Below are 57,671 nucleotides of genomic sequence, written 5' to 3' on the forward strand. Positions count from 1 at the left end.
TAATCATATGATAAAGGCTGAGATAAGAAAGCTAAATGCTATGAATTTTGGGAAGCAGAATATTACAAATTCATTACTTAAATATAACTGAAGCGAGTGGAAAAATATGTGGGAGAGATGGGGGGAGAGGGAGTAAGTATAAAATAATGGTAAAACAAAGCTTTTGTCCGCAATTGTCCGCAATATTTACTTGGCACCACCAAAGCAAATATAATTATAGACATAAACGCCACCCCAAAATAAAGATAACTACCCATATATCATAAGCCACAAGATCCTTATATCTTATGCAAAGACCACCCAAGCGTGCGCCTAGTCGATAAATAAATTTGTTATAATGTAGCCACAGACACTTTCATATCACGCTTTTAGACTGGAGTATGCAATGAGCCACAAAAACACACCTAGCAATCCTTATCCCATATCCACGCTGATTATTGCACTTGGCTTTGCGGTGATTATGGGCTGGCTTTTGCAAGCTTGCGTGCAGACCAAGCCAACTAAACAAAATCAAGCTTCTCGCTCCACTATCCCTGCCCCCACCACCAAGGCACCTAAAACCCCCAGCCAAATTCGCTCCCACAGCCAAGCCAAAAGTCAAAAGCCAATTCTCCCCACAGCCAAGGCAAAAGTCAAAAGCCAGCCAATACACACTACACAAGCTAGTCAGCACACCCAAAGCACCACAACCACACAAAAGCCCAGCACACCAAATCCGCGCGCGCCACAATCCACACAATCCACACAAGCCCTAGAATCCACCTCCACAGACTTCTCCCAGCCCATAGCAGATCAGGCAGATTTAACAGAAGTGGATTCTACTCCACTGCCACTCAATATCAAAGCAAAAGACATTTTAAACACCCCAACAATCAAAGATAGTCATCAAAATATCACGGCTAAAAAATCACTTGATTCTGGCTTTACCTTTGTGGAGCTCTACGGACCCACAGGTGATTTACGCGCACGATTGAGCTTTAAAGGAGAGGTTTTAGATGGGATTAGCACCGCTTATCAAAACGGGCAAGTCGCACGCGAAATCCCCTACAAAGATGGGCAAATAGATGGCATAGTCATCACCCATATCCCGCCAGATAAACGGCTTGAAAGCAGCTATAAAAATGGCAAAAAGCACGGCAAAACAATCCTATACTACCAAGACACGCCCATTAGCTCTAAGACCTATTACAATGGCATTTTACACGGCACGCTAGAGACTGCTCTAGATCTCACAGATAGTGCCACTTACAAAAACACCAACTCTCTCACGCATTACCACTATGGCAAGAAGCAAGGCGAGTCCATAGGCTATGCCAATGGCAATATTGTCTTTAAACAATACTATCGCAACGATGTCTTACAAGGGCAAACCCAAACCTATGGCGAAAATGCCATTATCAAAATCTCTCGGCATTATCACAATGGGCTTTTACACGGCGAAGAAATTGTATATAACTACCCAGAAGAAACCCCTATGTATAAATCCCATTATGAATTTGGCGTGCTTATCTCTCCTTATGAAAATTATGAAGCAAATGGAGCGATTTACTACTCCATAGCACCTAAAGACAAATCCAGCACCATCACTCAATCCCAGCACACCGACACACAAGAGCTATGGCACTATGCAAATAGCCAGCAAGTAGCCTTGCAAATCACAAAAGACCCTCATCAAAAGCGCGTGCAAATCTTCTATAAAAATGGCGTATTAGCAAGTGATAGTATAATCACTGCCACACAAGCAAGTATCTCCTACTACACACAAGATGCGCTCCTAGAATCTAAAGTCCTTTACAATGCCAGCTCTCCTGTAAAAACGACTTGGCACTACACTCCACAAGGACAGCTATTGACAAAAAGCCAAGAGTCTCCCGCCAAAACCATCACGCAAAGTTACAGAGATGGCGCGCTAGAGAGTGAGGTCGTCGTGCTAGAGAGTGAAGAGCGCACGATACAAAAGGGCTTTTTCCCAGATGGTAGCTTGCAGTTTGAGCACCACTATATAGAAGACACAATGATCCAAGGCACACTTTATGACAAAAATGGCAGAGTCATCTACTCTTTTCCCCATACCAATCAAGATATGATTTTTGATGAGGCATTCCCCAATACCGCGGCAAAAAGACGCCAAAAAGTCTTGCCAAACTACTAAAGGACACTTATGAATATCCATACAAAAAACATCAACTCCCCTGTGATTAGCCACCTTGCTAATGTGGCGCATTCTCTATGCCAAAGTGGCTTGCTTGGTGTGTTTTATGGCTCGATTTCCGCGCGACTTAGTGCCAATAGCTTTCTTATCAATCGCAAAGATGCCTTGCTAGATAAAATGACCAATGACTCCTTTATCACACTTCACGACAAAGAAGACTATCGCTGGCAAGAAGCAAGCCTAGATAGCTTTATCCACGCAAATATTTATCGCAATTTTCTAGAAGCACGCTTTGTGATGTATTCCCACGCACCCTATGCGACTTCATACTCACTCAATCACGACACAATAAAGCCCATTGATTATCTAGGGCATAGGATTCTTGGGAGCAAAAGCAAAATTTTGGATTCTAAAGAGTATGAGACACTCTATGAGCGAGCAGATACGGACATCGTGCGCTACTTTAAGACCAATCCCGCAAACTTTGTCCTGCTCAAAGGCTGCGGGATCTATGGCTATGGGCGCGATCTCTCCGCGCTTGTCAAGCTTATAGCTGTGGTAGAAAATAGCTGCAAGATTCTGCATTTTAACAACCTGCTTGACCAAAGCTATGCTGATGAAAGTCGCTTTGAAATCTAGGCACTAAATCCACTTTTGCTCCCTTTGTCCCTAGAATCCACTTTTTCACAAAGCCGCGATTCTAAGAGCAACGCCTATTTTCTGTCATTGCGAGCGGTGCTTGCACCGCGTGGCAATCCATTTTCAAAAAGTGGATTCTAGTAAGTAAGCTTTTTTCTGTCATCGTGAGCCGTGTGCCAATACGGCGTGGCAATCCATTTGCGTTTTGTCAAAAGTGGATTCTAGGGATTAGGCAAGAATGGTAAAAGCTAAAATCCACTTTTCTTTTATGGATTGCCACGCCGCTAAAGCGGACCCGAATGACAGAAAAAAGCGTTTAGTATCAAAAGTGGATTCTAGGAAAAGCAAGAAATGTAAAACGCCAAAAATGTCAAAAAGTGGATTCTAGGCTCTGGAGTTGCCCTATAAATTTCCACAATCGCTACCGCACCTAGCTTTGTGGTGTTTGCAATGAGTAAAACAATAGAGTAAAAGTGGATTCTAGTGGGTTTAGGGAGCTAGATCTAGTGCGCTAGAGATTGCAAGGTAGTAGCATTGCTTTAGCTTATTTACAATCTCTTAAATCTCTTGCTTTGGGGATAATGTAGCGGCTTGTGAGCGATCTAAGCCAAAGACACTCACAAGCCTAGTAAGCGCGTATCTACGCGCTTAGGGCAGTGGGTCATCAATCTTACTCCACTTCCGCGTCAATCACATCATCATCTTTGCCTTTTTTCTTCTGCTCTCCTTGCGCTTGCGCTCCTTGCGGATTTTCTTTGGCATACATCGCTTCTGTGAGCTTATGGCTCACTTCTGTCAATGCTTTTAGCTTCTCATCGATTTGCTCTTTTGTGGCGTTTTCATCTTTGAGCACTGCTTTTAGCTCTTCTAGGGCGGTGTTGATTTTCTCTACTTCGCTAGATTCTAGCTTGTCTTTCATCTCGCCTAGGGTCTTTTCTGTTTGATACACCATAGAATCTGCCATATTACGCGCTTCTATCGCGCCTTTGCGTTTGGCGTCTTCTTCTTTATGAAGCTCGGCATCTTTGACCATTTTTTCGATCTCTGCATCAGATAGCCCGCTAGAGCCGGTGATTTTGATCTCTTGGGATTTGCCACTTACCTTATCTTTTGCCGATACCGTTAGAATCCCATTGGCATCAATGTCAAAGGTTACTTCAATCTGCGGCACACCGCGTGGGGCTGGCGGGATACCCTGCAAGTCAAAATTCCCTAGCAGTTTATTATCCCTAGCTAGCTCTCTCTCGCCTTGTAGCACGCGGATTGTAACGGCTGGCTGATTATCTTCAGCTGTGGAGAAAGTCTGCGCCTTTTTAGCAGGGATCGTGGTGCCGCGATCAATCACGCGTGTCATCACGCCCCCAAGCGTCTCAATCCCTAGTGAAAGTGGCGTAACATCAAGTAGTAGCACATCTTTGACATCGCCTTTCAAAACACCGCCTTGGATCGCCGCGCCCACCGCTACGACCTCATCAGGATTTACAGATTTGTTCAAATCTTTACCGATGAAGTCTTTGACCCTTTCTTGCACTTTTGGGATTCTGGTGCTTCCGCCTACCATCACCACTTCGCTAATATCGCTCTTGCTAAGTCCTGCATCTTCAATCACTGCGCCGATTTTTTTGATCGTCTCTTCCACTAGATCATCAATCAAGCTCTCAAACTTCGCTCGCGTGAGCTTTTTGACAAAGTGTTTTGGTCCGCTGCTATCTGCGGTGATAAAAGGCAGGTTAATTTCTGTCTCCTGCGCGCTACTAAGCTCCTTTTTAGCATTTTCTGCGGCGTCTTTAAGCCGTTGCAACGCCATAATATCCTGCTTAATATCAATGCCACTTTCATCTTTGAACTCACTCGCTGCCCAATCGATAATGCGATTATCAAAGTCATCGCCTCCTAGGAACGCATCGCCCCCTGTGGCAAGCACTTCTACGACATTATCGCCTGTTTCTAGCACGGTTACATCAAATGTCCCACCGCCTAGGTCATAGACCATAATTTTTTCAGCTTCTTTTTTATCTAGCCCATAGGCAAGCGCGGCAGAAGTAGGCTCATTGATGATTCGTAGCACATTAAGCCCAGCGATGGTGCCAGCTTCTTTGGTGGCTTTTCGTTGAGAGTCGTTGAAGTAAGCTGGCACAGTGATCACCGCTTCTGTAACGCTCTCACCCAAGTAGCTCTCGGCATCTTCTTTGATTTTCATCAAAATCTTTGCCGAGATTTCTTGAGGCGTATAGGTTTTATCCGCGATTTCTACCGCACAAGCACCATTTCTATCCACGATTTTATAGGGCAGTCGCTCTTGGGCTTGCTTTGCCTTATCTTCATTAAGCATAAGCCCCATAATACGCTTGATAGAGTAGATTGTCTTTTGCGGATTGGTGATTGCCTGTCTTTTTGCCGGCTCGCCTACGAGAATCTCGCCTTTATCGGTAAATGCCACGATAGAAGGCGTTGTATTTTTGCCCTCTTTGTTGGCGATGATTTTTGCCTCATTGCCTTCATATACTGCCATTGCAGAGTTTGTCGTCCCTAGGTCGATTCCAATTACTTTTGCCATTTTGTGTCCTTTATGTTGAGATTAGTTGTTTTTCACCACTGCTACCATCGCTGGACGCAGGGTGCGTTGTTTATACACATAGCCTTGTTGCATTACTTGGGCGATTTGCCCATCTTGTGCCTCTGGCTTTGCCACTTGCATAATACACTCGTGCAAGTTCGGGTCAAACTCCCCACTTGTATCAATCGCCTCTACGCCGTGGCGCCTAAGGATTTTTAGGAAATTATCTTGCACGAGAGCTATGCCCTCTAAAATCGCGCTATGCTCCTTGGCGGCGGCTTTGGCATTATCTAGCGCGTCTAAGATAGGCAGCAAGTCTTTGGCGATTTTTTCATACGCATATTCTAGGGCTTGATTTTTCTCGCGCTCTAGGCGTTTCTTGACATTTTCAAAATCCGCATACGCTCGCATATACTTTTCTTCAAGCTCTTTGTAAGCTTGCTGCATAATCGGCACGCTAGATTCTTGCTCCACACTAGAATCCACATTAGATTCTAGTGAGTCTTCTGCTACCTCTTGAGTAGCTTCGCTAGGATCTTGCTCTTGGCTATCGTGCATCCCAGCGTGCGACTCTTGTAGTAGCTCATCTTTTGATTCATCTTGCATACACACTCCTTATAAAGTAAATTATCCCTATGAAGCTTGCGACTCTAGGGCTTCATAAAAGCTCTCATAGTCTTGGTCAAGTCGCCCAATGCAAAGCATTTTTGCCTCTTGCCCCTGCACCCACGCAGAATGCGCGATGATAAGATAATCGCTAGAATCTGGGAAATACACACAGCTATCAAGCTTGATAAACAAATCCCCGCTAATCATCTCAAGCGCACTTTGAGGTGCATTGGCAAACATCTCGCCCAAAAACCCTAGACCAAAAAAGCGCGTTTTCTCCACACTTTGCAGTGCTTTTAACGCTTGGGCTAGGCTATTGGCGCATACATCTTGGGCGATCCTTTGTATATCATTGATACCAACACCCACAAGCTCTTGACAAAATCGCGCCATAGAAGCCACAAAGGGGATAGCGACACAATCGCGCTCAAACACCAGCACAATTGCGCCATTTTCACCCGCCTCCACCTCCAGCACGCGCAAGAGCTTTTGAGGCGTTGCGACACGCAAGGCACAAGTGAGCCCAAACTCATCACATAGGGAGTGGAGTCGCGTAGTATCAATCACAGGTTCAAGGCGTGTGGGCTGCAGCACTTCTCGCCAATAATTCCGCAAAGCAGCGCGCGTAGGCACACGCCCAGAGCTAATATGCGTCTGCACGATCACGCCCTCTTGTCCTAGAATCTTAAAGTAGTTGCGAATAGTCGCAGAAGAGATCTTCCCCTGCAAGCAGCTCTTTAGCGATTCTGATCCAATAGGCTCGTGGCATTTGACATATTGCTTGATCAAATGATTAAGCAAGAATTCTTTCTTCTGCATAGCACAATCCTTGAAGCCTTATGCCTTGTTACTACAACGGGCGAAATTCTAACCCACAAAAGTAAATGAAATTAGCATTTATCTAAAAAGATTGCTAAAAAATGGCAAATATTAGTCTAGTAGTATAAACTTTTATTAGCATAAAAGGCTAACTATTCTTTACTATACAGAATCAATATAGCGCGATTCTCCCTAGACTCACACTAGGCGTATGCGCACTACACGCACGCCGATACGCCAACGCACCCCCATTAAGCAATAGAATTTTAAGAAATATCATAAGGATTTTTCGGCACAATGCGTGCCTACCCAAAGCCACCCTAGAATCCATATAGTTGCTTACAGCTAGATTCTAGCTGTATTCTAGAGGCTATTTCACTGCAAGGATCTTATATGTCTGCTATCACTGATGAAAATCTCCCCCTACTCACCCAAGCCGCAAATGAGCTGCGCTATCTCTGTGCTGATATTGTCCAGCAGGCTAATAGCGGACACCCCGGCGCGCCTATGGGGCTTGCTGAAGTAGCAGTCGTGCTATCTCATCACTTGCGCCTAAACCCCAAAAATCCGCGCTATCTCAATCGCGATCGCCTAGTTTTTAGCGGTGGGCACGCAAGTGCGCTTGTGTATAGCCTGCTGCATTTATGGGGCTTTGAAGTGAGTGTGCAAGATTTGCAAGCTTTCCGCCAGCTTGATTCGCTTACACCCGGACACCCGGAGTTTGCCCACACGCCCGGAGTAGAGATCACCACAGGACCACTAGGGCAAGGGATCGCCAACGCCGTGGGATTTGCTCTAGCACAAAAGCGCGCTAATGCTATGCTAGAAAAAGTGGATTCTAGTGCGGCGTGTGAAAATGGAGCGTGTGAAAAAGTGGATTCTAGCGATGTGGATTCTAGCAAGCCCATATCTAAGCCTATTTTGGATCATTATGTGTATTGCCTGTGTGGCGATGGGGATTTGCAAGAGGGCATTAGCTATGAGGCTTGCTCGCTTGCTGGCTTACACCAGCTAGAGAAGCTTATCATCATCTATGATAGCAATGGCATAACCATAGAGGGCGGCACGCAAATCGCCTTTAGCGAAAATGTGCGCGCGAGGTTTGAGGCACAGGGCTTTAGCGTGTTTGAGTGCGATGGGCATAATCTTTTAGCCATAGATTCTGCCCTAGAATCCGCCAAAGTCTCCCCTAAGCCAAGCCTTATCATCGCGCAGACCACCATAGGCAAGGGCGCGCTAGAGCTAGAGGGCAGCCATAAAACACACGGCGCACCGCTAGGCGCAGAGCTTATCGCCAAAGCCAAGAAGCAAGCTGGCATAAGCGAGCGAAGCTTTGCTATCAGTGATGAAGTGGGCTTTGTCTTCCGCGCTTGTATGGAAAAGGGCGCGAGCCTAGAAGCCTTGTGGGAGCAGGCTCTAAGCCCACAGGCAAAGGCTATGCTAGCGACACTCACCGCGCCATTAGAGCAAAAAGTGGATTCTATCTCCTACCCCACTTTCACGCAAGGCGACTCCCTAGCCACGCGCGTAAGCAATGGCAAGATCCTAAATGCCATCGCCAAAGCCCTGCCAAACTTCATCGGCGGCAGCGCGGATCTCGCCCCTAGCAACAACACTGCCTTGCTGGATTCTAGCGATTTCCCTAGTGGCAATAATCTCCACTTTGGCATTAGAGAGCATTCTATGGGCGCGATTTGCAATGCCTTTGCCAATTACGGGCTTTTCCTGCCATTTTGCGCGACATTTTTTGTCTTTAGCGATTATATGAGTGCGAGCGTGCGGATCGCTAGCATTATGAGGGCAAAGGTGTTTTATATCTTCACGCACGATTCTATCGGCGTGGGTGAAGATGGCGCGACACATCAGCCAATCGAGCAGCTAAGCCACTTCCGCGCTATGCCAAACCTCCTTCTCTTCCGCCCCTCTTGTGCGAATGAAAACATCGCTTGCTGGCAAGTAGCCCTAGAATCTAGCGCGCCTAGTGCCTTTGTGCTTTCACGCCAAAATCTCCCTGTGCTCTCCCCTGTGGCAAAGAGCCAAGCGCAAAGGGGAGCGTATATCAAGCAGGATTCTAGCCTAAATAATCAAGCGCAAATCACCCTGCTTGCAAGCGGCAGTGAAGTATCACTCTGCCTACAAGCCCAAGAGCTGCTAGAATCTAGCGGTGTGCCTACGCGCGTGGTGAGTATGCCTTGCTTTGAGCTTTTGTGTGAGCAGGATCCTAGCTACCACAAAGAGCTTTTTGCTGGCAAAGTGCTAGCCGTAGAAGCCGCTAGGGGCGATGAGCTGTATCGCTTCGCAGATTTTGTGCTAGGGCTAAAAAGCTTTGGTAAGTCGGCTAAGGGTGAGCAGCTTTTCACACATTTTGGGCTTAGCGCAGAAAATATCACTAGAGTCGCCCAAGATCTTGCAAAAGAGCTTCTATGCTAAAGCACGCATTTAGGATCTGTGTAGGTGTGCTACTTGTGCTAGCCCTAGCCCACGCTAAAAAGTCTCCACAATACATCACAGACTCTAAAGACTTTAGCTCCATAGGTATCGATCGCCACGATATAGAATCCGTAGTAGAAAAAGTCTCAACCAAGCTCCTAGAATCTAGCTTCGTGCGTGAGCTACAAGGGCAGAAGATCCTAGCCATAGCCGATTTACACAACTTAACGCAAGAAGATATTGATGTAGAGTTTTTGAGCCGCAAGATCACGCGCACATTGCGCAAGAGCAAGAAATTTACCCTTACAAACGCCATAGCCGGCAGCGGCTCTAGCACCGATAGCTTAATCACAGATTCTAGGAAGCTTACCAAAGACAAACGCTTCAACCAATACACCACCCAAGAAGATGGCACACTCCTAGCCCCAAACTACTCGCTTAGTGGCAAGATCATCGAGCGCAGAAAAAGTGTAGGCGATAAGGTGCGAGTGGATTATGACTTTCTCTTTGTGCTAACAGACCTAAAAAGCGGGCGAGTAGTATGGGACGATGAAGAAAACATCGCCAAGGCAATTGATAAATCCCAAGTCGCGCGATTTAGCAAGCTAGGGGCTGGGACTTGTGAGGGCGGCGATGCGATCGCTTGTGAGAGAGAGGCGCAAGCGGCATTAGATTCTAGCGATTATGAGAGTGCGCAAGAGCTTTTTAAGCAAGCGTGTGATTTGGGCAATCGCCAAGCCTGTGAAAACGCCGCCTATATCAAGCGCGCACTAAAAGAGCAAAAAAAGCAAGAGAAAAAGGCAAAAGCACAGGCGAGAGATGGGCGATTTGGGCTAAGTGTGGGCGCGGACATTGGCTTTGGCGGAGGGAGTGCGAATATGGCTCCTACGCCTTATAGCTCTAAGCCAACTACTAGCAGCGGTAGCAGTAGTGGCAAGGGATTTATCCACTATACTGATGGGGAATACTCCAAAGATATTTCATCAGTGTATATGCTTAAAGCTGGGCTATGGTATCGGCAGAAAAATGGCATATATCTCAGTGCTGATGTGCTCTATGGCGGCTTTCAGGCTAAAACTTATGACTCGCCCTATCAATTTACCTGCACAGGCAATAGCTATGGATATTGCAGCTGGGAGGGCGTGGATATTACAGGGCTAAAGTTTGATCATAAGCTCTTTGGCGGTGGGGCGCGCGTGGGCTATGCGATCTCAAGTAGTGATAATAGCTTGGCATTAGTTGGCTTTGTGGGTGGAGGCGCACTCAAAGATGTAGGCTCTAGTATGAAAAGTGTCGGGGGCTATGTCATCAACCAAAAGCTTGATAATCTCTTCCCATTTTGGGAGATAGGGCTTATGCTAAGCTTTAAATATGTATCACTAGAGACAAGCTATCGGCATTTGTTGAATGGCAAAGATGATAAAAGCTGGGCGAGTATCGGGGCGTTTAATGTGGGGGTGGGATTTTTGCTCCCGGTATGGTAGGCGGTGCTACGCGTTGGCTTTGGGGCTGGGGGGATTGGGCTTTGGGTAGGCAATGCGATTGATTGCACGATTTTTTGGGCAACCGCAGACCTCTAGTCTAGCTCTGCCCCAAAAATCGTGCAAAACAACCACAGCCCCACTGCAATTCCTAGAATCCTAGAAAATATGAACAAAAGCAAAAAGTGGACTCTAGGATTTTAACTATGGATTGCCACGCCTTGCAGGGCAAGGCTCGCAATGACAAAAAAAAGCAATGGATTGCTTCGGTCGCTTTGCTCTCTCGCAATGACAAGGGGGCGGATTTTTCACACGAGACACGATTATCTTCTTCTAGGATTCTAGGAGTTGCGGTGGTGCTTTCAAAAGTGGATTCTAACGATGACGCCCTTTCTGTCATCGCGAGCGGTGCTTGCACCGCGTGGCGATCCACACTAGAATCCACTTTTTTACTATGGGTTACTAAAGAAGCTACGCTTTGCCACGACTTCCTAGCGCAAGTCTCGCAATGACAAGAAAAGGCGTTAATATAAAAAGTGGATTCTAGGATAAAAGGAGCAAAAAGTGGATTCTAGGATTTTGACTATGGATTCTAAAGAAACATCGGCTATCGCCGAGCGGTATCCCTTGTTTTCTAAAGAAGCTACGCTTTGCCACGCCTTGCAGGGAAAGGCTCGCAATGACGATACAAACGCGGATTCTAGTGTGGGCTGGATCCTAGCTCCTAGCTTCCCTACGCACACCCCACGCACAAGCCCGCGCTATCTCAAGCACTCTGCCACCTTGCGCTATCAAGCAAGCCACACAATCGCCGCTAGCAAAGCTCCCTGCACTGCCCACAGCCCTACCCCACGCAAAAGCCACGCCCACGCAGCACACAAGCTCACAAAACACGCCCTTTACAACACCACGCCAGCAATCCATCTCCCCCCCACCAAAAGCCCTAGAATCTCGCCACACAAACACCGCAAGATCCCTGCCACGCACCGCCACATCATCACGCTAGGCATAGGCGCAAACCTCGGCACAAAGCAGGCGATTTGCAAGCGATTTGCCCATTTGCTAGATTCTCTCACGCGCAATAGGCATTGCAGCTTGCTTGCTACAAGCCCGATTTTGCGTAATCCGCCCTTTGGCTACGCCAATCAACCCCATTTCTACAATGCCATTATCACACTTGCTACGAGCCTAAGCATAGTCGAGCTTTTTGGGCTTGTGTTTTACCTAGAGCGGCGATATGGCAGGGGGAGAAAAAGAGCGTTTAAAAACGCGCCTAGAACGCTTGATATTGATATAATTTTCTATGATAAAGTGATTATAAAGCGAGCGTATCTTACAATCCCACATAAGCAATTTCACACGCGGGATTCTGTGCTACTTCCACTAGGCTTTGTGCTATGGCAATGCTAGAATCCAAATCCACCAATCTATAAGGAGTAAGCTGTGCAGACCTTTACTTTCACAGGAGAGACACCAGCAGAAGCTCTCAAAAAGGCGCGCGATGAGCTAGGCGATGATGCGATGATTTTAAAGACCCAAGAAGTGCGCAAAAAGAGCTTAAATCAAAGCGCGCTCTATGAGCTAGTGGTAGGGGTAGAAGATGCTATCACGCCACAGCCTAAAGACACCCCGGAAGAGACTGCCAAGCCCCTGCCAAACAATAGTATCCAAAAACGCCTTGAAGCCATAGCAGAGAAAGAAATCGCCGCGAAAAAAAAGCAGCGCAGCCTTAGCCATATCTTTGATGATGATGTAACCATCGAGCTATCAAACACTGTGCGCGAGATCAGCAAGCTAGCAGGGCTGCCTACCTCTATGCCAGATGCCTCCGCGCTTCTAGCAAAAGCCCAAGAAGCCCAAAAGGCAAAGAGCCAAGCAAGCAAGCCTATCGAGCTAGCCGAGCTAGAATCCACCCCCAAAATCCCCAAAGGCTATGCAAACACAACCCCCCAAAAAGCCCAAACACAAAGCCTAGAATCCAAAGCCCCAGAGCTAGAATCCACACAGCAAACCCCAGAGCTAGAATCCACTTTAGAGACAAAAGAGGCAAGCACCCCAGCTGTCAAAGCCACTTTCACGCCCATTGATGATACAAGCAGTATCAAAGACATTCAAAATGAGCTAAAAAAGCTTAATGACAAAGTCAAGCTCATACAAAACACCCTGTGGGACGAGAAATCCCCCAAAAATATGGGCATAGAAATCCCCAAAGAATTTGCCGAAATCTATCGTATCGCTAAAAATAGCGGTATGAATAAGGCGCATTTAGAAGAGATTATGCGACTAAGCCTAGAGTTTATGCCGCTAAAAATGCGCGAGCAGAGCCAAACCATACGCCGCTACTTCCGCGAAGTGCTACGCAAGATGATCTACTGCCGCAAGGAAAATAGCGTGGGCAAAAAGATCATTATGCTAGTAGGTCCCACAGGGGTGGGCAAAACGACTACCCTAGCAAAGCTTGCAGCACGCTATTCCCAGATCCTACCAGAGAAGAAAAAGGTAGGCATTATCACGCTTGATGACTATCGTATCGGGGCTATGGAGCAGCTCGCGTGGTATGCGAGAAAAATGCGCATTAGCATAGATTCTGTGAGTGAGAGTGATGATTTTATCAACAAAATCGAAGCTCTAAGCTATTGTGATTATATCTTGATTGATACTGCTGGACACTCCCAGCACGATAGAGAGAAAATCAATGAGCTAAAGCGATTTATCCGCAATGATGACTATAAAATTGATGTAACACTTGTGCTATCTGCTAGCACCAAATACGAAGATCTAAAGGACGCTTACACTGCCTTTGGCGAGCTTGGGATAGATACTTTCATCTTTAGCAAGCTTGATGAAGCGCGCGGGCTTGGCAATATCTTTTCCCTTGTGTATGAGACCAAAAAGCCCATAAGCTACCTAACCATAGGGCAGGAGGTGCCAAGCGATGTTGTGATAGCAGATAATATGTATTTAGCCGATTGTCTTATTGGTGGGTTTTTCTACCCTAACAAAGCCCAATAAGGAGCTAATATGCAGAGAAATCAAGCCGCCAACCTAGAATCTATGATGCAAAATAGCAAAAAAAGCACCGCAAAATTCATCGCCATAACTTCAGGCAAGGGCGGTGTAGGTAAGTCCAATATCTCAGCCAATCTCGCCTACTCGCTTAATAAGCTAGGATACAAAGTCGGGGTCTTTGATGCAGACATCGGGCTAGCAAATCTTGATCTAATCTTTGGCGTAAAAACAGAGAAAAATATCTTGCACGCGCTTAAAGGGCAGGCGGATTTTAAAGAAGTGGTCTATGAGATTAGCAAAGGGCTATATCTAATCCCGGGCGATAGTGGGGAGGAGATCCTTAAATATTCTGCTTCAAGTATGCTTGCAGATTTTGCTAGTGAGGCGGCGATTTGGGATCTCTTTGATTATGTGATAGTCGATACAGGAGCTGGGATTAGCACGCTGACGCAGGCATTTTTGCAAGCAAGCGATCATATCATTGTCATCACTACCCCAGAGCCAAGTGCCAAAGCCGATGCCTATGCTATGCTAAAGGTGAGTTCAAAATTTACTAATGAATGTATGATGCTTGTAAATATGGCTTCTTCAAGCAATCAAATCAATCAAGTTTTCACCACAATCGCTAATGTCGCTAAGGCAAATATCCCCAATCTCTCGCTCACACTTCTTGGAGGCTTTGAGCATAATGCCGCGGTAAAAAAGGCGATTTTACACAGAAAGCTCATCTGCCAGAGCGAGCCACACAATATCTTCTCACTCACAATGCAAGAGATCGCGCAAAATCTCATCAACAAAGTGGAACATAATATGCTTAACACACCTAAGAAAAGCATTGGAAGCTTTTTTAAGCGTTTGCTAGGATATTTGTAAAGGACTACTATGCGTGTATCAAATTTTATCAATCTCTCTGTTGTCTCGGGCTTTTTCATAGGGCTTGCCATTGGGATTATGAAATTTGAAGAGCCAGAGCATATGCTCTTTATGACTATTGTCGTAACGATCTCTATGTATTTGATCTCACTCACAATGGCAGCGATATATATCTATATCATAGAGCCTAAGCGTTCTATGCTTGCTAATAAGGAGCTTATCGAGCGACAGCTAGAGTATTTTGATAGTGAGTTTGATCAAACAGAGCGGCAGGCGCGTGCCATTAGGCAGTTTATCAGTAACTTTGACTTCACAGAAGACAAAGAAGTCTCCAAGAAAAAGGCGCAAAAGTGAGAAGCAACGGCTATGCAAATGAGAAGCAATTCTCCCAAGATCAGCTAGCGATACAATATCTCCCGGCTGTCAAGGCTATGGCATATCGTATGAAGGAGCGGCTACCATCTCATCTTGAAGTAAGCGAGCTTATCTCTATTGGCACAGAGGAGCTTATCAAGCTTGCTAGGCGATATGATGAAGGCTTGAATGACTCCTTTTGGGGCTATGCTAAATCGCGCGTATATGGGGCTATGCTTGATTACTTGCGCTCGCTTGATGTCATCTCACGCGCCAATCGCAAGCTTATTAAGGCAATTGATATAGAGGTGAGTAAATACTTCAATGAGCACGAAGAAGAGCCAAGCGATGAGTATCTCTCTAGTGTGCTTGGCGAGAGCGTGGAAAAGATCAAAGAAGCAAAGATCGCTTCAGATATTTATATGCTAGTGCCAATCGATGAGCAATACAACCTAATGGAGCCTACCAATATCATCGACAAACTAGAAAAAGAAGAATTGATAGAAAAAATCCACAATGTCCTAAAAAGCTTCTCAAAGCGCGAGCAGCTCATTATCCAGCTTTACTTCTTAGAGGAGCTAAATTTGAGCGAAATCAAAGAGATCCTAAACATCACAGAATCCAGAATCTCACAAATCACCAAAGAAGTGATTAAAAAAATCCGCAATAGCTTGGGAGAAAGATAATGGCTGATATACTAAGTCAAGAAGAAATTGATGCGCTACTTGAAGCTGTCGATGATGGCGAGAGCGATGAGGCACTCCAAAAGCAAGATATTCTCCCGCAAAAGTCCGTAACGCTCTATGACTTCAAGCGACCAAATCGCGTTAGCAAGGAGCAGTTGCGTGCTTTCCGCTCGATCCACGACAAAATGGCTCGCGCACTCTCTAGCCAAATCTCAGCGATTATGCGCTCCATTGTAGAAATCCAGCTCCATAGTGTCGATCAAATGACTTATGGTGAGTTTCTAATGAGTCTGCCAAGCCCCACGAGCTTTAATGTCTTTTCTATGAAGCCTCTTGATGGCACAGGGGTTTTAGAGATAAATCCTAGCATTGTCTTCCCTATGATTGATAGGCTTCTAGGCGGTAAGGGCGATCCTTATGATAATTCACGAGAATTTAGCGATATTGAGATCAATTTGCTTGATACGATTTTGCGCCAGATTATGCAGACACTAAAGGACGCGTGGAGCTCTGTAACAGATATGTTCCCAAGTATTGATGCCAAAGAGTCAAGCCCCAATGTCGTGCAAATCGTGGCGCAAAATGAAATTGTCATTATGGTGGTTATGGAGCTTATCATCGGGCATAGTAGCGGTATGATCAATATTTGCTATCCTGTCATCTCGCTTGAAACCGTGCTACCACGCCTTGGCAGCAGGGATTTAATGCTAGGTGAAACTAGCAGCAAAAAGTCTCGCAACAAAGAGCTGCAAGCTCTAATCGGGGGGGCTGATGTCAATGTAGAAGCCTTTATCGGTGGGACAAATCTAAGCCTAAAAGAAGTGTTAGATCTCCAAAGTGGCGATGTCATACGGCTTAATGAAACTGCGAGCAATGATGTGATTGTAAGCATTGATGGCAGAGATAAATACCTTGCCACTATTGGCTTGCAACGATTCCGCAAGAGCATAAAGATCCAAGAAGAAATCCTGACAGAAAAAGACAAGGTCAAAGAGATTCTAGAAATGCTCGAAACCCAGCGTAAAAACAAAATCGATGATGAAGAAGACGATGATGAAGAAGAATGATAGAGTAGAAATGCTAGAATCCACTTTTGTAACGCACGCTAAAGGATTATAAATGGAACAATTCATCAAACTTCTTGCCCAAGAAGCGACACAAACCATAGAAGGGCTCACAGGCAGCACACCTACTATCGCAAATGTCAAGAGCGGGGCTGTGGCTGATTTGGTGAAGAATTTTCCTTGCGCGATAACAACCATCAGCTTCACAGGTGATACTATCGGCACCATAGCCATAATCAATCCAATCGATCTTACCACCGCCTTATCAGACCTTATGCTAGGGGGCGATGGACAAAGCCAGCCAGAAGCGACTAGTGATGATCTAGACGCGCTAAAAGAAATCAACTCTAACATTCTAGGCGCGGTATCTACGGCTATGGGATCGCAAAAAGATCTTCCTAAAATCAGCTTCGCCCCACAAAAAATAGAAATCATACAAAACGCTAACTCGCTTGGCGGTTTTACAGAAGCCTATGAGTTTTCTTTCTCGCTTAATTCTATCAACTCTAATACATTTTTCCTTGTGTCTCCGTCATTTTTGCAGCTCTTCAAGGCAGATGCGAGCGAGGGTCAAGCAGATACTATGGGTGATGGTCAATCACGCTCAATGCTCCACCCCGATGAAATCCGCAATATCGGTATGCTGCTTGATGTTAAACTAACCGTTAAAGTCCGCATAGGGCAAAAAAAGATGCTTTTAAAAGATGTCATCTCTATGGATATAGGCAGCGTTGTAGAGCTTAATCAGCTAGCAAATGATCCTTTAGAGGTGCTTATTGATGATAAAGTCATAGCCAAAGGTGAAGTGGTGATTGTCGATGGAAACTTCGGCATACAAATCACAGATATAGGCACAAAGCGCGAGCGATTAGAGCAGCTTAGAGGCTCTTAATCTTGCTATCCTAAACGCTACAAAGGAGGAGATATGAGCTATGCTAAAACCCTAGATAAGCAATCACTTGATAAAGAAATCCAATTTATCCGTGAAATTATGATAGAAATGCTAGAGCAAGTTGATAAAGAAGTGTGCGACTTTTTTCTATCATTACACTCCAAGCTCCAAGCTAGCACCAACACCACCAAAGATCAATCCAACTTCCAAGCTATCCGCGAAGAGCTGCACATCATCAATCGCGCTGGTAAAACACTAGAAATCATCAAAGCCCTATCGCTCTACAATATCCTAATCAACATTGTAGAAGAGCGATTTAATATCAATCGAGAAAAGCCTCTAGATCGTATGCAAGATGCCTATGATGATCTCTTGCACAAGGGATTTGATAGGCAAGATCTTGATACAATCCTAGAATCCATCTGCTTCTACCCCGTCTTTACCGCCCACCCCACAGAATCTAGGCGTAGGACATTTTTAGAAGCACATTCTGAGATCACGCAAGATTTACGCAAGATCTTTGAGCTAGGGGACACAAAGGCAAAAGACCATATCCTATACCGCCTCCACCTACTTTGGCAGACCAATCTCGTGCGCACGCAAAAAATCGAAGTGCTTTTTGAGCTAGATAATTTACTTTTCATCGTAGAGAACTCTATCTTACCTTCAAGCCAAAAAGTGCTTGAATACATCGAAACTATGCTAGATCACCCGCTCAAGCACTCCCCCATACGCCTAGGAAGCTGGATAGGCGGCGATAGAGATGGGAATCCATTTGTTACAAATGATTTGATGATTGAAGTGATGAAAATCCAGCATAAACTCATCATCAAATTCTATATCAAAAAGCTAGAGCGACTTGTGCGTGAGCTATCTATCCATAATGACTGCGTGCAGCTCTCCCCAAGACTTAGCAAATCCATTCAAAAAGATATTGCAATCCTTGATGAGAAAACCGCGCAAGGCTGCGCTAGCGAGCCGATCCGCGCCAAACTCTATATAATGATAAAAAAGCTCCAAAATCGCCTTGTCTATGTCAATGCTCCTAGCGCGATTATGCACACCTACTCCTGCCCACAAGAGCTGATCAATGATGCAGATATGCTCATAGAAAGCCTTGATACCATCTCTAGTAAATATTTGCGCCAATTTAGACATTTTGTGCTTTTGGGTGGATTTCACCTTATGCGCTTAGATTTTAGAGAGCATAAGGATATTTTCGCCCAAGCACTTAGTGAGATTCTGTGCTTGCTTGGGCTATGTGATAATGACTTTATGCGCTATAAAGAAGAGCGCAAGATAGAGGTGCTAAATGCCGCGCTAGCACGCCCTAAAATGGAGCTAGGCACGATTCAAGAGCAGCTAAGTGAAAGCACGCAAAATGTTATTGAAATTTTTATGCGCATAGCTTGGGGGAAAAAATACATTAACGAAAATATCCTAAAAACCTTTATCCTATCAATGACCACTGATGCGAGCGATTTGCTTTGTGTGCTGTGGTTTGCCAAGCAGACCGGACTTTGGAAGCCAAGCAAAAGAGCGGCGCAAGAGATGATAGGGGCAAAGGCGGATTCTACAAAAGTGGATTCTAGTATGGATAGCACACAAGAAGACAAGCTACGCGCACGCATTGCTATCACGCCGCTTTTTGAGACGATTGATGATCTAAACCGCGCGGGTGGGATTATGCGCACACTTGTGGCAAACCCACACTACTCGCACTATTTGCGCGATCTTGGTATGCAGCAAGAAATTATGGTGGGATATTCGGATTCTAGTAAAGATGGCGGGATCTTTGCGAGCAATTATAGTCTCTATGGCGCGATCCAAGAGCTAAAGGCACTAGAGAGCGAGCTTGGCGTAGGATTTGTGCTATTTCACGGCAGAGGCGGGAGTGTGAGCCGCGGCGGAGGCACACTAGAATCCGCCTTGCTAGCCTCTCCACCTAGAAGCGTGCAAGGGTTTTTAAAGACAACAGAGCAAGGCGAGGTCATTAGCTCTAAATACCTAAATAGCTCTTCAGCGCAGTTTTTTCTCTCTACCACAATGGCAGCCCTGCTTAAAAAGACAAGCTATGATGTGTTTTGCGCACAGGAAAATCTCGCTACAACGCCCACAATCGCTGCAAAATGCTCTATCAACGCCCAGCACAAGCAGCTTATGGAGCAGCTCTCACATATTTCCTACAAAACCTATCGCAAGCTCGTGTATGAGACACAAGGCTTTATCGACTATTTCAAAGCCGCCACGCCGCTAGCTTTTATCCAGCAGCTAAACCTAGGCTCTCGCCCCAGCAAGCGCAAAGACACCACAAGAGTGGAGGATTTACGCGCGATCCCGTGGGTGTTTGCTTGGACGCAAAATCGCTCCATAATCCCCGCGTGGTATGGGCTAGGCAGTGCGCTTAGTGCCGTGGATCTAGTAGCCCTACAAGAATGCTACGCAGAATCCGAATTTTTCGCCGCGACTATTAGCAATATCTCGCAAGCCTTTTTGAAAGTGGATCTATGTATCGCCAAGCAGTATAATGACTTCGTGCAAGACCCTGCCATAGCCCAAGCGATTTGGAGTCAAATCACACAAGAATACGACAAAACCGCCCAAATGCTCCTTGCTATCCGCCAAGAGAGCAATTTGCTTGATAATGAGCCTACTTTGCAAAAGTCCATTTTCTTGCGCAATGATTCTGTGATGACGCTAAATCTCTTGCAAATTGAGCTTATCAAGCAATATCTAAGCACCCCCTATGAAGCCAAGCGCGCACGCCTAATGGAGCAAATCCACTCCACAATCATCGGCATCGCACAGGGCTTGCGCAACACAGGCTAAAGCTGAAAAAGGATTCTAGTGGGAAAGAAGTTTATTTTAGGTATTAGTGGGGCGAGTGGCGTGCAGCTAGCCCAAGGCTTTTTGGCGCATTTGCCAAAGGATTTTAGCGTGCATATCATCATCTCAAGGGGCGTGATAGAATGCGCCAAATACGAGCTAGGGCTTAATGCCAAGCAGCTAGAATCCACTTTGCAAGCTGTGCGCGAAGATGTGCGGATTTGGAGTGATGATGACATCGGCGCGCCGGTGGCTTCTGGGAGCTTTGGCGCAGAGATTATGGCGATTATCCCTACAAGTATGGACGCACTTGCTAAAATTGCTTGTGGCATTAGCGATACGCTGCTTACACGCACAGCAAGCGTGATGATAAAAGAGCGCAAAACTCTCTTGCTAGCCCCTAGGGAAATGCCTCTAAATGCCATTGCCTGTGAGCATCTCCACAAGCTAGCAATGCTACAAGTAATCATCGCCCCGCCCATCATCGCCTACTACTCTTATCCTAAAAACCTCCAAGAAATGGAGTGTTTTCTCTATGGCAAATGGCTAGATATTTTGCATATCCCAAATACTCTCTACACGCGCTGGGGCGAGCAAGGAGATAAGCACCCTGTCAAACAATCCGCCCCCCAAAAAAGCAGCACAAAAAGCTCCAAAAAAGACAAGAGATGAAGCACCCAATTGGCATATATCCGGGCACTTTTGATCCCCTTACAAATGGACACCTAGACATCATCAAGCGCAGTAGCGAGCTTTTTGACTCTGTGCTTGTTGCTATCGCACACTCCGCGTCAAAAAATCCGCGATTTAGCGTCCAAGAGCGGCTAGAAATGGCACAGCTTGCTACAAAAGATTTTAGCAATGTTGCTTGCATTTCCTTTGGTGGGCTGCTTGCTGATCTTGCCAAAGCGCACAATGCTAGATTCCTAATCCGTGGCTTGCGTGTGGTGAGTGATTTTGAATACGAATTGCAAATGGGCTATACCAACACCTCGCTAAACCCACAGCTTGATACTATCTATCTTATGCCGACCTTGCAGCACGCTTTCATTAGCTCCTCTATCGTGCGCAATATCCTAGAGCATAATGGCAAAATCTCCCACCTAATCCCAGAATCCGTATTTCACTACATTTTGGAGCGCACACAATGTATGTAACACTAGAAGGCATAGACACTTGCGGCAAAAGCACGCAAATAGCAGCCTTGCGCGAGCATTTCCCGCAAGCGATTTTCACCAAAGAGCCCGGTGGCAGCGCACTTGGTGCGACACTTAGGGACATCATTTTACACGCACATCATACAGGCGGTGATTTCATTAGCCACAGCCCCATTAGCAAAGAAGCGGAATTTTTCTTATTCCTAGCGGATCGCGCCGAGCATATCGCCAAAGTCATTAAGCCAAATCTTGATCGCTTAATCATCGCCGATCGCTCACTCATATCTGGGATCGCCTATGCCAAAGACCTGCCAGAATCTAGCAGCATAAACCTCCTTAGCACACAAGGGATCGTGCCGGATCTGTGCTTTGTGTTTGTGATTGATAAAGCTACTTTGCAAGATCGCCTAAGCACAAAGACTAAAGATACCATAGAAACACGCGGTATAGAGTATCTCCTAGATATTCAAGATCGCATTATCCGCGCTGCTTGCAACACTGCTAAGCACACCATACACATCAATGCTGCAAACGACATAGCCACAATCACGCAAGAGCTTTGTGCGCATATCACGCACGCTATGAGATCGCGCTAGAATCCACTTTTGATGAAATGCCTAACTTGCGGGAGATTTTGCCTAAGCGTGCTATGCCAAGCCTGCCTAGATTCTATCCCTTTGCGCCCTAGCGTGCGAGAGGTGATGGGCGTTAAGGTCTATTGCTTTTATGGCTATGATGATGTGAGCTACTTGCTTAATGCCAAATACTACACCATAGGCTCTAGAATCCTAGCGTGCCTAAGCGACAAAGCCGCGCACTATTTCGCGCACACTTTCAGCGATACACAAGCCCTACACTCGCTCACACTTGTAGGGATCGATGATTTTGTAAGGAGCTATTACTCTCACACGGGCGTGATTATGCGCTCCTTTGCCAAGCGCACTGCAATGAAAGCTCTCTATGGGCAGCTTAAAGCAGGTAATCAAGTCTCTTATGCCGGCAAATCTCTTGCCTACCGCCAAGCAAACAAACGCGATCTCTCCTACACCGCTAAGGCAAAAGAATTAGTCATAGTTGATGACATCATCACCACAGGCACAAGCTTTAGCGAAGCCGTATCTGTGTGCGTGGATTCTGGCGCGAGGGTGCATTTCTGCTTGTGCTTGTGCAATGCGCGAGAATAGGGCTTATGCCTTTAAGCTAAGTTTTGTTACAATGCGCGGCTAAATTCCCACACTAAACACATCAAAGGACATAGGGTATGGATTATAAAGACACATTATTGCTCCCAAGCACCACTTTCCCAATGCGCGGTAATCTCCCACAAAACGAGCCACAAACCTACCAAACTTGGAACGCCAATCAATATGCCTACAACACAATGTGTGCTAATCGCCAAAATAGCAAAGACTCTTTCACCCTGCACGATGGTCCGCCCTATGCCAATGGGCATTTACACATAGGACACGCACTCAATAAGATCCTAAAAGACATCATCATAAAGTTACATTACTTCAAGGGACAAAGCGTGCGATACACGCCGGGCTGGGACTGCCACGGACTGCCCATAGAGCAGCAAGTAGAAAAAGAGCAGAGCAAATCTTCTCTCTCTACAAGTGCATTCCGCGCACTATGCAGGAAGCACGCGCAAAAGTTTCTCTCAATCCAAATGCAAGAGTTTAAAGACTTAGGCGTGCTTGGGGACTTTGCCAATCCATATAAAACAATGGATTTTGGCTTTGAAGCTAGTATTTATCAAGTGCTAGCACAAGTCGCGCAAAAAGGCTTGCTAGCTGAGCGATCAAAGCCAATTTTTTGGAGCTGGGCGGCTAGATCTGCTCTCGCAGAAGCAGAGGTAGAGTATAAAGACAAAGAAGATCATTCAATCTTTGTGGGATTCCCACTCACCAAAGAGAGCCTACAAGCCCTAAAGCTTGATAGCCTAGACACGCACAGCCCTATCCAAGCAGTGATTTGGACAACTACGCCTTGGACACTTCCGGCAAATCAAGCCATCTGCTTGCACCCAAATGAGAGCTATATCATCACGCAAGAAGGCTATATCATCGCCAAAGCCTTGCTAGAATCCATTATGCAAGAAGGCATAAGCAAGGGCAAGATTCTAGCGGAGCTGCAAGGCAGCAGCTTTGAAAACTATCGCGCCATAAATCCGCTAAATGGCAGAGAGTCGCTACTCATTGTAGGTGAGCATGTGCTAATGAGCGGTGGAAGTGGGCTTGTGCATAGTGCGCCCGGACACGGGGAGGAAGACTACTTTGCTTGCTTGAAATATGAGCTAGAAGTGCTTATGCCTGTTGATGATAGGGGCTGCTATGATGAGAGCTTGCGCGAAAAGGGGCTCTTTAGGGCAGAAGATGTGGGGCAGTTCATCGGTATGCGTGTATTTGATGCTAATGAAAAAATCCTGCCATTGCTTGGGGAGCATTTGCTAAAAAGCGCGAAGTTTATCCACTCCTACCCACACTGCTGGCGCACACACGAGCCTGTGATCTACCGCGCGACAAAGCAGTGGTTTATCCTTATGGACAAGCCCTATCATAATGGCAAAACCCTGCGACAAGTCGCCCTAGAAGCCATTGAAAAAACGAAATTCTACCCAGAATCCGGACGCAACAGAATCCGCACAATGATAGAAAACCGCCCTGATTGGTGTATCTCTAGGCAGCGGGCGTGGGGCGTGCCTATTGCATTTTTTGTCGAAAAATCTAGCGGCAAAGCGATATTGGATTCTAGTGTGCTAGCGCATATTGGTGAGATATTTAGCAAAAAGGGCTGTGATGTATGGTGGGAGCTAGATAATGCCGAGCTACTCCCAGAATCCCACAAGCACAGAGCAAGTGAGCTAGAAAAATGCCAGCATATCCTTGATGTGTGGTTTGATAGCGGCAGCACTTGGTTTGGCGTGCTAAAAAGTGGATTCTACGATGCAGGTAATTTCCCAGCAGATATGTATTTAGAAGGTAGCGATCAGCATAGAGGGTGGTTTCAAAGCTCCTTGCTGTTAAGCTGCGCACTTCAAGGCATAGCACCATATAAATCCGTGCTGACACACGGCTTTACAATGGATGAGCGCGGTGAAAAAATGAGTAAATCTAAAGGCAATGTAATCCTCCCACAAGAGGTGCTAAAAAGCTCTGGTAGCGAGATCTTGCGCCTGTGGGTCGCACTAAGCGACTACCAAAACGATCAAAAAATCTCTAAAAACATCTTGCAACAAGTAGGCGAGCAGTATAAAAAGCTCCGCAATACGCTGCGATTCTTACTAGCAAACTGCAATGACCTACAAACCCTAAGCGACCCTAAGGACCTAAGCCAAATTGATCGCTTTATCATAAAGCTTGCTAGAATCCACTTTTTGCGCGTGCAAGAGGAGTTTGCTAGCTATAACTTTGCAAGCGGCTTGCAAACACTTATGCACTTTATCACCAATGATCTAAGCGGGATCTACCTTGATTTGTGTAAGGACAGCCTATACTGCGATAGTGCCGATGACAAGGGGCGCAGGGCGAAGCAAAGCGTAATGGCAGCAATCGCTAGCAATCTATGTGCCTTGCTTGCGCCAATCCTTACCTACACGATCAATGAAGTCTTGCAGCACGCCCCAGAGATTGTGCGACAAGGATCGCGCGATGTGTTTGATTTGCGCATAATCGCACTCTATGATGTGGAGCCAGAAGCTGACTTTGACTTTGCTATCCAGCTACGCGATAAATGCAGCGAGCTACTTGATACGCTAAAAAAGGATAAGCGCATTAAATCCGGGCTTGAGCTATGTATAGAAGGGGATTTTGGGGACTTTACAGAAGTGGCACAATGGCTTATCCTAAGTGAATATACCCCAAAAGAGCAGATAAGCAGCTTTACGCTAAATGGCAAGACTTTTAGGCTTTCTACAAGCGCGGGCTATCGCTGCGAGCGTTGCTGGCGATATATGGCAGCACGCGAAGGGGGATTGTGCGCGCGATGTCAGGAAGTTTTAGCGCGATGAAGCTTGGGATCATCGACTATGGTGCGGGGAATCTAGGCAGCTTGCGCAATGCCTTTGCAAGCTTGCATCAAGAAGCTATATGTGTCAAAAATCCCGATGAGCTACACCTATATGACAAGCTGATTTTGCCCGGAGTCGGGGCATTTGGCGATGTGTGTGCGGTCATCAGGCAAAAAGGCTTTGATGAAGCAATCACACAATATGCAAAACGCGGTCGCTATATCCTAGGTGTATGCTTGGGTATGCAGCTACTTTTTGATACAAGCTATGAGTTTGGAGAGCATCAGGGGCTTGGGCTTATAGCAGGTGAGATTGTGCGCTTTGCCAATGCGCCTAGGCTTCCGCACATCGGCTGGAATCAGTGCTTTTTCACACAAGGTGGCACTGCACATACACTTTTGCGCGGTATTGATGATGGGGCATTTTTATACTTCGTGCATTCTTACCACGCGTGCTTGCGCGATGAGAGTGTCGCGCTTGGCGTGTGTGATTATGGCGATAGATTCCCCGCCATAATCGCAAAAGACAATATCCTAGGTATCCAGCCCCACCCAGAAAAAAGCCATAATACAGGCTTGCAAATCTTGCAAAATTTCCTAGAGCTATAATTGCAAGAAAATATCCACCCCTCTATAAAAAAGCGAGCAAGCAAAGATAATAAACAGCACCGCACTTATGCGATCAATCCACAAAAACACGCGAGCATTAAGCCATTTGCGCACATATAGCCCGACTAAAATCACCCCCACAAACCCACACACAAGCGAACAAAACAGCACAAAAAGCCCTAGCTCAAACCCACTCCCTGCAAAGGGAGCCACCACCACGACAAAAAACAAAATCGCCTTGGGATTAGAGAGATTGACCCCTAGAGCCTGAAAAAACCCCGCTGGCTTTACCTGTGTATTTGCTCCTAAAATCTGTGCGAACTCGCTATTAGACATAGCCGGAGCGCGCAAAATCTTATAGCTAATATAGCCTAGATAGAGCGCACCAAACACACTAAGCAAGCCCTGTGCTATGGGAGTGCTCATTATATGCGCAAATCCAAAATACACGCACCCAAGATACACCAACCACCCGCAAATAATCCCACCAAGAGCGATAAAGGCGGGTTTAGCTCCAAAGCTAATGGTATTACGCAAGATGAGTAAAATATCTGGTCCGGGCGTGATCGCCCCTATAAATCCAACGATAAATACCGCTACATAGAGATTCCCAAATACCAAGGACACATCAGTAATTGTCATTGATCCACTTCCGTAGCACAAGTATCGCACACACCAATACAAACAGCTGATACATCAAAAAGCCTATACCCGCTCTTATCCATACACTTATCTAGCAAATCTTTTGCATCGACATACACATCTTGTAGCTTGCCACACTTCTCACAGCTCACATGAATATGCTTATCGCTTGCTAGCTCGTATTTTTGCTTTTGATTTGGGGGCTTAATCTCTCGCAAAATATCCGCTTCACTAAGCGTGGCGATATTTTCATACACAGTCGCTAGAGAAATACTTGGGTGCAACTTCCTAATATGCGCATAAATCTCTTTTACACCTATATGCCCATTTTTTTGGATTAGCCGCAAAATCGCTAGTCTTTGCGGCGTAGATTTTAGGCTATGCTTATGCAAAAGCTCTCTAAAATCTCTATCCGTATGCACGATCGTTTGCATTGCCATATTAGCCCCTTATTTCTCACGCTCTTTGTGAGACCCCTGCGCTACACTAGAATCCACATCAAGCCCCAAAGAACGCTCTATGGTATGTAGCTTGCGACTTAGCTGCGCACTTGCAGTGATTTGTGTCATCATCACATAAATATTGATCATAAGCAACACCACAGCAAACATTCCTATGAAAATCACTATTTTCATCGACTTTTTTGCCACGCTTAATGCCAGATCCTTATTTGTCTCTTCGCTCATATAGCTCCTTTGTTTTGATATATACCCATTATATAGCGCAGACCAAGCGCACAGACAAACACTCCCACTGATACAAGCACTATACACGCCCCAAGTGCCACATCATACACAAATGAAAACCAAATCCCCCCACACATACACAGCAGACACACACCAAGAGATAAACAAAACTGCATAGCAAGATTTCTAGCAAACATCATAGCTATATATGCTGGGATAGAGAGCATAGAAATCACCAAGATAAGCCCCCCTGCACGCATACCAAGCACCACGCCAAATGCCGTTAGCACAAAAATCACGCTAACAAAAAGCTTAGTAGGCACTCGCTTTAATCGGCTAAACTCCATATCATACAAAACTGCTAGAATCTCCCTATAAAACACAACCACAAATGCGATAAGCACCACATCAAATCCAAAGAGCATATATATATCTTCTTTGGTGCTAAATGCAAGCGAGCCAAACAAATAGCTCTCCATATTGATCTTATAGCCCGGAGCTAGTTCTATAAGCACCACACCAAGAGCCATACCAAATGCCCACGCAATAGCGATAAAAGTATCAAGCCTACCCTTGTGCCACAAAGTCGCATAGAGCAAAATCAAAGCCATAATCAATGCCGCACCTAGCGCGCCTAGTAGCACACTGCAGCCCAAAAACACCGCCACACCTACCCCACCAAATGCCGCGTGTGCCACCCCTCCGGCAAGAAACACACTTTTATTTGCCACAATAAGCGAGCCAATCAGCCCAGCACATATACTTAGCAACACAGATGTGATAATAATATTTTGAAAAAATCCGCCACTACTTAGAATCTCAAGCACACCCACGCCCTAAATACTACCTAGAATCTATGAGTCTAGCTCTTCTGGAGATAAATCGCGCAAAAAGCGTTCTTTATCAAAATTTGCCTGCAAGTAACTGACGATTTCTTGTGTATCGACAAAGGCATTTTGCAAGCAGCTTGTCGCACCGGGCGATGGTGTCATATTAAATGTGATGCCTTTATTGGTGATGATCTTTTTCTCTCCAAGCTCTAGCTGTTTTTGTGTCCTATCCACCACTTGAGGACGCACCTCACCATAACCTTCAGCATATTCTATATCATCAAGCTTTAGTGATGGGATCAGCTTCTGCGCATCTTTTAGGAACAATCTCTTGCCAAAATACGGCAACTCAAACACGATATTCTTAAACACATAAGAGCGGATCTCCGCATCTTTGAGTAGATTAAACAACACCCCAAATACTTCTCTATGAAAATCAACTTTCCCTAGCTCAAAGCTAATACCACTATACCAATGCTTTGATCGCTCAAGCTTAGGCATAGCAATAGCCGTTGGTCCAATCCTTGTCTTGCCCGATATGCTAATATCAGGGTCCCCATGCACTGCAGCAAATGGTAGCTTTGGATTTTGCACCATATAGACTTTGCCCTTTAGCAAATCAGGCACAAAGTAAAAGCTCCCAGCAATAGGTAAGCACCCAAGATCAGTGCCATAGCCCATAGACTGCGCTAAAACAAGTGAGTATGACCCAGCATTGACAAGCACAAACTTCGCAGTGATCACCTCGCCGCTTTTGGAGATAAGATAATACCCTTCATCATTGCGCTTAATATCTTTAACCCAAAAATTCAAAAACACCTTATTGTTTGGATTCTTCTCTTGTGCGCGTGTGGCGAAATCTTTACTTAGTCCTTCAAAGTCCATAGCACACCACGCTTCTCTATATCCAGATCCTACGACATTTTCAGGGCGATCACTCTTGCCATCACTTCCTAGGATAACGCTTGGCTCGATCTCTTTAATCATCTGCTTATCAAACCACTCTAAATCAGGAAACACAGACAAAAACTCTTGATGTCGTTTGTGCATAAACTCACATTCTGCATCGCCTACACCTATTGCCATTTTTTGTGTTTTAAAGATGACTTTATTTTGTAAATTGTGCTTTAGCGCGTAGTTGGTAACCTTTTGTGCAGCAAGCTTGACTTTCTTTGCCTTTTGGGCGGTGTAGTTTGTCTCAATTGAGCCATCGTGGATCGTTTGGGAATTGGCACGCACATTAGAACTCACCATAGCAATATCTGGGCATTTATCCACCACAGCGACACTCTTTATATCTGTGTATTCACTTAGCGTCCAAAACAACGCACACCCAGACACACCAGCTCCAATAATCACAACATCAAAATTATTTTCCATTCTCACTTCTCCTTAGACTTGGCACAAAGTTTGTCAAATAAATCGACTTCGCAAATATGCCCCCAAATATCACCTTGTGTATCTAGGGCACTTTGCATTCTAGGAATCGTGTGTTCAATGACCTTTTTATCCACAAATAGCGCACGATTGGCGTAACCTAACAAGACCGATATGTGATGACTGATAAGGATTATAGTATGAAAATTGTTAATTTTTTTTAAACTTTTGTAAATTTGTATTTGCATTTTTGTATCGATACTTGAAGTAGGCTCATCTAAGACAAGTAGCCTTGGCTCTCCGCATAATGCCCTAGCGATCAGCACTCTCTGCCTTTGCCCTCCGCTTAGCTCTGCGATAGCATTATGCGCTAAATGCGCTATCTCTAGCTTCTCTAGTGCTTCTAGGGCTTTGTGCTTTTGCGCCTTTGTCGCACGGAAGCCAAAGATTCTAGGCTCCATAAAGCCCATTAGCACCACATCAAGCACGCTAATGGGAAAATCTACATTGATACTTGTGTCTTGTGGCACATAGCCGATAAGACTTTTTGCGTGGTATATGCTTGGATTTGGGTAGATAATCTCCCCAGAGCAGGGCATAAGCAGCCCGATAAGCAGCTTGACAAGCGTGCTTTTGCCCCCTCCATTTGGACCAATCACTGCTAAAAAATCATTTTCATACACGCTAAAGCTCACATTTTCTAAAGCATTGTGCTGCATACCATCATAGGCAAAATGCAGATTCTCACAGCGCAGAATCTCGCGCATTACTGCTCCTTAATCTTGTGCGCAAAGGCATAGAGGCTCTCTTCCCAATTCTCATTTAGGGAGTCTAGAATCTCCACATTTAAGCCAAGTGTTTTAGCGATGGATTCTGCGCGCTCTTTGTCAAACTGCGGCTGGATAAAGAGTGTGCGGATACGCTTTTGCTCTACAATTTTTGGCAAGCGGTTTAATGCCTTTAGCTTAATTTCCTTGCCATCTTCTTCTAGGGCAATTTCTTCAAGCCCAAATTCTTGCGCCAAATACCCAAATGCCGGATGTATCACCAAAAATGCCCTGCCCTTTTGCTCTTTTAAAATTGCCCCTAGATCACGCTGGATTCTATCGATTCTAGCGAATAACGCGGCGAGATTCTTTGCATAGCTATCTTTATAAGCAGGGTTAATGGCACAAAGACGCTCATACATAGCTTGTGCCTTAGGCTTGGCGAGCTTTAGTGAAAGCCAAATATGCGGATCGTGGGCGTGAGTGCTAGAATCCACTTTTGTATGTGTGTGCTCATCGTGCCTATCGTGATCTAAAACTCTATGCGCAAGATCGACATAAAGCAAGGCGCGATTGGTGCTTGCTAGACGCGCTTGCAAACTAGCCTCATAGCTCATACCCACGCCAAAAAATACTGCTGCTTGCATAAATGCTCGCGCTTGGCTGGGCTTAGGCTCATAAGTCTCAGGCGACACATCAGCTGGCACCACACTTCTTACCTCCACGCTATCACCTGCAATCGCACGCACAAAATACGCTTGCGGCGGCACACTCACTAGCACAAGCGGCTTTTGCTTTGTGCTAGATTCTGCTCCAATGCCACTAAGCCCCATAAACAGCGCAAACACGCAATATCTAATAATCATCATTGTGGATTCTCCAATAAGTCATAAAAATTAGTAATACCTGTAACCCTATCAATCAAAAGTTTTTTAGAAAATGCACCATTATGCTCCTTGCCAGCATAAAGACTTGTGATCACCACGCCTCCTAGCATATTTTTATACCCCCTAAAGAGTGTAGAGGTCTTCACACTCCACGCGCTGTGTGCTACCATAGCCCGCCCTTCATACTCGCCAATATAGAGCATAATATGTCCCTTTAGATAAAGCACACTGCCAAAAGGCACGCCGTGCTCTATGATGTAACGCTCCTTTTGCTTGCGAGATAAATGTGAGAGATCTTGCATACTCTTTTTTACCTGCGCTTGGGCAAGAGAATTTCTAGGAAGATATAGCCCATAATTAGCAAAAATATCGCGGATAAACGCCGAGCAATCTCTGCTTGCTAGGTAGCCGCCCCAGCCATATTTATCCCCTAGCATTGTGTTGATAATCTCTGCGCTACGCCCTTGGCTAAAGCCCTTAGGGAAGCTTGCAATATCTCTTGCGGCGATAGTGGATTCTACTAATTGCGCCTTGCCCTGCATATCGCGCATTGGCACTAGCACTATATCGCGCTCTTTTAGGCTTTTTACCACGGGGAGGATCTGCCCTACTCGCGCATTGGCAAGAAACTTGCCCTTATGATAGAGGGGGATATTATCGCGCTCTGGCAGGATATAAGAAGCCTTTTTTAGCCGCGCGATTTGCTTCTCATCAACTAGCCCCACACTATTTACTAGAATCCACCCAGCCACAAAGCCGCTCTCTATATGCGCCCAACGCTTGGTCGTATCATAGTGTGTAATCAGCACAGGCGTGCCAGCAAAAATCCACGAATTCTGCCATTGATCAAAGGGGAAGTCATCTTCTGTATCAAAGCGCATTTTTTCACTAGGCACGACACGGACATTGGTAGCTTGCGTGATAATCGCCTTTTGCGCGACACTAGGATAATGCGCAATATCCATAGAGTCCAAAATCCCTTGTGTAAATTCTTTAGAATTAGGCAGGCGATTCTCGCCAAATCCAGGCTTACTGCGTAAAGAGCCCTGCACCCAAAACACGCTTTTGACATCGGGGTTTGGCTTGGCAGACCAGGGGGAGAAATGCGCTTGTAGATAAGCTTCTTTTATCGCTTTTGCATTGCTAGGGTGCTTTGATGCGCTATCATTGCTAGGCAAAACATAAAATCGTGCATCTTGCGGATATGCACTCACATCTTTTGCTATGGTGGTTACCTGCTTTTTGGCACAGCCTAGCATAAGGCTAGCAAGCGCACATAGGATCAAAAAGTGGATTCTAGCCATTAGCCAAATACCTCTGCCAAGCGACTTTCATCAAAGCCCACAAGCACTTGCTTCTTGCCTGAATGTGTATAGACAATCACAGGGCGTTTGATAAGCAGCGGATACTCTAGCATTGCGTGGAGCTTTTGCTCTTGCGATAAATCCTGCGCCTTTAGCCCAAGCTTTTTATAAGTCGTGCCTTTGGTGTTTAGCAGCACTTCTGTCCCTACTTGCTCCGCAAGCCACGCTAAAAAAGTGGATTCTAGCGGCGTGGTCTTTACATCAATAAACTCATACGCAATCCCCCTAGAATCCAAATATTTGCGTGCCTTTTGCACACTGCCACAAGCCTTGATCCCATACACTACAATCTCTTCCATACACCACTCCTTAATGAGACAAGCTAGCTAGCAAATTGCTTATACCACTTTGCAGCATTGCAAATACTTTCGCAAAGCCATCTGTCCCGCCATAGTAGGGATCTGGCACCTCTGCGCCATCTAGTCCAAAATCCCCTAGCAAGGCGATTTTATCGCTCTCAAAGCCCATAGCCTTAAGCGTAGCATAATTGCTCCTATCCATAGCCACTAGCAAATCCACATCGCTATGGGCATAGAGGCTTACTTGCTTGCTTGTGTAATGCGCTATATCAATGCCATTTTCTCGCGCAATGGCAATGGAGCGAGAGTCGATGGGATCGCCATTATGAAAGCCAGAAGTCCCAGCTGATGAAAACTCTAGCTTTGGGGCGTTAGCGTGGGGCTTATACAAGGTATTGGCAATGCCCTCTGCTAGCGGTGAGCGGCAGATATTCCCCAAGCACACAAAGACGATCTTCACCCTTTCTTGCTCTCTTAAATGCGCAAAAGTGGATTCTAGCTTCATTATCGCCCCTTTTTTAATAAGCTTTTTAAGCTGCTAGGCTTGATATTTCCGTGCAGTGAGGCATACATCCACTCGCCACACCACGCCATAAGCCCGATGAGAAGAAACATTGTGCGCGTGTTGGTATAATCAGCTTGTGCGATGATTTTAGAGCATAAACAAAACACCACCACCCCCACCACAAGCCAGAGCAAATTGGCATACTCATAGAATCCAAATAGCTCTTTATTACGATATAGCACTACCACCACACACAAAAACCCAAAGTAAAATAGCCATAAATCAATATATAAAAGTGGATTAGACTTGCCATAATAGGGCTGTATCGCATAGGCAAAAAGCACAAATAATGTCGTATTGATACTTGGCATATAGGCACTAAGCCACTCGCCCCATTTGTTAAAGATATTTAAGCGGATCTTGCACGCAGGCAGAGCAAGCGGGAGCAAGATAAAACACACATACACAAACACATACACACTAATATCAGCAATCTTCCACAAAACCACCCCGCCAAGCGTATCGCTAAAGGCATAAGCGATCTCATCGGGCTGATTTTGCATAATGCTTTGAGCAATACGAAATACCAGCACAAGCAAAGCCACCAAGCCGATGATAGATGCCGCGACCTTTTCTGTTGTATTGTGCTTTTTGCGACGGATAGAATACACGATAAACACCACGCACATCGCCACAAAGCACACAAGCAGTAAATCACTTGTAAAGTCATACGCCCTATGTGGATAAGAAAACACCAAAAAAAGCTGCGAAAATGTCGAGCTAAGGCTTGATACAATCAACGAAAGCAACACAAACACGACAAAAAAGAAAAACAACGAAGAAAAGATAATTTTACTCTCAACACCCTTCATTCACAATCCTAGCATAGCTTAAAAATTTTTTGCGACAAATCCATCTATCCCATCAGCAATCCCCTTGGCTAGATCTTTTTGATAGGCATCATTATTTAGTCGTGGGGCTTCAATCGGGCTAGAATTATACCCTATTTCTATCAACACCGATGGCATTAACGCCCCAGCCAACACCCAAAATGGACCCTCTCTCACACCGCCATCTGTGATGCCTTGATAATTCTGGCGCAGCTTTTTTAAAATCCCATATTGTATGTCGATAGCAAGCTTATTTGAGGCAAGCAGGCGATGAGAGTTAAGCGAGTTTAAGAAAGTCTGCTTAGAAAAATAATTCATCACATCAATATCATCTTTGTTTTCTTGCTCGGCGACATCTCGGGCGCGATCGCTTCTAGCCGTTGATAGGAAGTAGGTCTCCACGCCTTTGGGCGATTTTTTGGTTGTTTTGGGGACAGAGTTAGCGTGGATTGAGACAAACAAATCCGCATTTTTGGCATTCGCAAAATCGGTGCGCTCTTTGAGATTAAGATAAACATCTTTATCGCGTGTCATATAGGTGATATAGCCGCGCTTTTTTAGCTCCTTGTTCAAATGTGTAGCAACCTTTAGCACGATATGCTTCTCGCATACTTTTGTAACCCCAAGCGTGCCGCAATCCTTACCCCCGTGCCCGGGATCAATCACGACTTTGTAGCCTTTTTTGGGCTTTACCACGGGGCTTGTTGTGGGCTTTGGCGAAGGTGCTGGCGGAGTAGATTTTGGCGGGGTGGGGTTTGATGAAGCTGGCTTTGACGGGGTGGATTCTACTGGCTTTTGGGGTGCAGGGGGGGCTTTGGGTGATTCTTGCTTAGATTCTTGCTTGGGTGGATTTGGCTTAGGCTGGGGCTTGGAGGATTCTGGAATTTTATCAACAAAGGATAGATAGAGATTATTTTGCACAAGTTTGATTTGATAGACTAAGCCATTGCCATTAGTGATGACAAAACGCGTGATTTGCGGGGTGTTTTGTGCGATGGTTACTTGGGCATTACGGGGGAAGAAATACACCTTTTTGCCATTATCTAGCACGGCTTTTATATCAATATACACAGCATTGCTAGAGATTGTAACAGGCGTTAAAGCAAGATCCTCAACGCTTGAAGAAAATATGACCTTTAGGCTACTTGCGCCAAATGGGATAGAGTTTGTGATATGGAGTGCTTGAGCCTTGGCGATACAAATGCCTAACACAAAGACAAAAACTCGCCACACCCACTACTACCCCTGCGTGAGTTCTTCTATAAGCTCTTTTACACTGATGATTTTTTGGATTCTATATCCATTCGCGCCGCTAAAATACAGCCCCTCTACCTTATCACCCAAATGCCCCTTACCCAAGCTATCGGCGATACAATAGCCCACTTTTTTTGCCTCTACACCTCTATGGCAAGGCGCGACACAATTACTCACGCACTGCACCTTTGGGGCATTGCCCTCTTCTAGTCGCTTTAACACGCCTATGCGCAACGCCCTAGCAGGATAGCCCACAGGGGATTTCACAAGCTCAATATCTGCTTCTTGGATATGGGGCATAATCTCTTGATATGCCTTAGCATCGCACTCTTTAGTGCCTAAAAAGCGTGTCCCCATCTGCACGCCGCTTGCCCCAAGTGAGAGAAACTTATCAATATCATCTCTATCCCACACGCCACCTGCTGCTATGACAGGGATATTGCCCCAATTTTTCGCTTCTTGGACGATTTGTGGGACAATGGATTCTAGCTGAAACTCCGGCTTAAAGCAGTCTTCATACTTAAAGCCCTGATGCCCTCCACTTAGAGGTCCCTCCACTACGACTGCATCTGGGACACGCTTATACCGCTCCTCCCAACGCTTGCAAATAATCTTTAATGCCTTGACAGAAGAGACGATAGGCACGAGAGCTACATCGGGGAAATTTTTGGTAAATTCTGGCATATTTGTAGGCAGCCCAGCTCCTGTTACAATGATATTTGCCCCAGCCTCGCACGCATCGCGCACCACACGCCCATAGTCATTGATCGCGTGCAAGATATTTGCACCAAGTGGATTGCTACCACAAATCTTACGCGCATTGGCAAAGATCTCATTCAAAGCAGTTTTGGAGTAGAAATTTATCGTCTCAAAGGGCTTATTATGCACAAGCTTTTCGACAAAGTGCATTTTCTTATAATACCCCGTGCCAACAGCAGAGATAATGCCAAGCGCACCTTCTTTGGCGACATTGCCAGCTAGCTCATCCCAGCTTATCCCCACACCCATACCACCTTGAAAAATGGGGATTTTTATCGTGTGTTTGCCTATTTTTAATGGTTGCAAAGGTTTTCTCATCTTTGTTCCTTATCGTATAATAGCTTTTAAAAACCTACGCTTACCGATTTGAATGATGTATTCTCCGCTTGTAAGCTTGAGATTTTCATCAACGATCTTTTGCTGATCAATCTTAAGTGCGCCTGCTTGTATATCTCGCCTAGCTTGAGAGGTAGAAGAGCAAAGCCCACCATCTTGTAGCACCTTGCAGATCCACACACCAGAGTCAAACTCTTTTGTCGCAATCTCACTTGGCATCTCCCTTTGAGCAAAGACCTTTTCAAACTCTATCTGTGCAGATTCTGCGATACTCTCATCATAGAATCTAGCAGTAATCTCAAAAGCCAATGCCTGCTTCACAGCCTTTGGGTGCAAGCTTCCTAGCTCTACGCCCTCGCGCAAAGATTGCAACTCATCTAGCGATTTACTACTCAAAAGCTCATAATATTTCCACATAAGCACATCAGAAACGCTCATTATCTTAGCATACATTGTATTAGGATTTTCTGTAACACCAATGTAATTCCCTAGAGACTTGCTCATTTTCTGCACACCATCTAGCCCTTCTAACAAAGGCACTGTTAAAACAGACTGCTCTTTAGCAAGTCCATAGGCTCGCTGCAAGCTACGCCCCACGAGCAAATTAAACTTCTGGTCATTGCCCCCTAGCTCAATATCACAATTAAGCGCGACAGAATCATAGCCCTGCAAAAGCGGGTAGATAAACTCAATAATACTAATAGGGAGATTCTCTCTATATCGCTTAGTGAAATCATCGCGCTCAAGCATTCTTGCCACAGAAAACTGCGCTGTAAGCTGCACTAGCCCAGCAGTCCCAAGCTCACTAATCCACGCAGAGTTAAAGCACACTTCTGTATGTTTAGGATCTAGCACCTTAAACACCTGCTCCTTGTAGGTTGTAGCATTTTGCTCTACTTCTTGGCGAGAGAGTTGCTTGCGCGTTTGTGTTTTGCCACTTGGATCGCCAATAGTCGCTGTAAAATCCCCGATAAGAAACTTCACATCACCGCCATAGCGTTGAAAAGTCGCAAGCTTTGATAAAAGCACCGTATGTCCCAAATGCAAGTCCGGCGCAGTGGGATCAAACCCAGCCTTTACGATAAACCGCTCTCCTGTGGTATAAAACCGCTCCACAAGACTTGCGATATACTCCTGCCCGACAAACTCACTAGCCCCACGCGCGATTTCTTGCATAGCTTGCTGGGTATTAGCTTTAATCTCTTGTGGCGACAACATCACTTTCCCTTTCAATTTTGATACGCATCGTTAAAATTCGCAAAATCTATAATAGCAAACTTGCTTGATAATAGCTCTTTTATGCGTTTATGGCTCTTATCTGCCACATCAAAGACAATCTCACAATAAAGCGATGGAGCCTGCCTATCATAGCCACAATAACTGATCCCTATCACATTGCAATGCTCTTTTGCCAGCACTGATAAAAACGCTACCAACGCCCCTGCCCTATCCTCCAAAGACACGATGACTTTATATGCTTTTTTACTCACCTGCACCCATTTAGCAAAGACCATCGGCTCACCATTGCTGATTGCCTGCCCTAGCTTATCACAAAGCTTGTGGTGGATAATAGCCTTTTGATTACTAAGCACTGCCATCATCGCATCGCCATATTTTGGGCGACAGCAGTAGTCAAACGCCACGCCATTGATCGTGCGATTGCTCACAAAGATAAAGTTTTCTAGCTGGATACGCTTTGGAGCTAGGACATTGAAGCGCATTTTTGCAAACCAATTCCCAAAGCTCTGCGTGATCGCAGTGTATTGCTCCTGCAAATACTCTTCATCATACACACATCTTGCAAGATTAGAATCCAAATTGCGCATAGACAAATAGCGTGCAAACACAGCAGGATCTTTGCTAAAAATCGTGGCTAAAATATTCACCCCAGCCTTTTTCTCTATCTCTTTTAGGCGGTTTTGCGCTTGGGTTTTTAGGTGGTTTTTGGCTTTAGAGGTTTTGACCATATCGATCCAAGTGTATTTGGGCATTTCACTAGGATCGCTAACGATTTTGACAATATCACCAGATTTTAGCGTTTGTAGCAGTGATACTTGCTGATTGTTGATATACGCACTCTTAGCCTGATCGCCAAGCTCACTATGGATTAGATAGGCAAAATCCAGCACCACCGCTCCAGCCGGGAGGCTAAAGGTATCGCCGCTAGGGGAGAAGACAACAATATCTTCTCGATATAAGTCATTTTTGGCAAGCTCGTAAAACTCTTCAATATCGTTGTTTTGGTATTGGAGATTTTGTAGCCACTCAAGGCTTGGGGCGATCACGCCATCGCTTTTATATTTCCAGTGCGCTGCTACACCAAATTCTGCGTTTTTATGCATATCAAAGGTGCGGATTTGCACCTCAAAGACACGCGATTTATCAAAGATAGTCGTATGGATCGTTTGGTAGGCATTTTCTTTAGGCAGGGCGATATAGTCTTTAAAGCGCGAGATGATAGGCTTAAACGCCAAATGCACCAGCCCTAGAATCTTATAGCAATCAATGGTTGTTTTTACTAGAATCCTAACTGCTAGCAAGTCCAGAATCTCATCGATCCCAACGCCCTTGCGCTGCATTTTTAGATAGATAGAATATGGTCGCTTGATCCTGCTCTCTAGCACAAACTGCCCTTGGTCAAAGCCGTGCTGCAAAAGTAGCTGCTGGATTTTGTTTTCAAACTCATTGAGCTGCAAAAACAAGGGCTGATTGTTGTTTTTCAAAAAATCTTGGATTTTGGCATACTCTTGGGGAAAGATATATAAAAAGCTTTTATCTTCTAGCTCATTTTTAATACTAGAGATCCCCAAGCGGTGGGCGATTGGCGCATAGACGACAAGCGTTTCCTTTGCCTTGCGCTGCTGCTTTTCCGCGCTCAATGCCCCAAGTGTTAGCATATTATGCAAGCGATCACAGATTTTTATCACAAGCACGCGTGGGTCATTGACTGCGGCAATAAGCATTTTTCTAAAAGTAAGTGCCGCTACGGCTAGGCGTTGATTTGCGATCTTATCATCAAGCTCTTCGGCTTGGATTTCATCGATTTTGGTAAGTCCATCGACAAGCTGGGCGACAGACTCACCAAAATCCACTCTCACGCTATCAAGATCAATATCCGTATCTTCTACCACATCGTGCAAAAGCGCGGCACACACCATCGCCTCATCGCCACCATAGAATGCCACCAAGCACGCCACACACAGCGGATGCACAATATAAGGCTCGCCTGTTTGGCGAAACTGCCCTTCGTGGCTCTTTTGCGCACAGACAATCGCGCTTTGAATACCCTGTGTGATCTCACACAGACTAGAGAGCAGTGCCTTTGCTTGGGAAAAAGTCTTTAGCTCTTGGACTTGTGTGAAAATTTCCAAATGCCACTCCTACACACCCATCGCGCTATCACTAGTCTAAATTATCAATCCGCTCTAAAACAAGCTTCCCTTCAGCGATTTCACGCATAGCGACATCTGCTAGCTTTTCAAGCTTGATATTTGCTCCAACGAGATTTGGTGCGCCATTATTAAGCTGCTTTACACGCTTAAAGATCATATTTGCAAGCACATAGCGATCATTATTGACTTGCTCTAGGGCTTTTGCTGCGATTTGTTCTGTCCTCATACTTTATCCTTGCTACTTTAAAGTTTATAAAACTTTCATTGTATAATAAATCTCCTTAAACTCTACATTGCTATTATAAATTATAAAGGCTTCTATGCGCACCGCTACACCCCCTATCGCAATCCCTGCAAATGTCCTAGCCATCATCGATACTCTGCACACACATAGCTTCCAAGCCTTTGTCATAGGCGGCTGCGTGCGCGATAGCCTGCTAGGTCTCACGCCTAAAGATTGGGACATCGCCACCAATGCCACGCCCAAGCAAATGCAAGCAATCTTTGCTAAAACGCACACGATCATCACACTAGGCGAGCGATTTGGGACGATCACACTCCTGCCCCATAGCACCACAAAGCCCCCTGCACTGCCCGCACACACCAATCCCGCCCACACAAGCCCCACGCCAAATCCCCCCACCATAGAGATCACGACCTTTCGCCTAGAATCCACTTATAGCGACAATCGCCGCCCACACAGCGTTATCTATACAGATAATTTGCTACAAGATCTTATGCGCCGCGATTTTACCTGCAATGCCCTAGCCTATAATCCCTATTTGCGCCACAAGCACAGCTCCAATGAGCAAAAAGTGGATTCTAGTGCTTACGCGCTCTATCATCGCTATTTGCCCTATATCCGCGATGGGATTTGTGATTATACAAATGGGCTAGATGATCTTGCCACGCACACATTAAGGGCAGTAGGCGATGCGAATGCACGCTTTAGTGAAGATGCGCTGCGGATATTGCGGGCGTTGCGCTTCCAAGCCACGCTAGATTTTGCCCTAGAATCTAACACACGCGCCGCCTTGCTTGCTAATGCCAAAAAGCTTGCCGCCATAAGCGCGGAGCGGAAGCAAGAAGAGTGGAGCAAGATCTTATATGCCCCGCACATCGCCAAAGCCCTTATCGGCTATGGCGCGGTGTGGGCAGAAGTGTTTGTGGAGTTTTCTAAGCCTTTAGTCGCGCTGGATTTACGCCCAAGTGAGCGGATGATCGCCGCTCTTGCCACGCTAGAAGCTTTAAACAGCAGCAGGGATTCGGCTTTGCGCGATAAAGCAGGGAGTTTGTGGCTCGCTGCGTCGATAGACGCTCAAGTCTTATCTCCTTGCTCGCCACTGCACAACCCTGCTTTCTCATCGCAAAACAAGCGAAGCGGTGCGAGCGTGAGCTCGCAGGTTTCTTTAGAAAACCTAGAATCCCACAGCGGCTTTACAAAACAAGCGCAGAGCCTAGAATCCACTTTTCAGCAAAGCTACCACAGCCCCACCGCAAAACAAGCGACAGCGGTGCAAGGCGAAGCCGAAGCAGGTTTCTTTAGAACTCCTAGAATCTTTGAAGAAGAAATTCAAGCCAAGTGTGAAAAAACTACCGACATTCAAAAAGTGGATTCTAGGGGCAATGCCCTTTTATCGTCATTGCGAGAAAATCCGCAAGGATTTTCGTGGCAATCCATACAAACAAAGACACAAAACCTAGAATCCACTTTTGAAAGCCCCACCGCAAATCAAAAGCAGTCTCAAAGTAAAAAAGTGGATTCTAGGGAAAAAGTGGATTGCCACGCTGCTGCTGCCGCAGCGGCTCGCAATGACAGAAAAATAGCCGCTAGTGAAAAAGTGGATTCTGGTCTTGCTCTGCGTTTAAGCCTGTGGTTTTACGCGCTAGATTCTAGCCTAGAGCAAGCCACAAGCTGCCTAAAAGCCCTGCGCTATAAATCACGCATTATTAAGCTCACCGAGCTACTCCTATCCCACGCCAATCTCCCTAGCTCCCAAAGCCTAGAATCCACTAGAATCCTAGCTAAAACACTCGGGCTAGAGTCTCTTGCGCTCATTGCTACATTTCTAGCCACACTGCACGGCAAGCCCTATGCCGCGCCCCTATACACGCATATTGCAACAATCCAAGCACAAAATCTCTGCTACAATCGCACCTCCCTTGCGATAAATGGCAAGGACTTAGTCACAATCGCAGCGTGCTTAGGTATCGCGCTACACGGCAGAGAGATCGGCAGGCTTTTAGACACACTGCTAGATGAAGTGATCTGCTCTCATCTGCCAAACACCAAACACGCGCTTTTTGCCCGTGCAAAAGAGCTAATCCAAGCATAAAGGAGTCTTATGGCACTAATTTGTGGGATTGATGAAGCAGGGAGAGGCTGTGTGGCTGGGTCGCTGTTTGTCGCGGGCTTTGTGTGTGATGACAATGAAGATCTCTTTGCTCTTGGCATAAAAGATAGCAAAAAGCTCTCGCGCTCCAAACGCTTTGCCCTAGAATCCACTTTGCGCGATAATTTTGCCACGCATATTGTGCAAAAATCCGCCGCGCAAATTGATACACAAGGCTTAAGCGCGCTGCTAAGAGATGCGCTACAAGAGATTATGGAGCATTTTGCCCCGCTGTGTGATCGCTTCATTTTTGATGGCAGCACAAGCTTTAACGCCAAGCCCCCTAATGGCGTGCGACTAGAGACGCTAGTCCAAGGTGATATGCTTGTAGCAGCTATTTCTTGCGCATCGATTATGGCTAAATGCGCCAAAGATAGAGAAAGCCTAGAGCTAGATAAGCGATTCCCACAATATGGGCTGGCAAAGCACTGCGGCTATGGGACAAAGGCGCATTATGAAGCACTGCGCCACTATGGACTAAGCCCGATCCACCGCGCCAGCTTCCTTACGCGTCTTGGATTTGTGCGATGATGATCGTATGCTTTGTGTGCAGTGGCTTTGCTAATGCGCGCATAAAGGGCTTAGAAGTAGTCATTTTCCCGCGCACATATATGCTCCCTTGTATCTGCCACTTTAGCAGCAAATCCGCAAACGCACTGCCTAGATCGCTTGCTATGCTAAAGCACACGCCATAGCTATCTAGCCCGCCTATGCGATAGGCAAGCATATTGTTTAAAGCCTTGCTAGAATCTAGTGTGATCATCTCGCTAGATTCTTTGCATTTAAATCCAAGCGGACTTATGTGCGGGTAGGCAAACTGCTCTGCCTTAGCCAAAAGCTCTGCCCCAGCTTGCGCTAGATCTTCTAAAGACTCTAGCCCCTCTAATAGCCCATAACACCCCCCAAGCCACGCGAGCATATCATTAGTGCTATGGCTTGTAGTAGGTAGAGTGCGCACACGCGCCAAGCTAGATTCTAGATAGGTTTTGTAGTTTTGCGCTAAGCGCGATCCTTGCTTGCCTTTAGATTCTAGGGTGGAGAGCATTAGGGCTGGGTTTGCCTCCATAGCGGCTAGCTCATAGCGCATTAGCACAGGCTCTAGCGACTCTGTGGATTCTAGGCTTACACTAGAATCCACTTTTTGCACAGCATAAGACACCACACTAGAATCCAAATCAAGCAGCACGCCACCATTTATCCGCACTTCTTCAAGTAGCGCACTCTCATCACAATAGGCTACTTCTGTGATACGAGGCTCTAAGCGTGGCGGAAATTTTGGCACAAAGCCCTTAATGCTCTCATTGCTTATGGGCTTTTCAATTAGCCCAAAATTATCCCAGAAGTTTGGCTCACTGCAGCCTATGCAGCCGTGTCCTGCCTGCACGGGCCAGCTTGTCTTGGCGTTGAACTTCACCTTTGGGCAGTTATTAAACGAGTAGGGACCCTTGCAGCCTACTTTATACAAGCAATAGCCCTGTGCCATAGACGGATCATCAAAGCTCTGCACAAAATCCCCAGCAAGAAACGCCCCCCTGCGCTCGCATAGATCATGCACACTTTTAGCATACGCCCATAATGGTCGCTTTAGCTCATCAAGCGGCGGCAGCTCACCTAGCAAATATACATAGAGCAAATTGCCGATGATGTTTTTATCACTTGGGGGACAGCCGGGTATATGCATAATCTCTTGCGGGAACACCTCATAAAGAGCAAAGCTATTAGTAGGATTAGGGTGGGCACTCTGTATCCCGCCATAGCTTGAGCAAGTCCCCACCGCAAGGACTGCTTGGGCGTGGGCGATTAGATGTGCGGCTTCTTCATAGCCACTTTTGCCAGCAAGGGTGATATATTGCTCTTGTGCGCCCATACTCACACTACCTTCTACAAGCAAGATATAAGGCGTCTGCGAAATGGATTCTAGGACTTTTTGCGAGTTATGCCCGCTTGCAGCTAGAATCAAGTCGTGATAATGCAGCTTAAATATATCAAAGATAAGCGTATCAAACCCGGGCTCTTCTGTGCGCAGCAAGCTCTCACTACACCCGGTGCACTCTTGCAAATGCAACCACACAAGCCGCATATCGCCCATATACTCCAAAATCTCCACACAGCAATCAAGCAGCTTGCTAGGCACGCCAATGAGTGCGAGATTTTTAGCAATCCACGCACGCGAAGTCTCATCGCTTAGAGTGGCACTTTTTACCTTGCTTTGGCGCAGTGATTCTAGGCGTGCTAGAAGCTTGTCTTCAAGGCTTAATAGTGGCTTGATGGTCGTTATATTTTGCGTGCTTGTGGCTTCCATACTCTCTCCTTGCTCTCAATCTATCTGCAATCTCCCTGCTCTAGCTTGCCTACTTCAGCCCACTATCACACCCAAGCAATCTGTGGCAATCTATAAATCTAGATTCTCGTGTGCTACTACAACCTATCAAGATCCGCGATAGCGCACAACCCATAGCATCTAGCTAGAATCTAGTCTTGTGCTACGCTGGCACCGCTTACATCTCTTACGCCAATTTGGTGGTATTCAAAGCCCTTGGCGTGTAGATTGAGTGTGTGATAGATATTGCGCCCATCAAAGATCACAGGCGTGCGTAAGAGCTTTTTCATCTCATCAAAATCCGGGCTTCTAAACTCGCGCCACTCTGTAACAAGCACGAGCATATCGGCATTTTTTAGCGCGTCATATTTACTTGTAGCAAAAGTGATAGAATCCAGATGTTCTTGCAGATAGAAGCGTGCTTGCTCGGTGGCTTTGGGGTCATAAGCCTGGATCCTAGCTCCTTTGCTCACTAGCTCTTGTATCAGCACAATCGCGCTTGCCTCTCGCATATCATCTGTCTCTGGCTTAAAGGCAAGCCCCCACACAGCGACAATCTTGCCTGCTAGATCTTGCCCAAATCTTGCGCAAATCTTTTGCGCAAGCAAGCGTTTTTGCGCGTGATTTACTTGATCGATTGCTTGAAGGATTTTAGGCATGTAGCCACTATCTAGGGCAGTTTTCTCCAAAGCCCTAACATCTTTTGGGAAGCAGCTCCCGCCATAGCCACAGCCCGGATAAATGAAGCTATAACCTATGCGTGAGTCGCTACCTATGCCTTGGCGCACATCATTGATATTTGCCCCCACGCGCTCACAGATTTGACTCATCTCATTGATGAAGCTAATCTTTGTCGCAAGCATTGCATTTGCTGCGTATTTTGTCATCTCAGCAGATTCTATCCCCATAGCGATAAGCCGATCAGATTTGACCAAAAATGGCGCGTATAAAGAGCGCATAATCTCTAATGCCCTAGGTGAATCACTCCCTATCACCACACGATCCGGACTCATAAAATCCTTGATCGCCACACCCTCTTTTAAAAACTCTGGATTGCTCACGACATCAAAGGCTATGGCTTTTCCTCTAGATTCTAGGGCTTTGGCAATGATCTTTTTCACCTCTCTAGCAGTCCCCACAGGCACGGTGGATTTATCCACGATCACCGCATAGTCATTGATATGCTCGCCAATATCTTGCGCCACCAAACGCACGAAGCGTAAATCCGCACTCCCATCATCACCCATAGGCGTGCCAACAGCGATAAATATCACCTCTGCTTGTGCAAAAGCCTCTTGCTTAGAATCTGTGAAGATTAAAGTGCCTTTGGCTTGATTTTCTACAATCATCTCACCCAAGCCCGGCTCATAAATTGGCACAACGCCTTTTTGTAGCTTTGCAATCTTGTCTTTATCAATATCAAGGCAGATCACATCATTGCCCATCTGCGCGAAGCACGCCCCAGCCACTAAGCCCACATACCCACTACCAACAATACTAACTCTCATACACCAGCCCTACTCAAAGTTCTTAAAATCCAAAAAATAAGTGCGCATTATACTGGATAAACACCCGCTTCAAAGCAGGCGTTTAAGCTATCTTACTCAAATGTTACATCACGCGCTTCTATAAGATCTCCATAGATTGGCGCAAGTGTCTCTTGATAGGCTTGGAGCAGGAATTTATCTTTTTGTAATTGCGCCATTTCTTCATTAAGCCACTCTAGCAGCTCGGTATTGCCCTTTTTGACCGCTGGAGCTATGACATCAGTCTCCCCAAGCTCTTTAATCCCAACGGCAAAGCTTGGATTCTCCTTCGCCCACGCAAAAAGCAAAGTATTATCGTGTGCCAAGGCATCACCTCTGCCATCTTGCAATGCCGCGAAAGTCTCGGTATTTTGCTCAAACTTTAGCAGCTTGATTTCTGGGTGGTTTTTGCTGAAGTAAAAATCTGCTGTTGTGCCCTTATTGACAATAAGCGTTTTGTCTTTGAGCTGGGATACATCAGTGATCACGCCATCTTTGCTCACCACTCCTAGTGCTACTTTCATATATGGGCGTGCGAAATCCACTTGCTGCGCTCTCTCTTGCGTTTGCGTGAAATTCGCCATCATAATATCCACTTTATTAGACTTTAAAAACTCAATGCGATTTGCCGCTTCTACAAGCACGAAGCGCACTTTATCCTCACTGCCAAGCAGATCTTTGGCAATTTGCTTGGCGATATACACATCAAAGCCAGCGTTTTGCCCCTTTTCATCAACATAGCCAAAGGGCGGCTTATCGCCAAAGACACCAATAGTAACACTGCCTTTTTGCTTGATAGATTCTAGGGCATTTGCACTTGATTGACCCTCGCCACAGCCACCTAGCAAAGCCATAGCCCACACAAATCCTAGTCCATACATTACTCGAGTTATAGCATTCATCATAAATCCTTTCTTACAATTTTTCACCTAGAATCTAAATCTAGGTGAAGCGTTATCCTACAACAATTTTATTTGCTTCTTCCATTCTTTGCAAATGCTCCCATCGCTCATCGACTTCTTTTTGGAATTTTTCGATGATATGGGCATTTTCTGGCTTGAAGAGATGCTTAAATCGCCCTTGTGCGCCTAGATAATCTCTCACAGGGATAATGTTTTTAGGGCGATAGGTGATATGCACCTCTTTACCATTGATGATCTCAAAAAGTGGGAACGCTAGAGAATCCACCGCAAGATCGGAGACATCAATTGTCTTATTAGACTCAAACCGCCACTCTGTCGTGCAAGCACTCATCGCATTGATGAAAGTCGGCCCTTCTGTGTCGATTGCTTGCTTGATTTTTTTGTTCATATCTTTCCATTTGTTTGGGGCTACTTGGGCGACATAGGGGCTGCCGTGTGCTGCCATCACAAAAAGCATATCCTTCTTGCGCTCCTTTTTGCCATAGCTTGCACTCCCAGCAGGCGTGGTCGAAGTGCTAGAGCCAATGGGCGTGGAGCTTGATCGCTGCCCGCCGGTGTTGGCATAGACTTCATTATCAAGGCAGATATAAGTCATATCGTGCCCCCTCTCAAAGCAGCCGCTAATAAACTGGAATCCAATATCATAAGTGCTGCCATCACCGCCAAAGGCGACAAACTTCGGCTTCTCGCCTTTGTATCGCCCCTTTTTTGCCAATGCGCGATACATCGTCTCTGCTCCAGCTGCCGCAGTCGAGCCATTTTCAAAGCCAATATGTATCCAAGGCACATCCCAAGAAGTGTGCGGATATACCGCCGTAGAGACCTCAAGACAGCCCGTAGAATTGCCTATGACAATGGGACCTTCTACGGCATTTAGCACCTCTCTAATGATGATCCCGTGCGCACAACCCGGACATAAAATATGCGAACCTTCAAACTTCTCTGCCGCTTTAGAAAATTGCTTTAAGTTTTTTACTTCTCTTACCATAATGTCTCCTTATATAGATTTCTAGATTCTAGTAGAAACTAAGCTTAGGACCGCGCAAGCCGATGAACTGCTGTGTAGCGTGCGTGAGCTTGCCAGCTTTTGCATTACTATCAAGCTCTTTGAAAATCTCCACCAAATCCACTTGTGTAATGTCGCGCTCGCCCAAACCATAGATATAGTTGCTAAGCACAGGACGCGCAGAATCTGGCACTTGATACAACGCCGCTCCAACTTCATTAAACAACGCTCCCATAGCACCAGCAGGCAAGCTCTTATCCATAATACCAACAGCTTTAGTGCGTTTTAGTGCCTCTCCTACAAGCGCGTAAGGGAATGGGCGGAATACTTTGACACTCACAACCCCTGCTTTAATGCCATTTTTGCGCGCTGTTTTTGCTGCTACGCGAGCGGATTCTGCTGTGGTGCCAAGCGCGAAAATAGCCACTTCTGCATCCTCCATATCATAGGTTTCTACGATCTTATGCTCTCTATTTGTAAGTGCTTTAAACGCGCTAAATGCTTCTTCTATGACAGCTTGCGAATGCATAAGCGCATTATGCAGCTGTGCTTTATGCTCATAATGCCACTCTTCTTCTGCTTGCGCACCATAGGTGGCTGGGTGCTCAAAATTAAAAAGAGAGTTTTTCTCCTTATACTCGCCAATAAAGCTGTATGCTTGATCATCGCTTAATGGGCGGACATTTTGGGCTGTGTGGGAGCAGAGAAAGCCATCTTGATTGACAATCACAGGAATGCGCACGCGCATATCTTCAGCGATTTTAAAGGCTAGGAGATTGAGATCATAGGCATCTTGGGGATTCATAGCACAGAGATTGATCCAGCCCGCATCGCGCCCTAGATACATATCTGAATGATCGCCGTGGATATTAAGTGGTGAGGCAAGTGCGCGATTGACAAGATTTAGCACAATTGGCAAGCGCATACCAGAAGCTTGGTAAAGCACTTCCACCATAAGCGCAAATCCTTGCGAGCTTGTCGCAGTAGCGACTCGCCCACCAGCCGCTGCCGCACCTACACAAGCACTCATCGCCGCGTGTTCGGATTCTACGAGCAAAAACTCGCCATCGATATAGCCATTGCTCACAAATGTCCCATAGTTTTGCACAATGGGCGTTGAAGGCGTGATAGGATAGGCGGCTACCACATCAATTTGGGCTTGGCGCATCGCTTGGCACGCCGCCATATTGCCATCCCAAACAACTACTTGATCGAGTTCCATAACTTTTGGCATAGCTTACTCCTCTCTTTTTTTCTTTTCTTCTTTGGCGGGCCACTTGCTAAGGGCTACTTCATTGGATTCGTGGTTGTTAAACATTAGCAGGGATTTGGGATTGGTCGGGCAGACATCTACGCACACACCGCAGCCCTTGCAGTGCATATAATCCACACCTTTTAGCTTCTCATCACGCACCAAAATCGCCGCATCAGGGCAATACATCCAGCAGTTAAAGCAATTGATACAAATCTCGCTATTATGCACAGGCTTATCGATCCGCCAATGCGCCACACTCGTGCCATAGGAGCTTTCTTTAGTATAGCTTCGCTCATTATTATGCTGGCGCAAAGTCTCTACCCCGTCTTTTTCAAAGGGGAACAATACGGAGCCAATCTCTAATTCTGTCCAGTCTTTCATATTCACTCCTTATGGTTATTGCACACTATCATACGCGCGCTGTATAGCTTCCATATTTGCATCGATCACTGCTTGTGGAAGCTTCTTGCCAAGCACTTTGGTAAAAGCCTTTTTAAAATACTCAAGCTCTAAGATCCCAGATATTTTTACAAACGCACCAAGCATAGGGGCATTGGGGATCGGCTTGCCGATAGTATCAAGCGCGATTTGAATACAATCAAGTGTATAAAGCGTCTTGCCTTGTAGGTCAGGCTTTTTGGCGATTAGCTCCTCTTTTGATAAATGCGTGGTGATGATGTATTTGGTATCGGGCTTGTCATTGGCACAAATATCAGTGATAAACACGATCCCCGGATCAATCACTAGCACATAATCTGGCTCCATAAACTTCTCGTGGTTCAAAATAGGCTCATCATCAATCCTATCATACGCACTCATCGCCGCGCCGCGTTTAGCCGAGCCATAAAGCGCGAATGCCTGCACTTCTTTCCCCGTTGTTGCGATCACATCAGCAAGTCCTTTAGCACCTGTTACCGCGCCTTGACCCGCTCGTGAATGCCATCGTATTTCTAGCATAGATTCTCCTTGACTCAAGATAATGTTTCAATCTTTTACACACTTAGGTGCTAGAGACTGCAAAAACACCCTAAATATTACTACCTTAATTATTAAAACAACTATAAATTTAAGAATCTAGATCGATAAATAACAAAATGCTAGGCAAAAATGTATAGAATAGTAACGATACTTCCTTGTTACAAGCATTATCTCTTCTCTTCTTGCAAAGCCCTGCAATCCGCCACCACAATAACTTATGAAGCAATTATGCTACACTTTTCCACATACGCAAAAACCCTATTGCTCCCCATCACTCTAGCGTATGCCAATTATCCGCATACTGCATAGCCTGCGTGCGGATAGCACACACAGCCTCATACACACCATCACAGCTCATCATAGCCCTAGATTCTAGCCCCATACCATAGCCACTACGCACCCATACGCCATTGATCTGCGCATTTTTAGCCGCCTCTAGATCATAAATCGTATCGCCAATCATAAACACCTGCTCCTTTGGTGCAATGGGCAAAGAGCAAAGAGCTTTTAAAATCGGCTCTGCGCTAGGCTTTGGGTGCTGCACATCTTCGCTGCCAATCACCACTTGAAAAAATCGCAAAATATCAAAATGCTGCAAAATATGCTTAGAATACAACGCAGTCTTTGTCGTAACCACCCCAAGATGCGCAAAACTCTTTGCCATAATGAGAGATTCTATTACATTTGGTAACAGCTTCGTTTCTTGTAGGTAGATTTTCCTATAATGATTTTTGTATGCTATCGCCCTATCTTGCGCTTCTTTAGGCTCAAACCCTACTTTGATAAACATCTCCACAAGCGGCAGCCCTATCAAAGATCGCACCTCATCTATTGTGGGGGAAAATGCCGCACCACAAGCGTGCGTAAAGCTATGATAAATCCCATCAATAGAATCAAACAAAGTCCCATCTAAATCAAACAACAAGACATATTTCTCGTGATCACCAGAATCCAGCTTTGCAGCAGGGCTTGTGGTGGGCATTATCACTTGAGGGCTAGGCTCTGGCTTTAGCTCAAAGACTTCTTTTTCAGCGACTTTTTGCTCAATGATCTCTCTAGAAACTTCTTGCTCAAAAACTCCTTGAGGGCGATTTGTGCTTGTGGATTCTAGCGGGGCTTTTTTCTCCTCTTTTAGCTCGATTGTGCCTTGCGTGCGTGGATATACGGGCTCTTCTTTTAGCTCGATATGCTCGCTTGCCCCATACTCCCCACTAGAATCCACTTTTTCAAAAGTGGATTCTAGTGTAGCTGCCTTTTCATCACCGCCTTGTGTCTTATGCGATCTTTTCCACTTAAACACGATGCTTTCTCCTTTTCCACAATGTCCTGCCACTTGGGGCATTCCCAGATAAAATACCATAGCCTAGCTCATAGCCCATAACAAGCACGGCTACAAGTAGCGCACAGCCCTGTGCCACAGGATAGCTAGCAAACGCCCCATCTAGCCCATAGCTCTTACTAAAAGGCGGCAAAAGCAGCGCGATAAACAAAAATGTATAGCAAATGGTGATGATGATAGAGCTAATCGTGCGCTGGATAGACTGCAAGAAAATCGCGCACGCCATATTGACCCCTAGCAGCACATAGCCGATATAGTAAATATCCATAGCCCTCACGCTTAAAGCCGCCACCTCATCGCTAGAATCCACAAAAAACCCCACAAAATACGGCGCAAAGACAAAAAACACCCCATACAGCAAAAGCCCTATAACCACCACCACAAAAAGAGAGAAAAACAGCGCGTAACGCAGCCTAGTAAAATTCCCAGCCCCATAATTAAAGCTAGCGATAGGCTGCAAAGCTTGTGATACAGAGAGCAAAATGGTAAAAAACACGATCCCACAATACAGCACCACACTATATACCGCAAGCCCCACATCTCCAGCTATGCTTACAAGCGCGCCATTATAGAGCACCATCATAATAGCCGCAGAAAGCTCGGATATACTCTCTGGCAAGCCACTTTTCGCCGAAGAAATAATCGCAGCAAACGAAAATCTAGGGATAAAAAATAATGCCCCCCTTTTGCGCACAAAATGACTCACCAGCACGCTAAATCCTATCGCGTGTGCCAAAATAGTCGCAAGCGCACTGCCCTCAATCCCCATATCAAGCACGAACAAAAACACATAATTCAGCGCGATATTGCTTGCTGATCCTAAAATCATCGCAAGCATACCAAGCACAGGGCGTTTATCATTGACGACAAAAATATCGCTTAGTGGGTGCAAGATCAAAAAGGGCATACCAAGAAAAGTGATTTGCAGATAGATCCTAGCCAGCGCATAAATCTCGCTAGAAATATCCTTGCCACGCGTAAGGAAGCCCAAAATCTCATCGACAAAGACAAACCCCAGCACCCCAATGGCAAGCGAGCTAATTGCCACAAAATAAAAAATCGAGCTAAACACCAGCCTAGCCCTAGCAGCACGATCACTTCCTAAAAAATACGACACAATCGCCGCCCCCCCAAAGCCAAAGAGCAGCTCATAGGCAATACACGCAGGGAACACCGCCCAGCACGCCCCGATAGCCGCCAAGCCATCAGTGCCAATCTTTTGCCCCACAAAGATCCCATCAATCGTGGAGTAAGTAGAGAGGGCTAGCATCGCACAAAGTGCAGGGATAAAATAGTAGAAAAATAGCTTGATGATAGAGTCGTTTTTCAAATCCAGCTTTGCAGCAGCAGTCATTATCCACCCCAAATGCGTAAAATAAGGCAATTATAGCAGATAAGATACATAGGGTTAAAAGTGGATTCTAGGATTTATCGTCATTGCGAGCTTTGCTCCGCAAAGCGTGGCGATCCACACACACCGCGCAAAAGTGGATTCTAGTCATTTAAGTAAATTCTTACGCAAAATCCCCTACACTACCCCTACATCTTAAACATAAGGAGTTTGTTATGGAATTTCGCATTGAGCACGACACTATGGGCGAGGTCAAAGTCCCTAACGACAAATATTGGGGCGCACAAACAGAGCGCAGCTTTGAAAACTTCAAAATCGGCACAGAAAAAATGCCAAAAGAGCTGATTTATAGCTTTGCCAAGCTTAAGCGATCGCTTGCGGTGGTGAATAACAACCTAGGCAAGCTAAATGATGAGAAGAAAAATGCCATCGTGCAAGCCTGTGATGAAATCATTGCAGGCAAGTTTGATGATAACTTCCCGCTTGCTATTTGGCAGACAGGCTCTGGCACGCAAAGCAATATGAATATGAATGAAGTCATCGCTAATCGTGCGAGTGAGATCCTAGGCGCAGACTTCCGCAAGGAGAAAAAAATCCACCCAAATGATGATGTCAATATGAGCCAAAGCTCTAATGACACTTTCCCCACGGCAATGAGTATCGTCTCTGTGATCCAGCTAGAAAAGAAACTGCTCCCAGCCTTAGAAGAGCTTAGAAGCACTTTTGCCAAAAAGGTCAAAGACTTTGACTCTATCGTCAAAATCGGTCGCACACATCTCCAAGATGCCACGCCTCTCACACTTGGGCAGGAGTTTAGCGGCTATCTCTCAATGCTAGATCACTCCAAAGAGCAGATCATCGCCTCTCTCCCCACATTGCGAGAGCTTGCTATCGGCGGGACAGCAGTAGGCACAGGGCTAAACGCCCACCCAGAGCTTAGTGAAAAGGTAAGTGCCGAGCTTAGTAGCTTCACAGGCGTGAAGTTTGTCTCAAGCCCCAATAAATTCCACGCTCTAACAAGCCACGATGCTATTACTTTCGCACACGGCGCGCTAAAGGCATTAGCAGCAAATCTTATGAAAATCGCCAATGATGTGCGCTGGCTAGCAAGCGGTCCTAGGTGCGGGCTAGGCGAGCTGCTAATCCCAGAAAATGAGCCCGGAAGCTCCATAATGCCCGGCAAAGTCAATCCCACACAATGCGAAGCTCTCACAATGGTAGCAGTGCAAGTTATGGGTAATGACGCAGCAATTGGCTTTGCGGCATCTCAAGGAAATTTTGAGCTAAATGTCTTTAAGCCAGTGATTATTTATAACTTCTTGCAAAGCCTTGATTTGCTAGCCGATGCAATGCACTCATTTAATATCCACTGCGCAGTAGGTATCGAGCCAAATAGAGAAAAAATCGCGCATAATTTGCACAACTCTCTAATGCTAGTTACCGCGCTAAATCCACACATCGGCTATGAAAACGCCGCCAAAGTTGCCAAAAATGCGCATAAGAAAAATATCTCCCTAAAAGAGTCTGCCCTAGAGCTAGGGCTTCTAAGCGCAGAGGATTTTGATAAATATGTCGTCCCAGAAAATATGATTAAGCCCAAAGCATAAGCGTATTTCTGCTATTTATGCGACTTTTTAGCTCTCTCTACTCTCTAGGAGCTAGGCTCGCCCTACTCCTAGCCTGTATCTCACCCACACTTTTTGCTATCCCACTTTGTCAATCCCAATCCGAGCAGCTGAAATTCTGGGGTGGGACACTTATGCAAATTGCCTCTTTGCACGCAGGTGTGGGCGCGGATTTCAACGCGCTAGATTCTAGTGCGCCAAGCCAAGTGCGCAAAGCAGCCACCACGCCGCTTGTAGGTGCGAGTGCTGGGGTAATGTATATGAATCCAGAAGATGATAGAGAGCTTGATTATGGCTGGAGGGTGCGCTATCTCTTTAGCCACTCCCCACAGCTTGGGGCAAATACCCACTACATCGGCGCAGCCCTTTATCTCCACCCATTTCCCAATCCCTACCACCGCGCAAGTGGCGCGATACAGACACATAAAGACTGCGAGGATAAGCCAGATGGCTACCCCACGCCATTTTCTTTTGTGCTAGGTGGGGGCTTAAGCGTGCAAGGCAATCCTTATGGGCAGAGTGTAGGCGGATATGTAGAGAGCGGACTCGCGCTTTTTAAGTGGTTCCCGCTTAATGCCGAGCTGCTTTATCGCGTGAGCTTCTATCCTAGCAGTCCATATTTTGAGAACATCACACAAAGTATCCAGCTAGTTTTTACAATCCTTTAGAGTCTAGGCTAGAATCTAAAGTATCGCACTCTTCGCACACGCCTTTTACTACGACACTTTTGACCTTGCCTTTAATCGGGGGTAAATCAAAGTCTTTGATCTCCTTGCACACATCGCAGACAAAGTGCGCCTTTGCCATCTCGGCTAGCTCGTAGAAAAACTTGCCTTGCATCTCGCTTTTACTCACAATGCCACTTTGCTCAAAAAGCTCCATATTGCGATAAAAAGTCGTTTTGTTAGCTTGGATCGCAAAGCCCTCAAAGCTCAAAGGATGCTTTGCTTGGATAAGTATCTCAAGCATTTCTAGCCGCAAATCTGTGATATGGATATGATGATCTCGCAGTAGCTGCACAGCGTCCATAAACTCGCTCCACAAATAAAATAGGGCATTATAGCCTATAAGTAGCAAACAAGATAATACTATGCTTACTTGCAAATACTTCGTATATAAACAACTATATTTTTAATATGCAACTAAGTTGTTTTAAGTAAAATACCTTGCATTTTCAAAATTTATGATGAAAGGATTTTTTATGAGACTCTCTTATATCCTTATAGCTAGCTCTCTAGCCCACATACTCCACGCCCAAAGCACGATCGAGCATAAAATGCTTGACCCTATCTACGCACAAGCACAAAGAGAATCCGCCAGAGAGCACGAGCACGCCAACACCACCACCATAAATGCCCAAAGTCTGCAATCCCGCCAAGCTACAAGCCTGCGCGATGTGTTTGCGCTAGATTCTAGTGTGAGTGTGGGTGGGGCTACCACCACCGCGCAAAAGGTCTATATCCGCGGACTTGAAGATCGGCTTTATAGTGTCAATCTCGATAATGCCAGCCAATATGGCAATCTCTTCCACCACCAAGGCAATATCACCATAGATCCTATGATGATCAAAGACATCACCGTCCAAAAAGGTGTGCCAGATGCCTATATGGGAGTAGGCGCACTAGCAGGATCGATGAATATCCGCACCAAAGATGCGCGCGATTTCTTACGAGAAGGGCAGAAATTTGGCGCGTTAGTGGGGCTTGGCGGATATAGCAATCAAGGCTACCGCGCGAATTTAGCAGGATTTTTCGCACTGAAAAATACCGATGCGCTTCTATGGGTAAATTGGAGCAATATCCTAGGATTCCACGCGGGTAGGGGCAATGGCGGCAATGGCGAATGGGTAGCAGGCTCTGCTAATAACAACAAAAGCCTACTTTTTAAGCTCAATCAGCAATTAAGCGAGCAAGATAGTATAAGCCTCTCTTACAATGGGCTGAATGAAACTTCCACTGCACCTTTTGCCACCAATTTAGCAGAAAGAAATGTAACTCTCTTTGCCCATACCAACTACAACCACACCGCCACTCTAGGCTACACCCACAAAGCCGACCCGAGCAATCCTAGCTCCACACAAGTGCGCACCAATCTCTACTTCAATCAACGCTCCATCTACCTAAAACCACTCACACAAGAAGCAGACAATAACCACACAAATGACCACGAAGAAGTCAGCTCCAAAAACATCGCCTTTAACAATGTCGGCTACAATCTGTCCCTAAGCAATCAATTTAGTGTGTTTGATATAGAGTATGGGCTTAATTATCAAGGCGTGTTTGTCGCTGATACCGCCGCGCCAAAAGACCCCGTAAATCGTGCCAAAGAGAGTGGGCATATCTATGGAGGCTTTGTCAAATCCACCTATACTCCTAGCGAGCATTTCGTGCTAGCTGCACAAAGCCGCTATGATGTGTTTAACTACTTTGACAAAAACAACCAAACCCACCTAACTCAAGGCTTCTCGCCTGCGGCTAGTATCACCTATATCCCCATAAGCTCTCTATCTTTCCGTGCGGGCTATGCCTATCTCACAAGAGGAGCTATGCCTGGCGATGCGACTCTGCTAGGTGATAGCGATGTGCTAATCCACAAAAACCTACGCCCAGAATCTATCCAAAATGTCGAGCTCAATGCAGATTATAGTGGGAGTATTTTTTGTGCGCGCTTGGCGGGGTATTACTCACGGCTTGGCAATTTTATCAATAGCTACGCACACGACCACGATCATAATGACCATATCCACACGCCCGGCGAGCCTCATAGCCACGGCGGCTTGCGGCAAAATATGGATTCTGCTAT

At 45.8% G+C, this 57,671-nt stretch carries 56 protein-coding genes (1 of these 56 running past the window's edge); 26 read left to right on the forward strand and 30 right to left on the reverse strand.

Annotated features, from left to right (window positions below):
- The first annotated feature begins 385 nt into the window (after window positions 1-385).
- The 4 genes from NYG90_RS08760 (at window position 386) to NYG90_RS08775 (ending at window position 3,179) form a co-directional block, all read left to right on the forward strand.
- Entirely contained in the window at window positions 386-2,152 is a 1,767-nt protein-coding gene (locus NYG90_RS08760; RefSeq protein ID WP_285264948.1) for a toxin-antitoxin system YwqK family antitoxin, read from the forward strand.
- 9 nt (window positions 2,153-2,161) lie between these two features.
- Window positions 2,162-2,791 (forward strand): class II aldolase/adducin family protein, encoded by a 630-nt coding sequence (locus NYG90_RS08765; protein ID WP_285257447.1) that lies wholly within the window; start codon window positions 2,162-2,164, stop codon window positions 2,789-2,791.
- A gap of 15 nt (window positions 2,792-2,806) precedes the next feature.
- The gene (locus NYG90_RS08770; protein WP_285257446.1) at window positions 2,807-2,932 is read left to right on the forward strand and encodes a hypothetical protein; all 126 of its coding nucleotides are present in this window, start codon (window positions 2,807-2,809) and stop codon (window positions 2,930-2,932) included.
- A gap of 97 nt (window positions 2,933-3,029) precedes the next feature.
- Window positions 3,030-3,179 (forward strand): hypothetical protein, encoded by a 150-nt coding sequence (locus NYG90_RS08775; RefSeq protein ID WP_285257445.1) that lies wholly within the window; start codon window positions 3,030-3,032, stop codon window positions 3,177-3,179.
- Between the two features lie 282 nt (window positions 3,180-3,461).
- Here NYG90_RS08775 and dnaK read toward each other — a convergent pair whose 3' ends face one another.
- The 4 genes from dnaK to NYG90_RS08795 form a co-directional block, all read right to left on the reverse strand.
- The gene (dnaK, locus tag NYG90_RS08780) at window positions 3,462-5,348 is read right to left on the reverse strand and encodes a molecular chaperone DnaK (RefSeq protein ID WP_285257444.1); all 1,887 of its coding nucleotides are present in this window, start codon (window positions 5,346-5,348) and stop codon (window positions 3,462-3,464) included.
- Window positions 5,349-5,369: 21 nt separating this feature from the next.
- A complete protein-coding gene (grpE, locus tag NYG90_RS08785) occupies window positions 5,370-5,954 on the reverse strand; it encodes a nucleotide exchange factor GrpE (RefSeq protein ID WP_285257443.1) in 585 nt (194 codons plus the stop codon).
- Window positions 5,955-5,981: 27 nt separating this feature from the next.
- Window positions 5,982-6,776, reverse strand: a complete 795-nt coding sequence (locus NYG90_RS08790; RefSeq protein WP_285257442.1) for a hypothetical protein — start codon at window positions 6,774-6,776, stop codon at window positions 5,982-5,984.
- 172 nt (window positions 6,777-6,948) lie between these two features.
- Window positions 6,949-7,107, reverse strand: coding sequence for a hypothetical protein (locus NYG90_RS08795; RefSeq protein WP_181814303.1), 159 nt, complete (start codon window positions 7,105-7,107; stop codon window positions 6,949-6,951).
- A 62-nt stretch (window positions 7,108-7,169) separates the two neighbouring features.
- On the opposite strand from NYG90_RS08795, the gene NYG90_RS08800 reads away from it, so the two are divergent.
- The 17 genes from NYG90_RS08800 (at window position 7,170) to hisH (ending at window position 26,165) form a co-directional block, all read left to right on the forward strand.
- Entirely contained in the window at window positions 7,170-9,206 is a 2,037-nt protein-coding gene (locus NYG90_RS08800) for a transketolase family protein (protein WP_285264949.1), read from the forward strand.
- Window positions 9,200-10,690 carry a penicillin-binding protein activator LpoB gene (locus NYG90_RS08805; protein WP_285264950.1) on the forward strand — a complete coding sequence of 497 codons (1,491 nt, stop codon included), beginning with the start codon at window positions 9,200-9,202 and terminating at the stop codon, window positions 10,688-10,690. Before NYG90_RS08800 ends, NYG90_RS08805 begins: the two co-directional genes overlap by 7 nt.
- Window positions 10,691-10,893: 203 nt before the next feature.
- On the forward strand, window positions 10,894-11,199 hold the full coding sequence (locus NYG90_RS08810; RefSeq protein WP_285257439.1) for a hypothetical protein: 306 nt from the start codon (window positions 10,894-10,896) through the stop codon (window positions 11,197-11,199).
- A gap of 52 nt (window positions 11,200-11,251) precedes the next feature.
- Window positions 11,252-12,097 (forward strand): 2-amino-4-hydroxy-6-hydroxymethyldihydropteridine diphosphokinase, encoded by an 846-nt coding sequence (gene folK / locus NYG90_RS08815; protein WP_285257438.1) that lies wholly within the window; start codon window positions 11,252-11,254, stop codon window positions 12,095-12,097.
- 33 nt (window positions 12,098-12,130) lie between these two features.
- Window positions 12,131-13,699 (forward strand): flagellar biosynthesis GTPase FlhF, encoded by a 1,569-nt coding sequence (gene flhF / locus NYG90_RS08820; RefSeq protein ID WP_285257437.1) that lies wholly within the window; start codon window positions 12,131-12,133, stop codon window positions 13,697-13,699.
- A 9-nt stretch (window positions 13,700-13,708) separates the two neighbouring features.
- Window positions 13,709-14,569 carry a P-loop NTPase gene (locus tag NYG90_RS08825; protein ID WP_285257436.1) on the forward strand — a complete coding sequence of 287 codons (861 nt, stop codon included), beginning with the start codon at window positions 13,709-13,711 and terminating at the stop codon, window positions 14,567-14,569.
- Window positions 14,570-14,578: 9 nt separating this feature from the next.
- Window positions 14,579-14,923 (forward strand): hypothetical protein, encoded by a 345-nt coding sequence (locus NYG90_RS08830; RefSeq protein ID WP_115012390.1) that lies wholly within the window; start codon window positions 14,579-14,581, stop codon window positions 14,921-14,923.
- The gene (locus NYG90_RS08835) at window positions 14,920-15,609 is read left to right on the forward strand and encodes an RNA polymerase sigma factor FliA (protein ID WP_115012391.1); all 690 of its coding nucleotides are present in this window, start codon (window positions 14,920-14,922) and stop codon (window positions 15,607-15,609) included. The genes NYG90_RS08830 and NYG90_RS08835 overlap by 4 nt, the downstream gene beginning before the upstream one ends.
- Window positions 15,609-16,676, forward strand: a complete 1,068-nt coding sequence (gene fliM, locus NYG90_RS08840; protein WP_115012392.1) for a flagellar motor switch protein FliM — start codon at window positions 15,609-15,611, stop codon at window positions 16,674-16,676. The genes NYG90_RS08835 and fliM overlap by 1 nt, the downstream gene beginning before the upstream one ends.
- Window positions 16,677-16,728: 52 nt before the next feature.
- The gene (gene fliY, locus NYG90_RS08845) at window positions 16,729-17,565 is read left to right on the forward strand and encodes a flagellar motor switch protein FliY (protein ID WP_285264951.1); all 837 of its coding nucleotides are present in this window, start codon (window positions 16,729-16,731) and stop codon (window positions 17,563-17,565) included.
- Between the two features lie 33 nt (window positions 17,566-17,598).
- Window positions 17,599-20,394, forward strand: a complete 2,796-nt coding sequence (locus tag NYG90_RS08850) for a phosphoenolpyruvate carboxylase (protein WP_285257434.1) — start codon at window positions 17,599-17,601, stop codon at window positions 20,392-20,394.
- An 18-nt stretch (window positions 20,395-20,412) separates the two neighbouring features.
- Window positions 20,413-21,063, forward strand: a complete 651-nt coding sequence (locus NYG90_RS08855) for a UbiX family flavin prenyltransferase (RefSeq protein WP_285257433.1) — start codon at window positions 20,413-20,415, stop codon at window positions 21,061-21,063.
- On the forward strand, window positions 21,060-21,548 hold the full coding sequence (coaD, locus tag NYG90_RS08860) for a pantetheine-phosphate adenylyltransferase (protein ID WP_115012396.1): 489 nt from the start codon (window positions 21,060-21,062) through the stop codon (window positions 21,546-21,548). Before NYG90_RS08855 ends, coaD begins: the two co-directional genes overlap by 4 nt.
- Window positions 21,539-22,144, forward strand: coding sequence for a dTMP kinase (tmk, locus tag NYG90_RS08865; RefSeq protein WP_285264952.1), 606 nt, complete (start codon window positions 21,539-21,541; stop codon window positions 22,142-22,144). Before coaD ends, tmk begins: the two co-directional genes overlap by 10 nt.
- A gap of 12 nt (window positions 22,145-22,156) precedes the next feature.
- Window positions 22,157-22,732, forward strand: coding sequence for a ComF family protein (locus tag NYG90_RS08870; protein ID WP_285257431.1), 576 nt, complete (start codon window positions 22,157-22,159; stop codon window positions 22,730-22,732).
- 77 nt (window positions 22,733-22,809) lie between these two features.
- On the forward strand, window positions 22,810-25,557 hold the full coding sequence (gene ileS / locus NYG90_RS08875) for an isoleucine--tRNA ligase (protein WP_285264954.1): 2,748 nt from the start codon (window positions 22,810-22,812) through the stop codon (window positions 25,555-25,557).
- The gene (gene hisH / locus NYG90_RS08880; protein WP_285257453.1) at window positions 25,533-26,165 is read left to right on the forward strand and encodes an imidazole glycerol phosphate synthase subunit HisH; all 633 of its coding nucleotides are present in this window, start codon (window positions 25,533-25,535) and stop codon (window positions 26,163-26,165) included. Before ileS ends, hisH begins: the two co-directional genes overlap by 25 nt.
- On the opposite strand, the gene NYG90_RS08885 is transcribed toward hisH, so the two are convergent.
- From NYG90_RS08885 to NYG90_RS08960, 16 genes are read right to left on the reverse strand one after another with little or no spacing between them, the layout of a single operon-like run.
- Complete coding sequence (locus NYG90_RS08885; protein WP_285257429.1) at window positions 26,160-26,807, reverse strand: LysE family translocator; 648 nt, start codon at window positions 26,805-26,807, stop codon at window positions 26,160-26,162. The two genes, hisH and NYG90_RS08885, sit on opposite strands and share 6 nt — an antisense overlap.
- Window positions 26,804-27,247 (reverse strand): Fur family transcriptional regulator, encoded by a 444-nt coding sequence (locus NYG90_RS08890; protein WP_285257428.1) that lies wholly within the window; start codon window positions 27,245-27,247, stop codon window positions 26,804-26,806. Before NYG90_RS08890 ends, NYG90_RS08885 begins: the two co-directional genes overlap by 4 nt.
- 9 nt (window positions 27,248-27,256) lie before the next feature.
- Window positions 27,257-27,493 (reverse strand): DUF5408 family protein, encoded by a 237-nt coding sequence (locus tag NYG90_RS08895; protein ID WP_115012402.1) that lies wholly within the window; start codon window positions 27,491-27,493, stop codon window positions 27,257-27,259.
- Complete coding sequence (locus tag NYG90_RS08900; protein ID WP_285257427.1) at window positions 27,490-28,320, reverse strand: metal ABC transporter permease; 831 nt, start codon at window positions 28,318-28,320, stop codon at window positions 27,490-27,492. Before NYG90_RS08900 ends, NYG90_RS08895 begins: the two co-directional genes overlap by 4 nt.
- Before the next feature lie 27 nt (window positions 28,321-28,347).
- Window positions 28,348-29,703 carry an FAD-dependent oxidoreductase gene (locus NYG90_RS08905; RefSeq protein ID WP_285257426.1) on the reverse strand — a complete coding sequence of 452 codons (1,356 nt, stop codon included), beginning with the start codon at window positions 29,701-29,703 and terminating at the stop codon, window positions 28,348-28,350.
- A gap of 2 nt (window positions 29,704-29,705) precedes the next feature.
- Window positions 29,706-30,467 (reverse strand): metal ABC transporter ATP-binding protein, encoded by a 762-nt coding sequence (locus NYG90_RS08910; RefSeq protein WP_285257425.1) that lies wholly within the window; start codon window positions 30,465-30,467, stop codon window positions 29,706-29,708.
- Entirely contained in the window at window positions 30,467-31,336 is an 870-nt protein-coding gene (locus tag NYG90_RS08915; protein ID WP_285257424.1) for a metal ABC transporter solute-binding protein, Zn/Mn family, read from the reverse strand. Before NYG90_RS08915 ends, NYG90_RS08910 begins: the two co-directional genes overlap by 1 nt.
- Window positions 31,333-32,658 carry an SH3 domain-containing C40 family peptidase gene (locus NYG90_RS08920; protein ID WP_285257423.1) on the reverse strand — a complete coding sequence of 442 codons (1,326 nt, stop codon included), beginning with the start codon at window positions 32,656-32,658 and terminating at the stop codon, window positions 31,333-31,335. Before NYG90_RS08920 ends, NYG90_RS08915 begins: the two co-directional genes overlap by 4 nt.
- Entirely contained in the window at window positions 32,658-33,017 is a 360-nt protein-coding gene (locus NYG90_RS08925) for an arsenate reductase family protein (RefSeq protein ID WP_115012408.1), read from the reverse strand. Before NYG90_RS08925 ends, NYG90_RS08920 begins: the two co-directional genes overlap by 1 nt.
- A gap of 10 nt (window positions 33,018-33,027) precedes the next feature.
- Window positions 33,028-33,522: a low molecular weight protein-tyrosine-phosphatase gene (locus tag NYG90_RS08930; RefSeq protein WP_285257422.1), complete on the reverse strand. Its 495-nt coding sequence runs from the start codon at window positions 33,520-33,522 to the stop codon at window positions 33,028-33,030.
- The gene (locus NYG90_RS08935) at window positions 33,522-34,394 is read right to left on the reverse strand and encodes a hypothetical protein (protein ID WP_285264955.1); all 873 of its coding nucleotides are present in this window, start codon (window positions 34,392-34,394) and stop codon (window positions 33,522-33,524) included. Before NYG90_RS08935 ends, NYG90_RS08930 begins: the two co-directional genes overlap by 1 nt.
- 18 nt (window positions 34,395-34,412) lie before the next feature.
- Window positions 34,413-35,645, reverse strand: a complete 1,233-nt coding sequence (locus NYG90_RS08940) for an N-acetylmuramoyl-L-alanine amidase family protein (RefSeq protein ID WP_285257420.1) — start codon at window positions 35,643-35,645, stop codon at window positions 34,413-34,415.
- A gap of 6 nt (window positions 35,646-35,651) precedes the next feature.
- A complete protein-coding gene (locus tag NYG90_RS08945) occupies window positions 35,652-36,743 on the reverse strand; it encodes a nitronate monooxygenase (protein WP_285257419.1) in 1,092 nt (363 codons plus the stop codon).
- 9 nt (window positions 36,744-36,752) lie between these two features.
- Window positions 36,753-37,979 (reverse strand): tyrosine--tRNA ligase, encoded by a 1,227-nt coding sequence (tyrS, locus tag NYG90_RS08950; RefSeq protein WP_285257418.1) that lies wholly within the window; start codon window positions 37,977-37,979, stop codon window positions 36,753-36,755.
- A gap of 11 nt (window positions 37,980-37,990) precedes the next feature.
- Window positions 37,991-40,132, reverse strand: a complete 2,142-nt coding sequence (locus NYG90_RS08955) for a RelA/SpoT family protein (protein ID WP_285257417.1) — start codon at window positions 40,130-40,132, stop codon at window positions 37,991-37,993.
- Between the two features lie 31 nt (window positions 40,133-40,163).
- Window positions 40,164-40,379, reverse strand: a complete 216-nt coding sequence (locus NYG90_RS08960; RefSeq protein ID WP_285257416.1) for a DNA-directed RNA polymerase subunit omega — start codon at window positions 40,377-40,379, stop codon at window positions 40,164-40,166.
- A gap of 94 nt (window positions 40,380-40,473) precedes the next feature.
- Here NYG90_RS08960 and NYG90_RS08965 point away from each other — a divergent pair, with 94 nt between their 5' ends.
- Both NYG90_RS08965 and rnhB read left to right on the forward strand, forming a co-directional pair.
- Window positions 40,474-42,489: a CCA tRNA nucleotidyltransferase gene (locus NYG90_RS08965; RefSeq protein ID WP_285257415.1), complete on the forward strand. Its 2,016-nt coding sequence runs from the start codon at window positions 40,474-40,476 to the stop codon at window positions 42,487-42,489.
- Window positions 42,490-42,498: 9 nt separating this feature from the next.
- On the forward strand, window positions 42,499-43,077 hold the full coding sequence (rnhB, locus tag NYG90_RS08970) for a ribonuclease HII (protein WP_285257414.1): 579 nt from the start codon (window positions 42,499-42,501) through the stop codon (window positions 43,075-43,077).
- On the opposite strand, the gene NYG90_RS08975 is transcribed toward rnhB, so the two are convergent.
- From NYG90_RS08975 to NYG90_RS09015, 9 genes are all read right to left on the reverse strand, one after another.
- Window positions 43,052-44,848 carry a hydrogenase small subunit gene (locus tag NYG90_RS08975; RefSeq protein WP_285264956.1) on the reverse strand — a complete coding sequence of 599 codons (1,797 nt, stop codon included), beginning with the start codon at window positions 44,846-44,848 and terminating at the stop codon, window positions 43,052-43,054. The two genes, rnhB and NYG90_RS08975, sit on opposite strands and share 26 nt — an antisense overlap.
- A 170-nt stretch (window positions 44,849-45,018) precedes the next feature.
- Window positions 45,019-46,374: a UDP-glucose dehydrogenase family protein gene (locus tag NYG90_RS08980; RefSeq protein ID WP_285257412.1), complete on the reverse strand. Its 1,356-nt coding sequence runs from the start codon at window positions 46,372-46,374 to the stop codon at window positions 45,019-45,021.
- A gap of 92 nt (window positions 46,375-46,466) precedes the next feature.
- The gene (locus NYG90_RS08985; RefSeq protein ID WP_434062739.1) at window positions 46,467-47,294 is read right to left on the reverse strand and encodes a cysteine ABC transporter substrate-binding protein; all 828 of its coding nucleotides are present in this window, start codon (window positions 47,292-47,294) and stop codon (window positions 46,467-46,469) included.
- Between the two features lie 52 nt (window positions 47,295-47,346).
- Window positions 47,347-48,303, reverse strand: a complete 957-nt coding sequence (locus NYG90_RS08990; protein WP_023930047.1) for a thiamine pyrophosphate-dependent enzyme — start codon at window positions 48,301-48,303, stop codon at window positions 47,347-47,349.
- A gap of 28 nt (window positions 48,304-48,331) precedes the next feature.
- A complete protein-coding gene (locus tag NYG90_RS08995) occupies window positions 48,332-49,555 on the reverse strand; it encodes a 2-oxoacid:ferredoxin oxidoreductase subunit alpha (RefSeq protein WP_285257410.1) in 1,224 nt (407 codons plus the stop codon).
- Window positions 49,556-49,558: 3 nt separating this feature from the next.
- Complete coding sequence (locus NYG90_RS09000; protein ID WP_115012421.1) at window positions 49,559-49,957, reverse strand: 4Fe-4S dicluster-binding protein; 399 nt, start codon at window positions 49,955-49,957, stop codon at window positions 49,559-49,561.
- 15 nt (window positions 49,958-49,972) lie between these two features.
- Complete coding sequence (locus NYG90_RS09005) at window positions 49,973-50,533, reverse strand: pyruvate flavodoxin oxidoreductase subunit gamma (protein ID WP_285257409.1); 561 nt, start codon at window positions 50,531-50,533, stop codon at window positions 49,973-49,975.
- Window positions 50,534-50,825: 292 nt separating this feature from the next.
- Entirely contained in the window at window positions 50,826-51,854 is a 1,029-nt protein-coding gene (locus NYG90_RS09010; protein WP_285264957.1) for an HAD family hydrolase, read from the reverse strand.
- Window positions 51,847-53,247, reverse strand: a complete 1,401-nt coding sequence (locus NYG90_RS09015; RefSeq protein WP_285264958.1) for an MATE family efflux transporter — start codon at window positions 53,245-53,247, stop codon at window positions 51,847-51,849. Before NYG90_RS09015 ends, NYG90_RS09010 begins: the two co-directional genes overlap by 8 nt.
- Window positions 53,248-53,459: 212 nt before the next feature.
- Here NYG90_RS09015 and fumC point away from each other — a divergent pair, with 212 nt between their 5' ends.
- Window positions 53,460-54,851, forward strand: a complete 1,392-nt coding sequence (gene fumC, locus NYG90_RS09020; protein WP_285264959.1) for a class II fumarate hydratase — start codon at window positions 53,460-53,462, stop codon at window positions 54,849-54,851.
- Window positions 54,852-54,868: 17 nt separating this feature from the next.
- Window positions 54,869-55,537 carry a hypothetical protein gene (locus tag NYG90_RS09025; protein ID WP_285264960.1) on the forward strand — a complete coding sequence of 223 codons (669 nt, stop codon included), beginning with the start codon at window positions 54,869-54,871 and terminating at the stop codon, window positions 55,535-55,537.
- Here NYG90_RS09025 and NYG90_RS09030 read toward each other — a convergent pair.
- A complete protein-coding gene (locus tag NYG90_RS09030; RefSeq protein WP_115012438.1) occupies window positions 55,524-55,898 on the reverse strand; it encodes a Fur family transcriptional regulator in 375 nt (124 codons plus the stop codon). The genes NYG90_RS09025 and NYG90_RS09030 overlap by 14 nt on opposite strands.
- Before the next feature lie 172 nt (window positions 55,899-56,070).
- Between NYG90_RS09030 and NYG90_RS09035 the strand changes: the two genes are divergently transcribed.
- Window positions 56,071-57,671 carry the 5' portion of a TonB-dependent receptor plug domain-containing protein gene (locus tag NYG90_RS09035; RefSeq protein WP_285257404.1) on the forward strand. Its footprint extends 493 nt past the window's final position, so 1,601 of the gene's 2,094 nt are visible here — the first part of the coding sequence; its start codon is at window positions 56,071-56,073; its stop codon lies beyond the right edge, outside the window.

Source organism: Helicobacter zhangjianzhongii, from assembly GCF_030249855.1.
Taxonomy (GTDB): domain Bacteria; phylum Campylobacterota; class Campylobacteria; order Campylobacterales; family Helicobacteraceae; genus Helicobacter_B; species Helicobacter_B zhangjianzhongii.

Coding starts and splice junctions, on each gene's coding strand:
- NYG90_RS08760 (WP_285264948.1), top strand. CDS start 386: ATGAGCCACAAAAACACACCTAGCAATCCTTATCCCATATCCACGCTG.
- NYG90_RS08765 (WP_285257447.1), top strand. CDS start 2,162: ATGAATATCCATACAAAAAACATCAACTCCCCTGTGATTAGCCACCTT.
- NYG90_RS08775 (WP_285257445.1), top strand. CDS start 3,030: ATGGTAAAAGCTAAAATCCACTTTTCTTTTATGGATTGCCACGCCGCT.
- dnaK (WP_285257444.1), bottom strand. CDS start 5,348: ATGGCAAAAGTAATTGGAATCGACCTAGGGACGACAAACTCTGCAATG.
- grpE (WP_285257443.1), bottom strand. CDS start 5,954: ATGCAAGATGAATCAAAAGATGAGCTACTACAAGAGTCGCACGCTGGG.
- NYG90_RS08790 (WP_285257442.1), bottom strand. CDS start 6,776: ATGCAGAAGAAAGAATTCTTGCTTAATCATTTGATCAAGCAATATGTC.
- NYG90_RS08795 (WP_181814303.1), bottom strand. CDS start 7,107: ATGGATTCTAGGGTGGCTTTGGGTAGGCACGCATTGTGCCGAAAAATC.
- NYG90_RS08800 (WP_285264949.1), top strand. CDS start 7,170: ATGTCTGCTATCACTGATGAAAATCTCCCCCTACTCACCCAAGCCGCA.
- NYG90_RS08805 (WP_285264950.1), top strand. CDS start 9,200: ATGCTAAAGCACGCATTTAGGATCTGTGTAGGTGTGCTACTTGTGCTA.
- NYG90_RS08810 (WP_285257439.1), top strand. CDS start 10,894: ATGGATTGCCACGCCTTGCAGGGCAAGGCTCGCAATGACAAAAAAAAG.
- NYG90_RS08825 (WP_285257436.1), top strand. CDS start 13,709: ATGCAGAGAAATCAAGCCGCCAACCTAGAATCTATGATGCAAAATAGC.
- NYG90_RS08830 (WP_115012390.1), top strand. CDS start 14,579: ATGCGTGTATCAAATTTTATCAATCTCTCTGTTGTCTCGGGCTTTTTC.
- fliM (WP_115012392.1), top strand. CDS start 15,609: ATGGCTGATATACTAAGTCAAGAAGAAATTGATGCGCTACTTGAAGCT.
- fliY (WP_285264951.1), top strand. CDS start 16,729: ATGGAACAATTCATCAAACTTCTTGCCCAAGAAGCGACACAAACCATA.
- NYG90_RS08850 (WP_285257434.1), top strand. CDS start 17,599: ATGAGCTATGCTAAAACCCTAGATAAGCAATCACTTGATAAAGAAATC.
- coaD (WP_115012396.1), top strand. CDS start 21,060: ATGAAGCACCCAATTGGCATATATCCGGGCACTTTTGATCCCCTTACA.
- tmk (WP_285264952.1), top strand. CDS start 21,539: ATGTATGTAACACTAGAAGGCATAGACACTTGCGGCAAAAGCACGCAA.
- NYG90_RS08870 (WP_285257431.1), top strand. CDS start 22,157: ATGAAATGCCTAACTTGCGGGAGATTTTGCCTAAGCGTGCTATGCCAA.
- ileS (WP_285264954.1), top strand. CDS start 22,810: ATGGATTATAAAGACACATTATTGCTCCCAAGCACCACTTTCCCAATG.
- hisH (WP_285257453.1), top strand. CDS start 25,533: ATGTCAGGAAGTTTTAGCGCGATGAAGCTTGGGATCATCGACTATGGT.
- NYG90_RS08885 (WP_285257429.1), bottom strand. CDS start 26,807: ATGACAATTACTGATGTGTCCTTGGTATTTGGGAATCTCTATGTAGCG.
- NYG90_RS08890 (WP_285257428.1), bottom strand. CDS start 27,247: ATGGCAATGCAAACGATCGTGCATACGGATAGAGATTTTAGAGAGCTT.
- NYG90_RS08895 (WP_115012402.1), bottom strand. CDS start 27,493: ATGAGCGAAGAGACAAATAAGGATCTGGCATTAAGCGTGGCAAAAAAG.
- NYG90_RS08905 (WP_285257426.1), bottom strand. CDS start 29,703: ATGGAAAATAATTTTGATGTTGTGATTATTGGAGCTGGTGTGTCTGGG.
- NYG90_RS08910 (WP_285257425.1), bottom strand. CDS start 30,467: ATGCGCGAGATTCTGCGCTGTGAGAATCTGCATTTTGCCTATGATGGT.
- NYG90_RS08915 (WP_285257424.1), bottom strand. CDS start 31,336: ATGATGATTATTAGATATTGCGTGTTTGCGCTGTTTATGGGGCTTAGT.
- NYG90_RS08920 (WP_285257423.1), bottom strand. CDS start 32,658: ATGGCTAGAATCCACTTTTTGATCCTATGTGCGCTTGCTAGCCTTATG.
- NYG90_RS08925 (WP_115012408.1), bottom strand. CDS start 33,017: ATGGAAGAGATTGTAGTGTATGGGATCAAGGCTTGTGGCAGTGTGCAA.
- NYG90_RS08930 (WP_285257422.1), bottom strand. CDS start 33,522: ATGAAGCTAGAATCCACTTTTGCGCATTTAAGAGAGCAAGAAAGGGTG.
- NYG90_RS08935 (WP_285264955.1), bottom strand. CDS start 34,394: ATGAAGGGTGTTGAGAGTAAAATTATCTTTTCTTCGTTGTTTTTCTTT.
- NYG90_RS08945 (WP_285257419.1), bottom strand. CDS start 36,743: ATGAGAAAACCTTTGCAACCATTAAAAATAGGCAAACACACGATAAAA.
- tyrS (WP_285257418.1), bottom strand. CDS start 37,979: ATGTTGTCGCCACAAGAGATTAAAGCTAATACCCAGCAAGCTATGCAA.
- NYG90_RS08960 (WP_285257416.1), bottom strand. CDS start 40,379: ATGAGGACAGAACAAATCGCAGCAAAAGCCCTAGAGCAAGTCAATAAT.
- NYG90_RS08965 (WP_285257415.1), top strand. CDS start 40,474: ATGCGCACCGCTACACCCCCTATCGCAATCCCTGCAAATGTCCTAGCC.
- rnhB (WP_285257414.1), top strand. CDS start 42,499: ATGGCACTAATTTGTGGGATTGATGAAGCAGGGAGAGGCTGTGTGGCT.
- NYG90_RS08975 (WP_285264956.1), bottom strand. CDS start 44,848: ATGGAAGCCACAAGCACGCAAAATATAACGACCATCAAGCCACTATTA.
- NYG90_RS08980 (WP_285257412.1), bottom strand. CDS start 46,374: ATGAGAGTTAGTATTGTTGGTAGTGGGTATGTGGGCTTAGTGGCTGGG.
- NYG90_RS08985 (WP_434062739.1), bottom strand. CDS start 47,294: ATGAATGCTATAACTCGAGTAATGTATGGACTAGGATTTGTGTGGGCT.
- NYG90_RS08990 (WP_023930047.1), bottom strand. CDS start 48,303: ATGGTAAGAGAAGTAAAAAACTTAAAGCAATTTTCTAAAGCGGCAGAG.
- NYG90_RS08995 (WP_285257410.1), bottom strand. CDS start 49,555: ATGCCAAAAGTTATGGAACTCGATCAAGTAGTTGTTTGGGATGGCAAT.
- NYG90_RS09000 (WP_115012421.1), bottom strand. CDS start 49,957: ATGAAAGACTGGACAGAATTAGAGATTGGCTCCGTATTGTTCCCCTTT.
- NYG90_RS09005 (WP_285257409.1), bottom strand. CDS start 50,533: ATGCTAGAAATACGATGGCATTCACGAGCGGGTCAAGGCGCGGTAACA.
- NYG90_RS09015 (WP_285264958.1), bottom strand. CDS start 53,247: ATGACTGCTGCTGCAAAGCTGGATTTGAAAAACGACTCTATCATCAAG.
- fumC (WP_285264959.1), top strand. CDS start 53,460: ATGGAATTTCGCATTGAGCACGACACTATGGGCGAGGTCAAAGTCCCT.
- NYG90_RS09025 (WP_285264960.1), top strand. CDS start 54,869: ATGCGACTTTTTAGCTCTCTCTACTCTCTAGGAGCTAGGCTCGCCCTA.
- NYG90_RS09030 (WP_115012438.1), bottom strand. CDS start 55,898: ATGGACGCTGTGCAGCTACTGCGAGATCATCATATCCATATCACAGAT.